The following is a 55,379-nucleotide window of genomic DNA, read 5'->3' as shown; positions in this document are numbered from 1 at the left end:
CCACCGGGACGGAGACCAGGTGCGTGCGGCCACCCTTGCCCTGCCGGCCCTCGAAGTTGCGGTTCGACGTGGAGGCACTGCGCTCGCCGGGGGTGAGTTGGTCCGGGTTCATGCCCAGGCACATGGAGCATCCGGCGCCACGCCACTCGGCGCCGGCCTCGATGAAGACCTCGTGCAGCCCCTCCGCCTCGGCCTGCATCCGCACCCGCACCGAGCCGGGCACCACCAGCAGCCGGGTGTTCTCGGCGACCTTGTGGCCCTTGATGATCTCGGCGGCCAGGCGCAGGTCCTCGATGCGGCCGTTGGTGCAGGAGCCGACGAAGACGGTGTCGACGACGACGTCGCGCATCGGCGTACCGGCCTCCAGGCCCATGTAGGCCAGCGCGTTCTCGGCAGCGATCCGGTCCTGCTCGTCCGCAAAGTCCGCGGGCACCGGAACCGTCCCGCCGAGCGGGACACCCTGGCCGGGGTTGGTGCCCCAGGTGACGAACGGCGTCATCTCGGAAGCGTCCAGGACGATCTCCTTGTCGAAGACGGCGTCCTCGTCGGTGACCAGGGACTTCCAGTGCGCCACGGCCGCGTCCCACTCTGCTCCTTGCGGCGCTTCGGGCTTGCCCTGGATGTAGTCGAAGGTGGTCTGGTCGGGCGCGATCATGCCGGCCTTGGCGCCCCACTCGATCGACATGTTGCACACGGTCATCCGGCCCTCCATGGAGAGCTCCTCGATGGCCTGGCCGCGGTATTCGACGATGTAGCCCTGGCCGCCGCCGGTGCCGGTGTGGGTGATCAGGGTGAGCACCAGGTCCTTGGCGGTGACGCCCTCGGGCAGCGAGCCGTTGACGGTGACGGCCATCGTCTTCGGCTTGGCCTGCATCAGGGTCTGGGTGGCCAGCACGTGCTCGACCTCGGAGGTGCCGATGCCGAAGGCGATCGCACCGAAGGCACCGTGCGTGCTGGTGTGGGAGTCGCCGCAGACGATGGTCATCCCGGGCTGGGTCAGGCCCAGTTGGGGACCAACCACGTGCACGATGCCCTGCTCCACGTCGCCGAGCGGGTGCAGCCGGACGCCGAACTCCTCGGCGTTCTTGCGCAGGGTGTCGACCTGGGTGCGCGAGACCGGGTCGGCGATCGGCTTGTCCCAGTCCAGTGTGGGGACGTTGTGGTCCTCGGTGGCCAGGGTCAGGTCGGGCCGGCGTACCTTGCGGCCGGCCAGGCGCAGGCCGTCGAAGGCCTGCGGCGAGGTGACCTCGTGGATCAGGTGGAGATCGATGTAGAGGAGGTCCGGCTCTCCCTGCGCACTGCGGACGACGTGCTCGTCCCACACCTTCTCTGCAAGGGTCTTGCCCATGACTTCCTCCACGATGGATCTGACGGTTGGTTCCTCAGGTCACAGAGCCTAGCTCTTGCATCCCATGATCTGAGACGGCAGTATTGCCATATGGACAACTCTAGCGGAGTCGGTGTTCTCGACAAAGCCGCCCTGGTGCTTGCCGCACTCGAGGCAGGCCCGGCCACCCTGGCCGGTCTGGTGGCGGGAACCGGGCTCGCCCGGCCCACGGCACACCGGCTGGCCGTGGCACTGGAACACCACCGGTTGGTCGCCCGTGACATGCAGGGCCGCTTCGTCCTCGGGCCTCGGCTGGCAGAGCTCTCCGCCGCCGCCGGCGAGGACCGCCTGCTGGCCGCGGCCGGCCCCGTCCTGGCCCGTCTGCGCGACATCACCGGTGAGTCCGCCCAGTTGTGGCGCCGCCAGGGCGAGCACCGGGTCTGCGTGGCCGCTGCCGAACGTCCCAGCGGCCTGCGCGACACCATCCCGGTCGGCTCACAACTGACCATGCGTGCCGGGTCCGCGGCCCAGGTGTTGCTTGCCTGGGAGGACCCGGAGCGGATGCACCGCGGGCTGCAGAACGCGGCGTTCTCCGCCACCGCACTCTCCGGCATCCGCCGTCGCGGCTGGGCCCAGTCGGTCGGCGAGCGGGAGCAGGGCGTCGCCTCGGTCTCCGCGCCGGTCCGCTCCCCCAGTGGCAAGATCATCGCCGCCGTCTCCGTCTCCGGACCGCTCGAGCGCCTCTCCCGCCAGCCCGGCCGGATGCACGCCCCCGCCGTCATCGCCGCTGCCGAGCGCCTCTCCGAATCCCTGCGCCGCGCCGCCGCGGAGTAGTCCGGTCAGTTTCACAGGCGAGCCTGTGATTCCGCCCGATCAACACGAAACATCGCGTCGAACGGGCAGGAATGGACGGTCAGTCCGCCTGAACTCAGGCTGCCGGCATCCCATTGAACTGGCTTCGAAACCGTGCTGCCGTCAAGCGCGGGCGGTCGAAGTCATCCCAGATCACTCGCACCATCCGCATGCCGGTGACTTCCCGCACGTGGTCTTCTCGCCTTTTCTCCAAGAAGACCGCATCCCCCGGTTCCTGCCCCGGCCTGAGCAGCCGGCCATACTTCACTCGGCCATCGAACTCGCCCAGCACCCCGAGTTCGGGCCAGGCACAGTCAGTTCGTGCGATCAGAATTCCCTGATGATCACGGACCTCGAACTGCAGTACCGGTTCAGGCAGCCCCTGCTGCCAACACAACATGCGTAGTCTGCTTTCCCCAACCGATTCTGCACCCACCCTCGTCAGTCGACAGGCCAGTTGAAGTCGCCGGGTGTGTGGCATCGCCAGCATCCGGGACCCCAGTCCGTGTAGCTCATCAAGCGATGCATGGCCCATGTCGAGAACTGAGTCGAGGATGCAAACCCCCTGTTCCACGCTGTGCAGAGCAGCCGTTTCCAATCCGGCTCGCAGCGGTCCAACCAGCAGTCGGTCCTCCTTCTGGTGAACATCATCCGGCGTCCATGCACCCTGGTGATAGACGATGTCCTTCGATGACCGCCCCGGTGACCCATCGAGGCGCGTCACATGAACCTTTGCCAGGTTCGGGTTCCACAATCTCAGCCCATGCTCCACTGCCGCAGACGTGTGGCTGAGCATCACCGTGCCGGGATGGGTCAGCAGGACACCGGCCGCCTTCAACCGATGTCTCTCAAAGGCGTCAGCGTTGGCCCACACCGCCCCGAGAGTGTAGGTGCCCTGCCGAATCCGGTGCAGGTGTCCAGCGCGGAGCCCAGACCTCAGCTCCTTGTCTGTGTACCCATGGTCCAGAGCTTCGCCACGCAAGAACACCGGGCTGTCGTGAAGTGCAAGCAGTTCATCCATGGAATGCCGATCCCCGGCCCGAAGTCCACCAATCCATCATCTGCTTTTCTGTGGATAACCCCCGAGCAGGTGTGCCCTGTGGACAACAACTGGGTCCGCTCGCTCACTCCTACCGATCATTTCTGCCCGATCGCAGCGAAACATCGCGTTGATCGGCCAGTTTCACAGGCTCACCTGTGAAACTGACCGACCGTTACCCAAGTTTCAGAAGAGCGCGTCCTGTTCGAGGTCCAGCAGGATCTGCTTGCGCTCCATGCCACCGGCGTACCCCGTCAGTGAACCGTTGGCGCCGATCACCCGGTGGCACGGGACGACGATCGGGATCGGGTTGCGGCCATTCGCCAGGCCGACCGCGCGCGAGGCAGCATTGGTGTACCCGAGGCGCTGGGCGATCTCGCCATAGGAGGCGGTCTGCCCGTGCGGGATCTGGACGAGTTCGTGCCACACCCGCTGCTGGAACTCGGTGCCGACCGGCGCCAGCGGCAGGTCGAAGACCTCCAGTTCGCCGGCAAAGTAGGCGCTGAGTTGCCGCACCGTCTCGGCCAGCACCGGGTGGTCATCCTGGCGCTGCCCCATCGGCCGGCCGTCACTGGACGGGCGGAACGGCGAGAACTCGATCGCCGTCAACGCGCCGTCACGCTCGACGAGTCGCAACTCACCCACCGGGCTCTCGATCACGGTCCACATCGTGCTCATCCTCCTCCTTGTCGTTCCTGGCCACTCCGCCGGGCTGGCTCGGTGCCACCACCGGAGCGCCACAGGTGCATCAGCGCATACGAGCGCCACGGTCGCCATGCCTCCGCCGCGATCCTCGGGTCGGCTCGACCTGCGAGGGCCTGCGTCGCCCGGCGCACCACCAAGTCGGTCGGCAGGAACACATCCGGGTCGCCCAGCGCACGCATCGCGACGTAGTCGGCAGTCCACGGCCCGATCCCGGGCAGCGCCAGCAGCGCCGCACGTACGTCGTCCCGCGGCGTACCCCGGTCCAGGCGCACGCTGCCGCCGGCCAGCGCTGCACCGAGCGCGACCAGGCTGCGGGCCCGTGCTCGCGGCATCCGCAACTCCCCCGCCTCGGCAGCCTCGCCCAGCCCGGCAAAGGTGGCGGCGTCGGGGAAGAGGTGGGTCAGCCCCGGCACCGGGGCGTCCACCTGCTCTCCCCATTGCGCAGTGATGGCACCGGCCAGGTCACGGGCCCGGGCCACGCTGATCTGCTGGCCCAGGACCGCGCGGAAGGCAATCTCGTCGCCGTCGACCACGCCGGGCACCCGCAACCCCGGGGTCCGCGCCACGCTCGCCCCGAGCACCGGGTCGGCGCCGAGTTGCTCGTCGACGGCCACCGGGTCGCAGTCCGCGTCGAGCAGGCGGCGTACCCGTTCGACGGCGGCGCCGGTGTCGCGCAGGTCGGTCAGCCAGAAGGTCGCCTGCACCATCGCCACCCCGCCGCTCCCGCCGTGATCGACCAGGTCGAGGCTGACCGCACCGGGGCCGTGCGGCAGGCGCAGGGTCCGGGCGTACGCCGTGCCCGCGACGTGCTCCACCCCCGGCACGGCGCGGGCGGCGAGGAAGTCCAGCAGCGCCGCGCCGGCGAACGGGGTCCGCACCGCGAGCCGCATCCGCACGTGTCCGTCCGGCGCGCGCACCCCACCGCGCCTGCCCCGCAACTGCGTCGGCGAACTGGCATAGACCTCGCGGATGGTCTCGTTGAACTGCCGCACGCTGGCGAACCCCGACGCGAAGGCGATGTCCGCGAAGCCCATCCGTGTGGTCTCGATCAGCACCCGGGCGGTGCGCGCCCGCCGGGCCCGGGCCAGGGCCAGTGGTCCCGCGCCGAGTTGCTCGGTGAGCAACCGGTTCAGGTGTCGTGTCGAATAGCCGAGCCGGCCGGCGAGGCCGTCGACCCCTTCCCGCTCGACCACGCCGTCGTTGACCAGGCGCATCGCCCGACCGGCCACGTCGGCGGCGACATCCCATGCGGGACTGCCCGGGGTGGCATCGGGCAGGCATCGCTTGCAGGCGCGGAACCCTGCCGCCTGGGCTGCCGCCGCGCTCGGGTGGAAGGCCACGTTCTGGATCGCCGGGGTCCGGGCCGGGCACGAGGGACGGCAGTAGATCCCGGTGGTGTGCACGGCGGTGTAGAAGACGCCGTCGAAGCGGCGGTCCCTGCTCCTCACGGCCTGGTAGCAGGCCTCCCGGTCGGTGTGCATGGTGCCATCGTGCCCCAGCTCCAGCATATCTTCCAGCGGAAATCGGCCATTGCGATCAGGTGGCCCGGTAGCGCCGCTCCGGCCGTCCGGTGCCGTACTTCAACCGCACCGCGACGCGCCGGTTCTCCACGAAGTGCTCGAGGTAGCGGCGCGCAGAGACCCGCGAGATCCCGACGGCGCCCTGGGTGCGTACGCCGCGAACCAGCAACCGTTCGACGTCTTCCTGCTGCTGGTCTTCGGCCTGGTCGGCTTCATGATGCGCAGGTTCTCCCTGCCGGTGCTGCCGCTGATCATCGGGGTGATCCTCGGGCCACTGATGGAGACCCGGTTCCGCGAGGCGTTCGCCATCTCCGGCGGTGAGGTGGGTGGCCTCTTCAACGAGACGCTGGCGATCGCGCTCTACGTGATCGCTGCCCTGGTCGTGGTGGTGCCGCTGGTGCTGCGCCGGGTGCGTGGTGGGTCCGTGGCGGAGTCCCTGGCAGAGGAAGAGGAGTTGGTGCAGCGATGAGCACGATCGTGGTGGCGTGGAGTCCCGACGCGTTCGGCCAGGTGGCGCTCGAGCGTGGCCTGGACGAGGCCCGGTTGCGGGGCGCGCGAGTGCTGGTGGTCAACGGCACGCGCGGTGACGTGCTCGTCGACGACCACTACGCATCCGCGGAGCAACTTGCCGCCGTGGAGCAGTTGCTGGTCGACAGCGGCGTGCCGCACGAGGTGCGCCAGACCATGGGCACGGCCGTGGAGGACCAGGTCCTCGAGGCGGCCGAGCAGGCCGGTGCCGAGCTGATCGTGATCGGCATCCGGCGGCGTACACCGGTGGGCAAGTTGCTGATGGGCAGCACGGCGCAACGGATCCTGCTCGGTGCCGACTGCGCGGTGCTGGCCCTCAAGCCTCCCCGCTGAGGATCGGGCCCCTGGGCGGGAACCGTTCCCAGGACGGCCTCCGGTGTGGCACGCTCCGTGGATGGGGACCAATCCGTTCGAGCTGCTGACCAGGTCGCAGCGTGCCGCACTCAACCTGACCACCACCGCCTTCAACAGCCTGGTCGAGGCCGGGCGGGCAGGCATCACCGCTCCGGAGGAGATCGCCACCCAGGTGACCGACCTGCTCGGCGCGCTGGGCAACCTGGCCGGCGCCACCGCCCAGCCGTTGCAGGACTTCGTCACCCGCCAGCGCGAACTGGCCGACACGATGGCCAGCCTGGCCCAGATGCATGCCGAGATGGCCACCCTGGTCGCCTCGGTGGCGCAGCGCCATGCGGACGTGGTGGAGGCGATGGAGCGGCTCAGCGCACCGGTGCTCGGGCTGGCGGGGGCGACCTCCACGCGGGGCGACGAGCCGCCGCGCGCCTGAACCGCAAACCGAAGGACATGCAGTTCGGCGACGTATGCCGGCCCGCACCGCTCAGGGCGGCCCAAGCGGGTCCGAACTGCATGTCGTTCCGCAGCACCGGCCCGACACAGGAATGCGTCAGGGCCCGGTCCTGGTGGACCGGGCCCTGACTGGGTTGTACCCCCGACCGGATTTGAACCGGCGTTACCGCCGTGAGAGGGCGACGTCCTAGGCCGCTAGACGACGGGGGCAACTGCTCGTACTGAGCGAGTGGAACTCTAACCGAGGTTGTCGTTCCGATCAAAATCACCTGGTGTGGTGATCTCGCTGGGATACTAGGACTCGAACCTAGACTGAGGGAATCAGAATCCCTAGTGCTGCCAATTACACCATATCCCAATGTTTTCCGGCCCTCTGGGAGCCGAGCAGAGATATTACACTCGACCCCGCGAGGCCACCAATTCGGCCTCGGACACGGTGGTCTTCAACCCGAGTTGCCGGGCCGCGAAGAGGACCATCCCCAGGTAGGCCAGTGACTGGGTCAGGGTCACCGGCAGGCTCCACCAGGTGCCGCCCGACGGGTTCAGTGCGTCGCCGAGGTCACCGAAGAAGATCGCCATCGAGAAGGCGAGCCAGTTGTTGAGGACGTGCATCGCGATCGCGGCCTCGAGGCCTCCCGTCTTCACGACCAGGATGCCGGCGATCAGGCCGAAGGCGAACCGGTCGACGAAGATCGGCGGGTCCTGGGCGCCGTGGGCGAGCGCGAAGAGCAGGGCCGGGGCCAGGATCGCCACCCAGGCGCCGAAGTGCCCACCGAAGACCTGGGTGAGGTAGCCACGGAACGCGTACTCCTCCCCCGCTGCCTGGAAGGGGACCAGGACCAGCACCACGAGCAGGAACTGCAGCGACTTCGAGGTGAACTCGTTGACCGATGGCGTGATCTCCACGGCGCCGTCGGCCTGGCTGTCCAGTGGCATCAGGGTGCCGACCATCAAGGTGGCGATCAGGGCGAGGACCGAGATCACCAGGCAGATGCCGAAGAAGCCCCACCGCATCCGTGGCGCGATCGAGGTGCGCCATCCGGGGCGCATCCGGTGCAGGAACCAGGAGACGGCGAAGACGACCGGGATCAGCCCGGCCAGCACGAGCATCAGCCGGGCCAGGCCGAACGGGGTCGGGTCGGACAGGTCCAGGAGGCGGTCGTAATCGCCCGAGACGTCGTCGGAGCCACCGAGCGCGATCGCCACCGAGATGGCCGTGTTCAGGATGACCTGCAGCAGCACCACGCCCACGGCCACCAGCACCACGATGCCCAGCACCGAGCGCCACCAGGCGTTGCGGAACCCGCGGTGCAACTGGTGGAAGCCCAGCTGTCGGGTGCTGGGTGGCTCGCTCGCCATGGGTCAGGCCAGTGCGCTCTGCAGCCTGCCCAGGCCACGCTCGCGGCCGAGCAGTTCCAGTGACTCGAAGAGCGGCGGGGAGACGCGCCGGCCGGTGACGGCGACGCGGACCGGGCCGAACGCCTTGCGCGGCTTGAGGCCGAGCTCGTCGACCAGCTTGGCCCGCAGCGCCTCGTCGATCGCCGCAGTGCTCCACTCGCCCAGCGCCGCGAGCGCGTCGTACGACGCCTGCACGACGGCCTTGCCCTCCTCGTCGAGCAGCTTCGCGACGTCGTCCTCGTCGCGGGTGAACTCCGCCTCGTCGACGAAGAGGAAGGCCAGCATGTCCGGCACTTCGGCGAGCTTGTTGATCCGCTCGGCGACCAGCGGCATCGCCCGTTCCAGGAGCTGCGCGTCGGCGTCGTGGAGCGGGTCGCTGACCACGCCAGCCTGTTGCAGGAACGGGATCGAGCGGTGGGTGATGTCCTCGACGCTGAGCAGCCGCATGTGCGAGCCGTTGATCGCCTCGCACTTCTTCAGGTCGAAGCGGGCCGGGTTGGGGTTGACGTCACCAATCTGGAACGCCTCGACCATCTCGTCGAGGGTGAAGATGTCGCGGTCGGCAGCGATCGCCCAGCCGAGCAGGGCGACGTAGTTGAGCAGCCCCTCGGGCAGGAACCCCTGCTCGCGGTAGAGCTCCATGTGCGCCTCGGGGTCGCGCTTGGAGAGCTTCTTGTTGCCCTCCCCCATCACGTAGGGCAGGTGGCCGAACCGCGGCGTACGCTCGGCGACCCCGATCGCCACCAGCGCCTCGAAGAGTGCGATCTGGCGTGGGGTGGAGGAGAGCAGGTCCTCGCCACGGAGCACGTGGGTGATCTGCATCATCGCGTCGTCGATCGGCGCGACCAGGGTGTAGAGCGGGTCGCCGTTGGCGCGGGCCAGCGCGAAGTCGGGGACGAACTGCGTGTCGAAGGTGATCTCGCCACGGACCAGGTCGTCGAAGGTGATCTCGCCCTCGGGCATCCGGAACCGGACCACCGCGGCGCGTCCCTCGGCGGCGAAGGCGGCCTGCTGCTCGGCGGAGAGTTCGCGGCAGAAGCCGTCGTACCCCATCACCTTGGAGCCGCTGGCCTTGCGCCGGGCGTCGACCTCGTCGTTGGTGCAGTAGCAGTCGTACGTCGACCCGTGCTCACGCAACCGGGCCAGCACGTCGGTGTAGATGTCGGTGCGCTCGGACTGGCGGTAGGGCCCGAAGTCGCCGCCCTTGAGCGGCCCCTCGTCCCAGTCCAGGCCCAGCCACTGCATCAGGTCGATCAGCGACTCGTACGACTCGACGGTGTTGCGGGCCTTGTCGGTGTCCTCGATCCGGAAGACGAAGGTGCCGCCGAAATGGCGCGCGAAGGCCCAGTTGTAGAGGGCGGTGCGGGCCAGGCCGACGTGCGGGCTGCCGGTCGGCGAGGGCGCCATCCGGACCCGAACCTGCTCGGGTGCGAGGTCGCCGAGGACGGCCGCTGCGGACTCTGCGTTCGGTGCGTTCAACGCTGTGCCACCTTGTTCGTGAGGGTTCCGATGCCGGCGACGGAGACCTCGACCTCGTCGCCGACCTCCATCGGACCGACACCGTCGGGGGTGCCGGTGAGGATGACGTCGCCGGGGAGCAGCGTCATCACCGAGGTGATGTGCTCGACCAGCGTGGGGATGTCGAAGATCAGGTCGGAGGTGTTGCCATCCTGGACCAGGTCGCCGTTGAGGTGGGTCTGGATCGCCACCCCGTCGGTGAAGGCCTGCGGGTCGAGGTCGGTCTCGATCCACGGCCCGAGCGGGCAGAAGGAGTCGAACCCCTTGCCGCGGGTGAACTGGACGTCCTTCTTCTGCAGGTCGCGGGCGGTGACGTCGTTGGCGATGGTGTAGCCGTGGATGACGTCCGTGGCCTTTTCCTTGGGGACGTCACGGCAGATCCGGCCGATCACCACGGCCAGTTCGCCCTCGTAGTGGACGTTCTGGCTCTGGCGCGGGTAGAAGATCGGGTCGCCGGGGCCGGTCACCGAGGTGTTCGGCTTGAGGAACATCAGCGGCTCCTCGGGCACGTCCGATCCCATCTCCGCGGCGTGGGCGGCGTAGTTCTTGCCGATCGCCACCACCTTGCTCCGTGGCAGCACCGGCGCCAGGAGCCTGACGTCGGCGAGCTTGTACTCGTCCTGGAGCAGCTTGACGCCGACATAGAGCGGGTCGCCGGCCAGGGCCACGATGGTGGCGTCCTCGTCGGGCTGGCCGTACTCGTCGAGCTCTCCGGTCAGTACGCCGTAGAGGGGGTCTTCGCCGGTGGTGAATCTGCAGATGCGCACGGGGTCGAGCCTATCGGGCGGGCGGGTGGCTCCCCGATTCCGGGTTCGCGGCCTCAGGAACGCATCAGGCGGCTGCGGAGCGCCTGCGCCTCGACGGTGGTTCCCATCCGCCGGCGGCGGCGCGCAACCCGCAGTTGAACGCTCAGGCGACGTGCCGCCTGCTCGGGACTGATGCGTCGTTGGCTGGCCATGCGCTTCTCCCTCTGTTCGATCCTGCTCTGCTCCTGACATCAAGACTCCCCCACCGGCGCCCGGGTTGCATCCGTCCCCGGGATGGTTGCGACTACGACTTTGGTCGGACGTCCTCCTACGCTGGCCAGGTGATCGAAATGCTGGACGAGGTGCTGGACGAAGCGACGTGGCAGGAGCGCGCCCGGGCACACGCCGCACGCCTGGAGCCGTACGTCGCTCCCCACCTGGCCCGTCGCGAGGCGCGGATCAAGCACCCGGTGCACGACTTCCTCTTCACCTACTACTCACAGCGGCCGGCGCAGTTGATGCGCTGGCACCCCGGCTTCGGGGTGGCCCTGGGCGGTGATGCGTCGGCGTACGTCGGGGCCAAGGGCTATGGCGGTGCCCCGGTGGCGGTCACGCCTGAGTACGTCGCCTCGCAGCGGCCGTTGATCTCCTCGCTGCACCGGCTGCTCACCGCGACTGCGGCCCGGCAGCCGACCCTGGGCTGCTTCGGGCTGCACGAGTGGGCGATGGTCTACCAGCTGGACGAGGACGAGGTCCGCCACAAGGACTGGTCACTGCGGCTGGGCCCGACCGGCACCGACGAGGTGGTCGAGTCGCACCGGATCACCTGCTCGCACTTCGACGCGTTCCGGTTCTTCACGCCACAAGCGCGGGGGCTGAACCTGCTGCAGCCCGCCAGCGATGACCGAGCGGCGTACGAGCAGCCGGGCTGCCTGCACGGCGGGATGGACCTCTACGGCAAGGTTGCAGTCAGGTTGACGCCAATGATCCCGAGCGAGTTGGTTGCCGATGCCTTCGAGTTGGCCTGGGACATCAGGATCATGGACATGCGCGCCGCGCCTTATGACCTGTCAGGGATCACGCTTGATCCCACGGGCGAGGAGTGGACTCCCATCAAGATCGAGACGCCCGAGGGCAAACGGGAGTACGCCGACCAGCAGCGCGAGTTCGCCGAGCGTGGAGCACCGATCCGGCAGCGACTTATTCAGGAGTGCGAGCGCTTGCTGAGAAGCTAGTTCCGGCGAGGGCGTTCTCCCCGGTCCCATGCCTCACACTTGGCGATCCACCACTCGTAGTCCCAGCGTATGTCGTCGAGAGACTTCACGTAGATGCCGGGCCCTCCGTGATGGATCAGGTTCGGCGCATCTGGAAAGTACGCCATCGTGAACCCGTGGAGGTACTGCAAGGCTGTCGCCACCATCGTGTCATCCGGAGGCCCGAACACATTGTCTTCGCCCGTGCCCTCAACCCATGGGGCCGCCCAATCGTGGACTGCCTCGCGAGTCGTCTCCCCAGCCAAGATGGCCAGCCAACGCCCCCGTACCTCTGCGCGAGTCGGCCAGCCGTCACTACCCGTCATGAGGACGATCGTCTCATGACACGAGACTTGATGGCTCCAGTCCGCGCGACACGATGGACCTCTACAAGCATGCCTTCCGACTGACTCCGATGATCTGTTCGGGCCTGGTCGCAGACGCCTTCGAGCTGGCGTGGGACATCAGGATCCTCGACATGCGGGCGGCGCCGTACGACCTGACCGGCACCGTGCTGGACCCGAGCGGCGAGCAGTGGACCCCCATCAAGATCGAGACGCCCAAGGGCAAACGGGAGTACGCCGATCAACAGCGAGAGTTCGCGGAGCGTGGTGCGCCCATCCGGCAGCGGCTGATCACCGAGTGCGAGCGGTTGCTGGGCAGCGTCCCACGGGCGCTCCCAGCGCAAACGTGATCCTGGTCAGAACGCAGCAGTGAGTTCGTCGACGAGTTGGTCGAAATAGCCATCCGAACCGCCCGCGTCACCGCGTTCACCGGCTGCGGGCCAATCACCGAACTCGACATCCTCCTGGTCTGCCACGCCGCTCACATATGAGCCGTCCGCGTCCTCGAACAGCAGTCCTTGCTGGACCGGGCTGACCAACTGGTCATCTCCATGAGGTGGAACCCAGGCTTCGATCACCTGCTGGCCACCTGTGGACGCAATCTCCTCATCCGTCGGTGCAGCGACTCCAAGCACCACGACTCGGGTGCCGACGGGGACCGCCTGGCGCAATTCCTCCACGGAGCGTTGAACGTAGGTGGCACCGTCGTGCAGTTCAACCTCGTTGCCCTCCTCGTCAATCAGCGTGCCCCCGCGATCGATCTCCACGAAGGCCGACTCCACCGTTCTTGGCACCAGGGAAGTCTCCACTTCGACCTCCAGCACCGCAGACTTCAACGCCGAGTCCCCGTCGTGGATGATCCGGCCCTCGGCCCAAGACTTGACGCGGCCGATGACAACCACGGTCGCGGGCTCGGCCGCGCCCACAACTGACGCCGCGACGTCATAGTCCGCGTGCGCTTCTCCCCGCACGATCTCACCGTCGACGCTCGGCAGATCAGACTCCGACCCCACCGAGGACAGGGTCTCGGACGGCGCCGACGGGGCGCCGGCAGGCGTGTTCTCCCCGGAGCCGGAACATCCGGAAATGACGAACAACACACCCACCGCAACGGCCACCATGGTGGCCTTCGAACAGCTCATTCGTGTCATGGGTCAACACAGCCTTTCGCAGTCAGGAGAACCAAGGATTGATATGCGCTGTCCTGTGATGCGGCCCGTATCGGGTATGCCATGCCAGATTCGCCAGTGGCACCTCGCCACTCCGTAGACAACTATGCGCAGTGTCGCCACCCGGGTAGTTTCCACCACCGTAATGACGAACTCCGACAGTGTGACCGAGCTCGTGACACGTCGTTTTCCGGCGTTGGGAGTCGGGGTGCTTGGCACTGTTGATGACCGCCTTGTTGAGGGTGATGCGGTAACGGTCGCATTGGTTCGCACTGTTTCGTACTTGGCAGACGGCCGATCCATATGCGCCCGCCACGTTGCCTTCGCGCCACCAAACGTCAGTGTCTGTACGACAGGTGGCGTAATATGCGGTGGTAACCACCGCCTGTGTTCTGAGCCAAGTCATCGCAGCATCGGCCGTCGCGCTCATCGTGAACCCCGACTCATAGCACCACGTGTGCGCGCCCTTGTCCGGGGGCCCATCGGGCTGAGGTGTGTCGGCAGATGCGGGTGGAATCACGCACAGTGCAGCCAAGAGCGTCAAGACGTAGAATGCGAGTCGCAGGACCACCATACCGAACCCTATGATTTTGGATACAGGTCCGCAAGGAACCGGTCAATCGCGCGGCGCCAACGATGACGGTCGACAGCCGCATCTCGCGCAGCCCCGCTGAGCACGGCACACCGTGCCGACAGCAGGCCATCGATGTGCGCAAACGTCGAGTGGTGGTAGCCAGGAATCTTCCGACGACCACGCCCTTCGATAGACTCCTTCCTGCACAGGGCTCTGGCGTGACTGTTGGGTGGGAAGGCACGCGCCCCTTCTGCGCACCCCCTTGGAGTACCCGTGTCACCCCTTGCTGGCTACCAGCGCCTCTTCGGCCTGACTGGCCCCGTCTATGTCCTGGTCGGCTTCCTGGCCCGGCTCCCGCTGGCGATGAGCCAGTTGGGCGTGCTGCTGCTGGTGGCAGGGACCACCGGGAGCTACGGCGCAGGAGGTGCCTGCGCCGGCGCGCTGGCGATCGCGAACGCCGTCGGCGCACCGTTCTGGGGCGGCCTGGCCGACCGGATCGGCCAGCGCAGCGTCGTACTCACCCAGTCGCTGGCCGGAGCCGCCGGCCTGGCTGCCCTGCTCTCCATCACCCATGTGGGAGCAGCCTGGGGGTGGTCGGCGGTCGCCAGCGCCGTGGCCGGGCTGATGATGCCTCAGGTCGGGCCGATGGCGCGGGTGCGGTGGCGGCCGATCACCGCACGCGGCCCGCACCAGAAGAAGCTGGTTGACGTCGCGTTCTCCTATGAGGGCGCGGCCGACGAGGCGTCGTTCGTGCTCGGCCCGGCACTGATCGGCCTCGGCGTGTCCGTGGCCAGTCCGACCGCAGCGCTCTCCGCGGCGGCCGTGGTGCTCGCCGTCTTCGGCGCCTGGTTCGCGCTGCACCCGACCGCGCGGGCGGCCCACGTCGCGCACGAGACCACCGCCGAGGGCGTCGTACGCCTGCTCACCCCCGCCCTGCTCGTGCTCTGCGTCTCCCAACTGGTGATCGGCACCGTCTTCGGTTCGGTGCAGACCGGCACCTCGGTGCTGGCCACCGAGGTCGGGCGGCCCGGGCTGACCGGATATTTCCATGCCCTGCTCGGGGTCGGGTCCGTGGTGGCCGGGCTCTCCATGGCAGCCCTGCCGGACCGCTTCGCCCTGCCGCACCGGCTGCGCTGGTTCGCAGTCGCGCTGCTGGTACTGGCCGCTCCCTTGATGCTGGTCGACTCGCTCGGCATGCTGGCACCGGTCCTGCTGGTGCTCGGCGTCAGCATCGCGCCGTACATGATCACCACCTTCCAGCTCGGGGAGCGGATCACCCACGCGTCCCGGGTCGGGGCCGCGATGACGATGCTGGCTGCGGCGACCGGGCTGGGTTATGCGCTCGGCGCCGCCATCGCTGGACAACTTGCTGACTGGAATGGCCAGCGCCCGGCGTTCGCCGTGACCGTGGCCGCAGGCGTGGTCGCCGTCCTGGTCTCCTGGAGCAGCAGCCGGTTGCTGACCCGCGCCGAGGCGCGTGGCCACACGTCAGGCTGACTGCCTGGCGTGGGCCCGGATGCCGTCGACGACCAGGGCCAGGCCGAGTTCGAAGTCCGATCCCTCCCGGGGGGCGTCGGGGATCGCTCCGGCGCTGCTGGCCTGGATCTGGGTCTGCTCGGCGAGCGCGTCACCGAAGACGAAGTGGAGCACCGTATTGACCGCGACCGGGCGGGTCTCCTCGTCGAGCCCGGAGCCGGCCAGTGCCTGGTCCAGGTCCTCGGCGGGGCGGGACGCGCCCAGGCCGAAGGCACGCACGGTGGCCACCAGTTCGGCGCCGTCCTGCCAGGCCAGCATCGCGTCGCGGAGTTCGCGGCCGATCTCGAGGACCTGCTCGTCCCAGGCTGTCGCGGTCCGTTCCCTCCGGCCGCGCTCGAGGATCTCGTCGGCCAGGGCGGCCAGCAGGGTCTGCTTGTTGGCGAAATGGTGATAGATCGCGCTCGCCTGGACCCCGAGTTCGTTGCCGAGTCGGCGCATGGAGAGGTCGGCCAGCCCATAGGCGTCGAGCACCTCCAGCGCGCGCGCCACGATGTCCGCCTTGCGATATCGCATGGGCTCCCTTCCCGTTCGTCCTCGCCATACCTTAGCCTGAACACCGTTCACCCGAACACTGTTCAGTTGGCCGCGGTGGCCAACTCCCGATAGAAGAGACTCCACCATGACCACCAGCCGTCGTACGTCGACCCCCACCGACATCGCGCTCATCTCCGGCTTTGCCGCCCTGATCGCCGTCGCCGCCATCCTGCCCGCGATCAACCTGGCCGGTCCGGTGCCGATCACCCTGCAGACCTTCGCGGTCCTGCTCGCCGGCGCCTGCCTCGGCGCGACCCGAGGCTTCCTGGCCGTGGTGCTCTACATCGCCGTCGGCGCCGCCGGCCTGCCGATCTTCTCCAACGGGGCCGCCGGACTCGGCGTTCTGGCCGGGCCGACCGCTGGCTACCTGATCGGCTTCCCCTTCGCCGCAGCTCTGTGCGGCTTCCTGGTCCAGCGCCTCCCCCGCCAGAAGATCCAGCAGAGCGTCCCGCTCGTCTTCGCCGCCGGGCTCCTCTCCAGCGCGGTCTTCATCCACACCGCCGGCATGGCCGGCCTGGTGCTGCGCGCCGACATGACCTGGGCCCAGGCGTTCGACGTGGACAAGGTCTTCTGGATCGGGGACGTGCTGAAGAACATCGCGATGGCGTTCGTCGCCACCGCCGTGCACCGTGCCTTCCCCGACCTGCTCGACCGCGGTACGACGACCTCGGGCACCACGGCCGTCGACACCGGGGCATCGACCTCGGCGTGAGCACCATCGAGTTCGACCAGGTCACCGTCAGCCCACCCGGGGATGACGGCCTGGTCATCCTCGCCGAGACGACGCTGTCGCTGACCGAGCAGCGGATCGCCCTGATCGGCCCCAACGGGGCCGGCAAGTCGACCCTGGCCCGACTGGTCAACGGCCTGGTCACGCCGAGCAGTGGCCGGGTCAGCGTGGACGGCATCGACGTCGCCCGGCACGGTGCCCGGGTACGCCGCCAGGTCGGGTTCGCCTTCACCGACCCGTCGGCGCAACTGGTGATGCCCACCGCACTCGAGGACATCGCCCTCTCCCTGCGCCGCGAGCACCGCAACAAGGGCGAGCGCCTCGCCGCCGCCGAGCGGGTGCTCGACGCCTATGGCCTGGGCGGGCTCGGCGAGCGCAGCGTGCACACCCTCTCCGGCGGCCAGAAGCAACTCCTGGCCCTGGCCGGGGTGCTGGCCACGAACCCCTCCGTCCTGGTCGCCGACGAACCGACCACCCTGCTCGACCTGCGCAACAGTCGCCGGGTCGCCGACCTGCTCTTCGGCCTCGAACAGCAGCTGATCCTGGTCACCCACGACCTGGACCTGGCGGCCCGCTGCGACCGCGCCCTGGTCGTCGACGATGCACGGGTCGTCTTCGACGGCCCGGCCGCCGAGGCGGTCGCGCACTACCGGGCCCTGGCCCTGCCATGAGCAGCGTGGTGCTCGGCGCCTACCTGCCCGGCAACACCTGGTTGCACCGGTGCTCGCCGGGGCCGAAGTTGCTCGCCCTGGCCGCGATTGCCGTGCACCTGGTCTGGTTCCGCTCCCCCGCCCTGGCCCTGGGCGCGGTGGCGGGCGCCGGCGTACTGGTGGTGTGGACCGGGATGCCATTGGCCACCGCGCTGCGCGTGCTGCGCCGGATCGCGATCGTCGCCGTCCTCCTCGGTGCATGGTTGGTGTGGCAGCAGAGCTGGGCGCGCGCCGTGGACTCGGTCGGCGACCTGGTGGCGTTGATCCTGCTGGCCTCGGTGCTCACCGCGACGACGGCGGTCGACGACATGCTCGACACGATCACCCGTTGCCTGCACCCCTTCCGGCGACTGGGGGTGAACCCGGAGAAGGTCTCGCTGGCGTTCTCCCTCACCCTGCGTGCCATCCCAACCACGATCGAGATCGCCGAGCAGACCCGGGATGCGGCGGTTGCCCGCGGCCTGCAGCGCAGTCCCCGGGCACGGCTGGTCCCGATGGTGATCCGGGCCGTCGCCCACGCCCGCGCCACGGGTGAGGCGCTGGATGCCCGTGGCATCGGTGACGACTGACCAGCGTCAGGCCGCACCGGGGAGCCCGCCCATCCGGCGTACCTGAACACCGTTCAGGCAGGGTGAACGGTGTTCAGTTCCGACTCTCGCCCGGAGGGGCCGCAGATGACCCCGACCATCCCTGGACCGACCGCTGCCGGTCCGGACTTCCACGACCTGGCCATGCGGATCCTGGCCGGAGCGGACGCCACCCACGCTGATGCACTGGCCGTGCTCCGCACCGGCTTCGGTCGCACCGGACGGCTCTTCGCTTCGGAGGTGGTCACCCCGGACATCCTCTGCCTCGGCAAGGCGCTGACCGGCGGTTACCTGACCCTGGCCGCCACCCTGTGCACGCCCGCGATCGCAGCCGGCATCTCGGCCAGTGACTCGGGAGTGTTGATGCACGGGCCCACGTTCATGGGCAACCCGCTGGCCTGCGCGGTCGCCTCGGCCTCGATCGACCTGTTGCTGGCCCGCGACTGGCGCGGTGAGGTGGCGGGCATCGAGGCGGCCCTGGCTGCTGGCCTGGCCCCACTGCGCGGGGAGCGCGGCGTACGTGACGTACGGACCCTGGGCGCCGTCGGCGTGGTCCAGCTCGACCGGCCGGTCGACGTCACCGCCGCGACCGAAGCCGCCCTCGCCCACGGCGTCTGGCTGCGCCCCTTACGCGACCTCGTCTATGCGATGCCGCCGTACGTCGCGACCGCGGACGACCTGTCCCTGATCGGGGCGGCGATGCGTGCCGCCGTACGGGCCCGATGAACACCTGGGGCCGCTGGCTCGCCGCGGCCGCCGGGCAACGCACGGCAGCAGGCCTGCACCGCGCCCTGCGCCCCCGTGGCGCGGACGAGGATTTCCTCGACCTGGCCGGCAACGACTACCTGGGGCTCTCCCGCCACCCCGCGGTCGTCGCCGCAGCCGCCGCGGCAGTGCACACCTGGGGAGCCGGCGCCGGAGCCTCACGGCTGGTCACCGGAACACTGGCGGTGCATGACGAGCTCGAGCGGGAACTCGCCGCCTTCACCGGCCACGAGAGCGCGCTGGTCTTCTCCACCGGCTACCAGGCGAACCTGGGCGTGGTCGGTGCGCTGGCCGACCGGGAAGCGGTGATCATCTCCGACGCGCACGTCCATGCGTCGTTGATCGACGCCGCCCGGCTCTCCCGCGCCCGGGTCGAGGTGGTGCCCCACAACGACGTGGCCGCGGTCCGTGCCGCCCTGGCCGCCGCTGCCGGTCGCCGCTGCCTGGTGCTCACCGAATCGGTCTTCTCCGTCCTGGGCGACGCAGCCCCGCTGCCGGCACTCGCCGCGGCCTGCGCCGAGCACGGAGCGCTGCTGGTCGTCGACGAGGCCCACGGCCTGGGGGTCGTCGGCCCGGGCGGAGGTGGACTGGTGGCCGGGCACGGCCTGGGCGGGCATCCCAGCGTGGTCGTCACCGCCACCCTCTCCAAGGCCCTCGGCGCCCAGGGCGGGGCGGTGCTCGGACCGGCGACGCTGCGCGACCATCTCGTCAACAGTGCCCGCTCCTTCATCTTCGACACCGCGCTGGCCCCGGCCGCTGCGGCCGGTGCCCTGGCCGCCCTGCGCCACCTTGCTGCCGAGCCGGACCTGCCCCGGGTGATCCACGAGCGGGTAGCCCTGCTCGGCCAGGCACTGGGGTGCGCTGAACTCCCCGTCGGTGCCGTGCTGTCGGTGCCGATGGCCTCCCCCGCGGCGGCAGTGGAGGCCCAGGTGGCGCTGCAGGCCGCTGGCATCCGGGTCGGCTGCTTCCGGCCGCCCTCGGTGCCCGATGGCATCTCGCGGTTGCGGATCACCTGCAATGCTGGCGTGCCGGAGGCCGACTGGGCCCGTGCCGTCGCGCGCATCACCACGGTGGCGCGCGGATGAGCGGCCGGATCGTGGTGGTCACCGGCACCGACACCGGCGTCGGCAAGACGATCGCAACCGCGGCGCTGGCGGTCCTTGCCCGGGCTCGCGGCACCGTGGCGGTGGTGAAACCGGTCCAGACCGGGATCGGTGACAGTGGGGACGATGGCACCGGGGCCGACGACGAGGCCGATGCGGCCGTGGTCCGTCGCCTGGCGGGGTGTGCGGTCCACGAGTTCGCGCGACTGGCGGACCCGCTGGCGCCGGAGACCGCCGCCCGGCTCCGCGGCGTCGAACTGCCCGACATCGCCCACCATGCCGACCGGATCCGGGCACTGGCTCGCGAGAGCGACACGGTCATCGTCGAAGGCGCAGGTGGCCTGCTGGTCCGCCTGGACACGGCCAACGGCACGATCCTCGACCTTGCCGACGTCCTGGGCGCAGAGGTCTACGTGGTGTGCCGGGCCGGCCTGGGCACCCTCAACCACACCGAACTGACCGTGCGTGCCCTCCGCCAGCGGGGCATCGAGTCTGCCGGGCTGGTGATCGGCGCCTGGCCCGCGGGCGCCGGGACCGCCGAGCAGCGCAACCTCGATGACCTGCCGCGGTTGACCGGCGTACCTGTTACCGGGGTGCTCCCCGACGGCGCCGGCCTGCTGGGAGCGGCACAGTTCCAGCAACTCGCTCCGGCCTGGCTCGGAGGCTGATCCGCTCGCTCAGGGGCGGACCTGGCCGTGGTCGGCACACTGGGCGACCGTGCCGAGCGGGGTGGTCTGCAGGCGCGTCGTCGCGGCGCACTGCGGGCAGAATCGCGGCGCATCGTGGAAGCCGGCCAGTTCGCAGTCGCTGTGGTCGCGGGCTGCTTCCGGCTCCCCGCAGTGGCGACAGTACGGCGGCCCCGCGGCCGGGTCAGGCGACGTCATGGCGGCGCAATCCGAAGGTGAGTCCGTCGACCAGGGCGCCCCAGGAAGCCTCGATCACGTTGTGGCCCACGCCGACCGTGACCCACGACGACTCACCGTCGCTGGTCTCGATCAGCACCCGCGTGGTGGCATCGGTGCCGTGGCCGTTGTCGAGGATGCGGACCTTGTAATCGATCAGTTCGAACTTGGCGACCTCGGGATAGGCCCGGCCGATCGCCTGGCGCAACGCATGGTCCAACGCATTGACCGGGCCGTTGCCCTCGCCGGTGACCACGAACCGGACTCCCCCGGCCTTCAGCTTCACCGTCGCCTCGGAGATCGCCTCGCCGGCGGGCGAGGTCTCGGTGATCACCCGCCACGACTCGACGTCGAAGTACGACGGGCGGTGGCCCTCCACCTCCTCGGCCAGGAGCAGCTCGAAGGAAGCGTCGGCCGCCTCGAAGGTGAACCCCCGGGACTCCAGTTCCTTGACCTTGGCGGTGACCCGGGTGACCAGTTCGGCATCGGCGGAGAGGTCGAAGCCGAGTTCCTTGCCTTTCAGTTCGATGGAGGCGCGACCGGCCATGTCCGAGACCAGCAGGCGCATGTCGTTGCCGACCTCGACCGGGTCCAGGTGCTGGTAGAGGTTCGGGTCGACCTTGATCGCCGAGGCGTGCAGTCCGGCCTTGTGCGCGAACGCCGAGGTGCCGACGTACGGCTGGCGCGAGGAGGGCGGGAAGTTGGTGATCTCCGCGACCGCATGGGCGATCCGGGTGGATTCGGCAAGCAGGCCCTCGGGGAGCACCTGGCGTCCCAGCTTCAGTTCCAGGTTGGCGACCATGGTGACCAGGTCGGCGTTGCCGGTCCGTTCGCCGTACCCGTTGATGCAGCCCTGGACGTGGGTCGCGCCGGCCTCGACCGCGGCGACCGAGTTCGCCACGGCGCAACCGGTGTCGTTGTGGGCATGGATGCCGACCCGGGCGCCCGTGGTGGCGATGGTGTCGGCGACGACCTCGGTGACCCAGTGCGGGAGCATGCCGCCGTTGGTGTCGCACAGGGCCACGGCCTCGGCGCCGGCCTCGATGGCGGCGCCGACCACCTCGAGGGCATAGGAGCGGTCCAGGCGGTAGCCGTCGAAGAAGTGCTCGGCATCGATGAAGACCTGCTGGCCCTCGGCGACCAGGTGCGCGACCGAGTCGCGGACCATGGCCAGGTTTTCCTCCAGCGTGGTGCGCAGCGCGAGCTCGACGTGGCGGGTGTGTGACTTGGCAACCAGCGTCACCCACGGCGCGCGGCTCTCACGCAGCGCGGCGATCTGCGGATCGTCCGCGGCAGCCACTCCGGCCTTGCGGGTGGAGCCGAAGGCAGCCAGCACCGCATGGCGCAGCTCGAGTTCGTCGACCGCGCGGCGGAAGAACTCGGTGTCCTTCGGGTTGGCACCGGGCCAGCCACCCTCGATGAAGCCGACCCCGAGCTCGTCGAGCAGCCGGGCGATGCTGAGCTTGTCGGCGACGGAGAGGTTGAGCCCCTCCTGCTGCGCGCCGTCACGCATCGTCGTGTCGTAGACGTGGAAGGAACCCTGCAGGTCCATCACTCTTCATCTCGCTTCGGATCGGTTGCCACGGTCGTGCGTCGAGGAACGGGCAAAGAAAAAGCCTCCCGGGTCACGAGAGGCAGCGCGGCGGGGGTTCCCGACGCGCTAGGCAATGATGATGTCCTTCGCTCGCACCCCTCCAGTGTGCCACGGATCGGGCATCCGTGTCGGGGCGAGCCCGCAATCCGCATCCCCGACAACCTTTGTCATTCTCCTGTGGAGACCACCCCGACCGCCCTATATTGAGCGGACGTGACCTCGGCGAAGGGCTCGAAGACCATGCGGATCAGCAAGCTCAGCGAGCGTGCCGACCTGCCCGTGGGGACGGTCAAGTTCTACCTGCGCAGCGGCCTGCTGCATCCGGGGCTGGCCACCGGTGCCACCCAAGCCCGCTATGACGAGACGCACCTGCTCCGGCTCCGGACGATCCGGGCCCTGCTCGAGGTCGGTGGCCTCTCCCTGGCCGAGATCCAGCGGGTCCTGGACGCGGTGGACCATCCCGGTCGCGACGAGGCCGGTTCGGCCGACGACCTGGACCGAATCGACCGGATCGTCGCCGCGGAGCCCACCCAGCAGGTCGACCTGGCGCCCGCCCGCGAGGCGATCACCGCGCTGGGCTGGCACGTTGCCCCCGACTCGCCCCACTTGGCGGCGCTGGCCCAGGCGCTGGCGGCGCTCGGGGCGATCGGGTTGGAGGTCGACCACGGCAGGCTCAAGGCCTGTGCCGAGGCAGCGGCCCACGTGGCACGGCACGACGTGGAGGCTTCCCGGAAACTCCCTCCCGGGGAGCGCCCCGCCCACCTGGCGCTGGGCACCATCCTCACCGATCCGCTGATGTCTGCCCTGCGCCGCCTGGCCCGCGAGCACCACGAACGCGTGGCCCGCAGCCGGGTGCCCGGGCAGCGTGTCGCGCTGCCCAACGGCTGAGGGATTTGCCTGGGCCGCCGGCTCAGAGGCGACCCAGCCAGGACGAGCCGTCCCAGGGGGCATGCTCGAACGGGGACCACTCCACCCCGAGTGTGGCCAGCGCCAGGGTCCCGCTGCACAGGATCGAGAAGACGACCATCACCGAGATCCAGGCGATCACGTTGTCCGCGATCGGGCGGCCCACCTCCTGGAGCGGCTGGCGCAGCCGGGACGCCCCCGGGCCGGTCCAGGTCGCGACGGCCATCACGATGCCAGCCGTGGCCAGGAGGCCGACGTCGCCCACGTCCAGGAGCAACAGCACCAGGACCCAGCAGGCCGCCAGCATCGCTCCCCAGCACAGGAGCAGCAGACTGAGTGGGAAGGTCACCATGAAGTGCCACGGAGCCGAGACGACATCGAGGCTGACGTCGTACCACCTGGCGCCCCGCCGGGCACGCCGGGCGCGTGACGCCGTGGTCGACAGTGACCAGCTGCGGGCCACCACGACCACCAGGGCAACCACACTCATGCCGAGCCACGGTGCGGCGGCGATCAGGCAGCCGGTGAAGGCGCCTAGGGCGATGCCCAAGCACCAGCGGCGCGCCCGCACCACCCAACTGGTCCGGGTCGGCGCCGGGGGCGGCGCTGTCGGCTCCGCCAGGTGCCGGGTCGGCGGCAGGGTGGGGCTGGGGGCCTGCCCGGCCAGTGCCATCGTCGGCAACTCGTGCTCCGGTGCGTCCTGGCGCTCCCGCGTCACCTCGCCACCCAGCTGGCCGATCAACTGGGCCAGCGCGGGACGCCGGGCCGGGTCGGGGTCGAGGGCAGCATCGACCAGCGCAAGCACCTCGTAGCCGAGCCCGGTCAGGTCGTGCTCGCCACGACGTACCCGGTCCATCACCGCCATCGCGGGCCCGGTCCCGAAGGCGCCTCGCCCCAGGCCGGCGTAGGCGACCGTGGCCGCCCAGGAATGGACGTCGGCAGCCGGTGTCGGCTCGTGCCCCTGCAGGACCTCCGGCGCCAGGTAGCCCGGCGTGCCGAGGAGATAGCCGGTGCGAGTCACCTTGTGGTCGTCGGCAAGGCGGGCCAGGCCGAAGTCGATCAGCACCGGGCTGCGACCCTCCATCAACACGTTCGACGGCTTGATGTCGCGGTGCAGTACGCCGACCCGGTGCACGGCATGCAGTGCCTCGGCCAGGCCGCGGGCGAACTCGAGCAGGTCGTCGCCCGAGAGCGGGCCGGTGCGGCGTACGTGGTCGTGCAGGTTCGACCCCGGGACATAGCGGGTCGCCACGAACGGGATCGGGCCCCACGGGTCCGCGTCGACGATCTCGGCGACGCGCCGGCTGCGCACCCGGGTCAGCGAACGGACCTCCCGGGCCAGGCGCTCGCGTGCCTCCTGGTCACCGACCACGTGGGGGCGCAGGACCTTGATCGCGACCCGCTTGCCGCTCGGCCCCTGGGCCAGGTGGACCACGCCCATCCCGCCCTCACCGATGCGGGAGAGCAGCACGTAGTCCCCCACCCTCATCGGCGACGGAGCCCGGTCAGTCATCACGAGGCGAGGTTACCCAGTCCGCCCCCACGCCACGCCGCCCCCATGTAACGCCCGGTCCACGTGTCTGTGCACCGGGCCGGCGGGGTGCAAGGTCACCACAAGGGCGCGGTAGATGGAACGACGGGTTCAGACGACGTGGTGCATCCAGCCGAAGCTGTCCTCGGCCCGGCCGTACTGCACGTCGACCAGCGCCTGGCGGATCCGCATGGTCAGCTCCTGCGATGCGGGCGCACCGACCTCGCCGCCGTCCCACTTCAGCGCACCGACCGGGGTGATCACCGCGGCCGTCCCGCAGGCGAAGATCTCCACGATGTCACCCGAGGTGATCCCGTCGCGCCACTCGTCGATGGAGAAGCGCCGCTCGGTCACCTGGTGCCCCAGCCCGTCGGCGATCTGGATGATGGAGGAGCGGGTGATCCCCTCGAGGATCGTCCCGGTTGCCGGGGTGACGATGGAGCCGTCCTTGAACACGAAGTACATGTTCATCCCGCCGAGTTCCTCGACGTACTTCCCCTCGGCCACGTCGAGGAAGACGACCTGGTCGCACCCGTTGGCGGTCGCCTCCTGCTGGGCGACCAGGGAACTGGCGTAGTTGCCGCCGGTCTTCGCCGCGCCCATCCCGCCGCGGCCCGCGCGGGTGTATTCCTCGGTGAGCCAGAGGCTGACCGGTTTGATCCCGCCCTTGAAGTAGGCACCTGCTGGCGAGGCGATCACCATGAAGGTGACGTGCTGGCTGGGTCGCACCCCGAGGAACGTCTCCGTGGCGATCATGAAGGGACGGATGTAGAGGCTCTTCTCCCCCTCACCGTCCGGCACCCAGCGTTCATCGACCTGGACCAGCGCGTCGACGGCTGCGACGAAGTCGTCGACGGGCAACTCCGGGAAGGCGAGCCGTTGCGAGGAGCGCGCCATCCGGGCTGCGTTGGCCTCGGGGCGGAAGGTCCACACCGAGCCGTCCTCGCGCCGGTAGGCCTTCATCCCCTCGAAGGTCTCCTGCGCGTAGTGCAGCACGGCCGTGGCCGGGTCGAGGCTGAGCGGTCCGTACGGCGTGATCCGGGCGTCGTGCCACCCCTTCTCCGGCGTCCACTCGACGGTGAACATGTGGTCGGTGAAGTGGATGCCGAAGCCGGGGTTGGCCAGGATCTCGGCAAGGCGGGCGTCGTCGACCGTCTCCGTGGAGAGGGTGGTGCTGATCTGCATGGTGGCCACGCTATACCCACCTTTCGGGGTCGGTTGAAGGAGACGGGCACCCGGGTCTGCCCCGGATGCCCGTGGAGTGTTCCGCCCTGCGTCAGCCGGCCACCCGGGCCGCGATCGCGTCGCCGACCTCGGCGGTACGCCGCACAACGGCGGGGTCGCGCTCGGAGAGGTCGGCGAGCACGGCCTCCTCGATCACCGCGGCCGCCTCGGGGTGGCCGAGGTGGTCCAGCAGCAGGGACGCGGAGAGGATCGCCGCGGTCGGGTCGGCCTTCTGCTGGCCGGCGATGTCGGGGGCGGAGCCGTGCACGGGCTCGAACATGGACGGGGCGGTGCGGTCCGGGTTCACGTTGCCGGAGGCCGCCAGGCCGATGCCGCCGGTGATGGCAGCAGCAAGGTCGGTGATGATGTCGCCGAAGAGGTTGTCGGTGACGATCACGTCGAAGCGCGCGGGGTCGTTGGTCATGTGGATCATCGCCGCGTCGATGTGCATGTAATCGCATCTCACGTCGGGGTGCTCGGCGCCGACGGACTCGAAGAGCCGCCACCACACCGAACCGGCGTTGACCAGGACGTTGGTCTTGTGGACCAGGGTGAGCTTCTTGCGGGGGCGGCGCTCGGCACGGGCGAACGCGTCACGGATCACCCGCTCCACGCCGTACGCCGTGTTGACGCTGACCTCGGTGGCCACCTCGGCCGGCGTACCGACGCGCAGGGCGCCACCGTTGCCGGTGTAGGGCCCCTCGGTGCCCTCGCGGACCACGATGAAATCGACCTCGCGCCCGCCGATGATGTGCTCACCGAGCGGCGAGACCACGCCCGGGAAGATCCGTGAGGGGCGGAGGTTGACGTAGTGATCGAGCTCGAAGCGGAGCTTCAGCAGCAGGCCCCGCTCCAGGATGCCGGGCGGCAGGTTCGGGTCGTTCGGCTTGCCACCGACGGCGCCGAGCAGGATCGCGTCGTGGTTGCGGATCTCCTCCAGGGTGCTCTCGGGCAGCACCTCGCCGGTGGCGAGGTAGCGCTCGGCGCCGAGGTCATAGCGGGTCTGCTCGAACTTGAGCCCGGCGGGTGCGGCCACGTCGAGGACCTTGAGGGCCTCGTCGGTGACCTCGGGACCAATGCCGTCGCCGGGGATGATGGCGAGCTTGGTCGAGGTGGCAGGAGGAGTGGAAGTCATGGGGTGGAATCTAGTTGTCGTCGGGCCGGAAGTCGGCCTTGTCTCGCTGGTCAAGAGTCACCGGCGCATACCAGCTGTTCTGCGGGCTGTCGGGATCGTTCTTGGCCGGTCCCCACTCCTGCAGGCTCCAGTCGGGGTACATCTCATACATCGTCTTTCCTCCGTCGTTGTCTCGATCGGTCAGGGTGTCTTCGGTGGTGCTCGAAGAACGCCCCGCGACGGGACGGGGAGGGAACCATGGGTCACACGGTGCCGATTCGGTCCGCCAGGACCTGGAGATCGCGGATCACGCTGGAATCAACGGGTGGGATCCGCCGCGGGGCGTTCAACATTCAGATGTGTCGAAGGCCCGTGAAACACCACTCGCCACGGCGAGGTGGCCTTCTTCAGGCCTCGCCGCGGCAGTGAATGAGTACGAACACGCTCCGCATGATGCGTCGAGGGTACGCCGGTCCCCGCGCGCCGTGCACCGGGTTTCACGAAACTGCTCAGGATCTGAGACGCCGATCCCGGGATGGAAGACTCGACTCCATGAGCGCACCTCCCGACCTCCCCGAGATCGTCTCGCGCGCCTTCGACGTCTCCCGCAAGGCCGGCTATGTCTCGTTCTGCCGCAACGAGACCGGTCGCCTGCTGGCCACCCTGGCCGCCACCCGCTCCGGGACGCTGGCCGAGTTCGGCACCGGCTGTGGGGTCGGCACCGCCTGGCTGCGCAGCGGCGTACCGTCCGGCGCCCGGATCATCTCGGCCGAGCTCGACCCGAAGCTGGCCGGCGCCGCCGCGGAGATCTTCGCCGACGACGACTCGGTCGAGGTGCTCGCCGCCGACTGGTCGACGCTGCACGACCGCGGCCCGTTCTCCCTGCTCTTCATGGATGCCGGGATCCCCTCCGAGGTGGGGGTCGACTCGATCGCCGACCTGGTCGAACCGGGCGGCATCGTGGTGCTCGACGACTTCGTGCCGTGCGAGATGTGGCCGCCGATCACGGATGGCCGGGTGGACACGCTCCGCGAGGAGTGGCTCACCGACGAGCGGTTCACCGCCGTCGAGGTGATGATCGCGCCCGATGCTTCCGCCATCGTGGCGACCCGGCGCTGATCCGAGGAGTGAGGCGGAGGTAGGCCGAGGCACGAGGTCTGCCGTAGCCGAGCCCCGCAGGCATCAGCGCCCACAGGCACGGCACGCTGATCAGCCCGGATCAGCTACTCCGGGCAGGTCGACGATGCAGGCGGGCAGCATGAGTTGGGACAGCGGCCCGATCGCCAGCGCATAGAGGATGGTCCCCGCCCCGAGCACGCCACCGAGCAGGAGCCCGGCGACCACGACGGTGACTTCCAGCCCGGTGCGGACCAGGCGCAGCGACCATCCGGTACGCCGCGCAAGCCCGGTCATCAGCCCGTCCCGGGGACCGCGCCCGAACTGCGCCCCGATGTAGAGGGCGGTGGCGAGCCCGTTGAGCACGACGCCGGCGACCATCAGCGCCACCCGGGCCACCATCGGGTCCGCCTCGTCGAGCAGGGCCAGCGTGGCATCGGCCGAGAGCCCGACCAGGACGGCGTTGAGGAGGGTGCCGATCCCGGGCTTCTCACGCAGCGGGATCCAGAGCAGCAGGACCACGAAGCTCATCGCGATGACGGCCTGGCCCAGCGTGATCGGGACGTGGCGGATGATGCCGGAGTGGAGCACGTCCCACGGTGCCAGGCCCAGCGCGCCACGGACCATCAGGCCCAGCGAGACGCCGTACAGCACCAGTCCGACGAGGAGCTGGACGAGGCGTCGCGGCAGTCGTCCGGCCCGCAACTGTGCCAGTGGTCCGAGGTCGGCGAGTTCACGCGCGGTGCGCCGGGTCCGGGGTGGAGCGGTTGCCATGTGCACCATTCTCCCGTCGAGTGGCCTTCAAACAAATAGCCACTTCTGGCAGAGTGGCTCCATGTCCCCGACCATCTCCGCCCCTCGCCTGGCCCGTCTCGTCGGCGACTTCGACCGCTCCCCCGCCTACGCCGGCCTGGCCGCCGCGCTGCACCGGTTGATCTCCGAGGGCCGCCTCCCGCACGGCACCCGCCTGCCCAGCGAGCGGGAACTGACCGGGCCGCTGGCACTCAGTCGCACCACCGTCACCCGCGCCTATGCCGAACTGCGCGAGCGCGGGTACGCCGAAGCGCGCCGCGGGTCGGGCACCTTCACCCGGGTCCCGGGCGGTCCGCGCCGGGCACCCGACCGGATCCTCACCCCGCGGGTCCCCGACGGCGTCGACATGATCGACCTCAACTGCGCAGCGGCACCAGCACCTCCCGGAGTGGCCACCGCGTATGCCGCAGCCGTGGCCGACCTGCCCGGCTACCTGAGCGACCACGGCTACTACCCGATGGGGTTACCCGAATTGCAGGCCGCGATCGCCGCGACGTACGACGCCCGCGGACTGCCCACCGAACCCGAGCAGGTGATGGTCACCCCTGGTGCGCTGGCCGCCACGGCGATCGTCGCGCAAGCATGCACCGCCCCCGGGGACCGGATCCTGGTCGAGGTGCCCGGCTATCCCAACGCGGCACGCGCCCTGGCCCGCCCCGGGATCCGGATCGCCACCACGACGGTCGACGACGACGGATGGGACCTGCCCGCCGTCGCCACGGCGCTGCGCCGCACCCGACCACGCCTGGCCCACCTGGTCCCCGACTTCCACAACCCCACCGGGAACCTGATGGACGACGAGCAGCGCGCTGAGTACGCCGCCCACGTGGCGCGCACGGGCGCCGTCGCCCTCATCGACGAGGCCCACCAGGCCCTCACCCTGGCCGGGCAGGCGATGCCACTCCCCTTCGCCGCCCATGTCTCCCGGGCCGGTGGCCAGGCGATCACCGTGGGCGGTGCCTCCAAGACCTTCTGGGGCGGACTGCGGGTCGGCTGGATCCGGGCACCCCATCACCTGATGGACGCCCTGGCTGCCGCCCGACTGACGCTCGACCTCGGGGTGCCCGTGCTCGAACAGCGCGCGGTGCTCCACCTCCTGGCCGACCCCGCACCGACCCTGGCCGACCATCTCGCCCGACTGCGCGAGCAGCGCGATGCCCTGGTCACCGCGATCGGCGACCAGTTGCCGACCTGGTCCTTCCGGGTGCCCCGGGGCGGGCTGGGGCTGTGGTGCCGCCTGCCCGGCGCCGGCGCGGGAGCGTTCACCGCGTCCGCCGAGGCGCACGGTGTCTCGCTCGCGCCCGGGTCGCTCTTCGCCGTCGACGGTGGGTACGACGCATATGTCCGGGTCCCGTACGCACGGCCTGCGGACGAACTGCGCGAGGCGGTCCGCAGGATGGCCGCGGCCTGGGACGCGTCACCGGCGCGGAGCGTTGCCAGGACCAGCGACAAGGTGATGGTCGCCTGACGCACGGCCGCAGGGCTCATGGGGCGGCATGCTTGACTGTGCCCCATGCCAAGACTCGCGGTGGACCGCTTGACCAAGGCCTATGGCGACAAGGTCGCCCTCGACCAGACCTCCTTCGAAGTCGCCCCGGGCGAGATCTTCGGCTTCGTGGGGTCCAACGGGGCCGGGAAGACCACCACGATGAGGATCATCCTGGGGGTCCTGCAGCCGGACTCCGGGTCGGTGACGTGGGACGGTGAACCGGTCGGCGCCGACCACCGGCGCCGGATCGGCTACATGCCCGAGGAGCGCGGGCTGTATCCGAAGATGAAGGTCGGTGACCAACTGGCCTACCTGGCCCGGCTCTACGGCCTCTCCGCGGCGGATGCCCGCGCCTCGATGGAGCGCTGGACCGAGCGCCTCGGCGTCGGTGAGCGGATCGGTGACGCGGTGGAGGTCCTCTCACTGGGGAACCAGCAGCGGATCCAGCTGGCTGCCGCGTTGACCCACGAGCCGGAAGCACTGGTTCTCGACGAGCCCTTCTCCGGCCTCGACCCGGTCGCCGTGGACGTGATGAGCGAGGTGCTCCGCGAGCGGGCCGGGAGCGGCGTACCCGTGCTCTTCTCCTCCCACCAGCTCGACCTGGTCGAGCGGCTCTGTGACCGGGTCGGCATCATCCGCGACGGCCGGATGGTTGCCGTCGGCACGGTCGACGAACTGGCCCGCCATGACACCCCTCGCTGGGTGGTCCAGGGCCCCGCGGATGCCACCTGGGTCCCTGCCGGGTTCCGGGTGGTCGCCGACGACGCAGCCGGCACCGTCGTCGAGGTACCCGAGACCGAGGCCGGCGCCGAACAACGGCTGCTCGCCGCCGCACTGGCCGCGGGCCCGGTGACCACCTTCACCCAGCAGCGTCCGTCCCTGACCGACCTCTACCGCGACGTCGTCACCGCGGCCACCGAGGAGGAGACCGCATGAGCAACCAACAGCTCGGCACCGTCGAGGCGATCCGCCTGGTCGCAGGCCGCGAGATCCGCGCCAAGGTCTTCGCCAAGTCCTTCATCTGGACCACCATCGCCACGGTCGCCGCGATCATCCTCGGTGGCGTGCTCTACTCGTTCCTGGGCTCTTCGGAACCGGACCGTGTCGGCGTACTGCCCGCGTCTGCTGCCCTGGGTGGCCCGGTGGAGTCCGTCTCGACCGCCTCCGGGACGGAGGTCGAGATCGTCGATGTGGCCGACCGCGAGCGTGGTGAGCAAATGTTGCGCGACGGGGATCTCGACGTGCTCGTCCTCTCCGCTGACGAGGAGGTCTCCCTGCTGGTCGCCGATGAACTCAACTCCTCCCTGACCAGTGTCTTCGCTGCGCTGGCCCAGCAGCAGGCGCTCAGTGGTGAGATCGAGGAACTCGGTGGCGATCCCAGCCGGGTCGGCGAGGTGGTCGCCACGGCCGCGCCGACCGTCGAGGCCCTGGAGGAGCCCGCGGAGCGCGACGGCGGCCAGATCGCGGCCGGATTCATCGCCGGGATCCTGATCTTCATGGCCCTGATGACGACCGGTCAGATGGTCGCCCAGGGGGTGGTCGAGGAGAAGTCGAGCCGGGTGGTCGAGCTGTTGCTGGCCACCTTGCGTCCCTGGCAACTGATGGCCGGGAAGGTCCTCGGCATCGGCGCTGTCGGCCTGATCCAGGTCGTGGCCATCGTGGTCGCCGCTGCGGGCACTGCACTCGGGTTCGGCCTGGTCGACACCAGTTCCCTGGCCGTGGGACCGACCGCTGTGTGGGCGCTGGTCTGGTTCGTCCTCGGCTACGCGACCTATGCGCTGGCCATGGCCGGGCTGGCCGCCCTGGTCTCCCGGCAGGAGGACGTCGGCTCGGCGCTGACGCCGGTGATGATGCTGATGATGGTCCCCTACATCATCGGGGTTTCGGTGGCTCCCTGGGATCCGGACAACGTCCTGGTCGTGGTGCTCTCCTACATCCCGTTCTGTTCCCCGATGCTGATGCCGATGCGGATCGCGCTCGGCAGCGCGTCGACGCTGGAGGCACTGCTCGCGGTCGGCCTGACGCTGGTCCTGCTGCCGCTGCTGGTCTGGCTGGCCGGCCGGCTCTACAGCCGCGGCGTGCTGCGCACCGGGGCCCGGATCAAGCTCCTCGCCGCGCTGCGCTCCTGAGGCCGCGGCGTACGGCTTGTCTCAGTTCCAGACCCGGACGTAGTCGACCTCGTACGTCGCCGGGATGGGCGGGGGTGCGAGCAGGTTGAACGTGTTGGTCCCGCTGCCGACCAACTGGGTCAGCGCCAGGATGAACGGCTGGTCAAAGGCTGCGTCGCCGGAGGCGTGCGTCATGCACAACTTGCCGTTCACGTAGATGTCGAGCCGCCTCGATGTCCAGTCCAGGCGGTAGGTGTTCCATGCCCCACGCCTGGCTGCGCAGTGCCATGCAGTGTTCGTGTTCGGTCCGGTGAGGATCTGGCCGTTGGCGTCATGGCGCGAGTGCACGAACGGCACGCTGAGGTCAGGGTAGTTGGAGTAGGTCTCGCTGACGTCGATCTCGCCACTGACCGGCCAGCTGCTCACATCGACGTAGCGGTCATCGGGCCACAGCCAGAACGCCTCATGCAAGCCCGATCTGGTGGTGGCCGTGTTCCGGGATCGGACCTCGAAGCGGCCGTATTTCTGGGAGAACTTCCGGTACGTCGAGACCTGGCCCGAGGTGAGGATCTTCAGTGCGCCCGTGAGCCCGGGGCACTCGAGGAGTGACGCATAGCGGGCCACGAGTCGGAGAGAGCCGTTGCTCACGCTCACGTTGTCCGGGCTGTAGCAGGCGGCCGCGCCGGCTCGGTTGCCGCTGACCGGCGTCTCCTTGGAGTGCACGTACCACTTGCTGGCGTCCAGTCTGGTGCCGTTGAACTCCTCGTTCCACGAGCAGTAGTACAGCGTGCCGTCACCGCGCAACGGCCTCAGCCCACACGCATCGAAACGCGGCTGGATGCTGCGCAGGTGTGAATGGACGCCGGTCCGCGCTTCCCGCACCGTGTAGATCGTCCAGACCGTCCGGGCCGGCATCAGCACCGAGAACCTGTGGTTGGTGCTCGTGATTGCCTGCATGCGCGTGTACTTCTTGTCGAACACGGTGTAGCGCTCGACGTAGAGCGTCTCGCTCTTGAGGCGGGTCTCCCCGGTCAACCGCACCCGGCCATTGGTGTGCACGTGCAGGTTCAGGACCGGCCGAACGGTGGGCGCCGCGGCACTGGCCCGCTCCACGCCGAACTGTCCCAGCACCCCGGCAGGGAGCAAGCCGACGCCGAGCAAGAGGGCAACGACCATGCGGGTGATGTTCACGACTGGGCTCCTGGTCGGGTTCGTCGGCGGCAGGATCAATCGTTGCAACCCGGGCACCCGAAACCCTAGCGAAAGCCGAGTGGATGATCACCCAGGGCCATGGATCATGACCGATCGGTCATCGACCATGGCCCACCCCGATGAACGTCAGGACAGGTCGACCGCGCGCACGCTCTCGGCCGAGATTGCCTCGCCCAGCTCGGCCAGGGTCTCGGCAGGGATGGTGGAATCCACTGCGAGGGCGACCAGGGCGGAGCCGCCCTTGCCGTCGCGCGCGACCTGCATGCCGGCGATGTTCACGCCGGCACCTCCCAGGATGCCGCCGACGGTGCCGACCACGCCGGGGCGGTCCTCGTAGCGGACGAAGGCAAGGTGCTCGGTCAGCTCCACGTCGATGTCGAAGCCGTTGGCCTCGACCAGGCGCTCGCGCTGGGCGATGCCGACCAGGGTGCCGGAGACGGAGACCTGGGTGCCGTCGGCGAGCGTGCCGCGGATGGTGATCAGATTGCGGTGGTCGGGGCTCTCGGCCTCGGTGACCAGGCGTACGTCGATGCCCCGCTCGGCGGCGAGCAGCGGAGCGTTCACATAGGAGACCTGGTCCTCGACGATGTCAGCGAAGACCCCCTTGAGGGCGGCCAGTTCGAGCACCTTGACGTCGTACTCGGTGATCTCGCCGCGAACCTCGACGTCGATCTGCTGCGCGGCACCGCCGGCCAGTCCGGTGAAGACCCGGCCGAGCTTCTCGGTGAGCCCGATGCCGGGGCGCACGTCCTCGGCGATCACGCCGCCCTGGACGTTGACGGCGTCCGGGACCAGCTCGCCGGAGAGGGCGAGGCGCACCGACTTGGCCACCGCGATGCCGGCCTTCTCCTGGGCCTCGTCGGTGGAGGCACCTAGGTGGGGGGTGGCAACCACGTTCTCGAGTTCGAAGAGGGGGCTGTCGGTGCACGGCTCCTTGGCGAAGACGTCCAGGCCAGCGGCCGCGATCCGCCCCTCCTTGAGGGCGTCGTACAGGGCACCCTCGTCGACGATGCCACCGCGGGCGGCGTTGACCAGGACCAGGCTGGACTTGGCCTTCGCGAGCTGCTCGGCACCGATCAGGCCCACCGTCTCAGGCGTCTTGGGCAGGTGCACGCTGATGAAATCGGCCTCGGCCATCAGCGTCTCGAGGTCGACCAGACGGACCCCCATCTGCGCGGCGCGACCGGCCTGCACGTAGGGGTCGTAGGCGATGACCTGCATGCCGAAGGCACTCAACCGCTGGGCGACCAGGACACCGATCCGGCCCAGGCCGACGATGCCGACGGTCTTCTCGTAGAGCTCGATGCCGGTGTACTTGCTGCGCTTCCACTCGCCGTTGCGCAGGCCCTCGTGGCCGGGGCTGATGTTGCGCGCCGCGGCGAGCATCAGGCCCACCGCGAGTTCGGCTGCGGAGACGATGTTGGAGGTGGGCGCGTTGACGACCATCACGCCGGCCTGGGTGGCAGCCTTGACGTCGACGTTGTCCAGCCCGACACCGGCGCGGGCGATCACCTTCAGCTTCCTCGCCGCAGCCAGCGCCTCCTCGTCGACCTTGGTGGCCGAGCGGACCAGGATCGCGTCGACATCAGCGATCGCCGGGATCAACTCGGCGCGGTCGGCACCGTTGCAGTTGCGGATCTCGAAGTCGGGACCGAGTGCCTCGACGGTGGCGGGGCTGAGTTCTTCGGCGATGAGTACGACGGGCTTGCTCACGGCGGCTTCCTCGAGGTGTGTTCGTGGTGGATGGCCAGCGGCGTACGACACGCTGCCCGATGCGCGGCAACCCTATCGCGCCGCCGGGCAACCCCGGATGGCCGTCCGATGGCTGAGGCGCCGGGCGCCAGCCGCGGAAAAACGTTTGCCCGCCGCCGGAGGGGCCTGCGACACTGGCGCGGTGAAGTCCTGAGCAGCCCGTGAAGCCCGCCGTCGGCGGGTGGTTCCCCCGATTCCCGGATCGAGGCCTGCTCATGCGCACTCCCCTACGTTTCTCGAACGTCTCCTTCGCCTGGCCCGACGGCTCGGTCGTCCTGGACGATCTGGACCTGCTCGTTCCCGCCGGCCGCTCCGGTCTGGTCGGCGCCAACGGAGCCGGGAAGTCGACCCTGCTCCACTTGGCCAGCGGCGACCTCCTCCCCTCCTCCGGCTCGGTCAGCCGGGAGGGCCGGGTCGGCGTACTCCGCCAGGATCTCGCCCTGCACCCGGCCACCCCGGTTGACCAGCACCTCGGCGTACGCCGGATCCGCGACGCCATCCGCGCCGTCGAGGGTGGATCGGTGGACCCGGCCCACTTCGACACCATCGGCGATGCGTGGGACATCGACGACCGGATCACCGCGGAGCTCGCCCGGCTCGGCCTCCCCGAGGACGTCCTCGGCCGCCGCCTCGGCCAGCTCTCCGGTGGCGAACTCGTCCAGCTGGACCTGGCCCGACTGCTGCTCCAGCGCCCGGACGTGCTCCTGCTCGACGAGCCCAGCAACAACCTGGACGCTGCGGCCCGCCAGCGGCTGTACGCCGTGGTCCAGGGGTGGTCCGCCACCCTGCTGGTGGTCAGCCACGACCGGGAGCTGCTGGAGCGCGTGGACCGGATCGGCGAGCTGCGCGAGCACACCGTGCGCTGGTATGGCGGGGGCTACACCTCGTACGCCGCCCAGGTGGAGGCCGAGCAAGAGGCTGCGGTGCGTGCGGCGTCGACTGCCCGTGAGGAAGTACGTCGGCAGCGCAACGACCTCGTTGCCAGCCAGCAGGTGCTCGCCGGGCGCAAGCGCTATGCGGAGAAGATGTATGCCACCAAGCGGGAGCCACGGGCCGTGATGAAGCTGAAGCGGCGCTCGGCCCAGGTCTCGGCCGCGAAGTATCGCCAACTCCACGAGGGGCGACTCGACGCAGCACGGGAACGGCTCGACGAGGCCGAGGCCCGCGTCCGCGACGACCGCGGGATCCGGGTGGAGTTGCCCGGCACCGAGGTCCCGCGCGGACGTGAGGTGCTCACCGCCCGGCTCGAACTGCGCACGGGTGCCCGCGTCGAGTTCGAGATGCGGGGGCCGGAACGCGTCGCGGTCACCGGCGCGAACGGAGCCGGCAAGACGACCCTGCTGCACATGCTCTCCGGACGGCTCGAGGCGGTCGGGGAGGTGGCGGTGCACGTGCCCCTCGGGATCCTGGAGCAGCGCCTGACCGGCCTGGACGAATCGCTCTCCGTCTTCGAGAACGTGAAGTTGCGGGCGCCCGACAGCGACGACAACGAGGTGCGTGCGCGCCTGGCCCGCTTCCTCTTCCGCGGCCACGGCGCGGATCGGCCCGCGGGCACGCTCTCGGGAGGCGAGCGCTTCCGGGCCCACCTGGCCGCGGTGCTGCTGGCCGATCCGGCACCGCAACTGCTGCTCCTGGACGAGCCCACCAACAACCTCGACTTCGCGTCGTACGACGCCTTGGTCGGCGCGCTGGGCTCCTATGCGGGTGCGCTCGTCGTGGTCAGCCACGACGAGACCTTCCTGGCCGAGATCGGCGTGGAGCGGCACATCACGCTGGACGGCGCAACGTAGGAGATCTTCCGGCGCCTGGTGCCGGAGGATCTCCTCGTTCAGCAGCGCCCGGAGCCCGGGCACGGCGTGCTGCTCAGTCCGTGCCGAACTCCATCGCGGCCCGCTCGAGTGCGGCCTCGTCCTCGTCCACGGCTTCCTCGCGGGCTGCGATCCGGTCGGCGCCGCCGGCCGGGAGCGCCCCGAAGAGGGTCCCGTTCTCGACCAGGACCTGGCCCTCGTCCAGCGGCTGGGTGGCATAGAGCTCCAGCTTGGAACGGGAGTCGGCGATGTCGAGGTTGCGCATGGTGAGCTGCCCGATCCGGTCGGTGGGACCGAAGGCGGCGTTCTCGGTGCGCTCCATGGAGAGCTTGTCGGGGTGGTAGGAGAAGTCCGGCCCCGAGGTGCTCAGGATGGTGTAGTCCTCACCGCGGCGCAGGCGCAGGGTGACCTCACCGGTGACCAGGGAGGCGATCCAGCGCTGGATCGACTCGCGGATCATCAGCGCCTGCGGGTCCAGCCAGCGGCCCTCGTAGAGCAGTCGCCCGAGCTTGCGCCCCTCGTTGTGGTACTGCGCGACGGTGTCCTCGTTGTGGATCGCGTTGACCAGTCGCTCGTACGCCGCGAAGAGCAGCGCCATGGCCGGGGCCTCGTAGATGCCGCGGGACTTGGCCTCGATGATCCGGTTCTCGATCTGGTCCGACATCCCCAGTCCGTGCCGACCACCGATCGCGTTGGCCTCGTGGACCAGCGCCACGGCGTCGTCGTACCGCTGGCCATTGATCGCGACCGGGCGGCCACGCTCGAAGGCGATGGTGACGTCCTCGGTCTCGATCTGCACCGACGGGTCCCAGAACTTCACGCCCATGATCGGCTCGACCGTCTCCAGGGAGACGTCGAGGTGCTCCAGGGTCTTGGCCTCGTGGGTGGCGCCCCAGATGTTGGCGTCGGTGGAGTAGGCCTTCTCCTTCGAGTCGCGGTAGGGCAGGTCGTGTTCGACGAGCCACTGGCTCATCTCGGCGCGCCCGCCGAGCTCGGTGACGAACTCGGCATCCAGCCACGGCTTGTAGATGCGCAGGTCAGGGTTGGCCAGCAGGCCGTAGCGGTAGAACCGCTCGATGTCGTTGCCCTTGAAGGTGGAGCCGTCACCCCAGATGTCGACGCCGTCCTCGTGCATGGCACGCACCAGCATGGTGCCGGTCACGGCGCGGCCCAGCGGCGTGGTGTTGAAGTAGGCACGCCCGCCGGAACGGATGTGGAAGGCACCGCAGGCAAGTGCGGCCAGGCCCTCCTCGACCAGTGCCGCCTTGCAGTCCACGTGGCGGGCGATCTCGGCGCCGTACTCCAGCGCTCGGCCCGGGACGCCCTCGATGTCGGGCTCGTCGTACTGCCCGATGTCAGCGGTGTAGGTGCAGGGGACGGCGCCCTTGTCACGCATCCAGGCCACCGCCACGGAGGTGTCGAGGCCACCGGAGAAGGCGATGCCGACGCGTTCGCCGACCGGGAGTGAAGTCAGTACCTTGGACATGGCAGAGAGTATATGCATACTCCTGCATGTTTATACAATCTGGGTTGGCGCCTCACTCCGGCAACTCGACCCGGATGAACTTCGGCCGATACTTCATCGGATCCCGGATCACCTCGTTGATGTCCGTGCGGTTGCGGCTGTAGGAGACCACCATCGTGCCCGGCTCGGGCAGCAGGCCCGGGTGGGCCAGGGGCATGTAGCGCATTTCCCCCGTGGCCGCATCCGTGGGCAACTGGGCCAGTGGCTCGCTCGGGGTGAACGGCCCGGTCGGCGACGGCGCCGTCCACGCGACCAGGTCCGTGCCGAGGAAGTCGTCGCGCTTGCTCAGCGCGAACCAGGTGCCGTCCTGCTCGAAGACACTGAGGGTCTGGGAGACACCCTTGACCGCGGGAATCAGTTCGACCGCCTCCGCCTCGTCAACCACCCAGTCGGTGCCGTCGAAGAAGCGCCACGCGGACCGGTCGAGGACGTCATCGACCCTCACCCTGGCCACCTGCAGCGCATAGCCGAACGCTTCCTCGTCGGGATGGGAGGTCCCGTAGAGATAGACCCACCCGTCGTCAATCGCCGAGGCGGCGCCCCACATCGGGCGCCCCGGGTCGGGGTCATCGGGGCCGATGTCCACGACCTTCACCAACTGGGGCACCTTGCCCACCGGTACGACGAAGACCGCCGCCGACGGCCCCAGCACCTCGAAGTCGAACGTGCCCTGCCCCTGGGCCCGCACCCGCTGCATCGCGACCACGACCAGGTCATAGCCGGTGCGCGACTCCCGTCCCAGCGACATCGGCCAGTAGCCGACCGGTGCCCCTCGCCCGGGGTCGATCCGGTCCGGCACCAGCGCGCCATGGTCGGCCGGGGTGACCACCCGCAGGCAGTCCGGCTCGACCACGAGCATCGAGTTGCGCACCAATGCCTGCCCCTCGAAGCCGGGGTCGCGCAGGGTGTCGCCGAAGACGAAGATCCGGCGACCGTCCTGGAGTTCAATGCTGGCGCCGACATCACCACCCTGGAAGTTGCTCTGCACCTCCTCGCCGCCGCGCAACCGGTCGGTGATCCGGTCAAGGTCATCGAGATCCTTGACCGGGCCGGTCTCGACGCATCCCGTCTCCGCCGCCCGGAGCGGCGGGCCCTCGGGTTCCTCGCCCAGCCCGGCCGGCACCAGCCAGACCACGCCGAGCGCCAGGAGCACGACCGGCGTCACCACCGCGACCACCCGCCAGCGCCACTCCCCCCGGGTGGCCGCGGGGTCGGCAGCGGCGGCATGTCGTCGGCTGGCCCCAGCAGAGACCAGGAGGGCTGCCGCAAGCCAGGCGACCAGGACCACCATTGGCCACAGCGGCACCGCAGTCTGGTCATGGAGCAGGACTGCGCTCAACACCCGGTCCAGCGCTCCTACCGGCGTGGCCCCGACCAGGCCCGACCACGGCTGCCCCAGGAAGGCGACATCACTGCGCAACAGCAAGGGGACGACCTGGGCCAGGAAGAGGAGGACTGCCAGGCCCAGCCCGGCCAGTCCAGCCAGCGCTTCCAGTGCCAGCGTCACAGCGCCAGCAAGGACGACCGCCAACGCCAGCAAGGCCGCCACCACCAGGAAGGGACCGCCCGGCCCCGGGGCGATCACGGACAGGAGCAATCCGGTCACCGCGGCGATGCCGGCCAGGACCAGGTGGCGTGCCCGGTTCCGTCGAGACGTCCGGCCCACCGGACCGCGGAGCAGCGAGATCACCAGGATCACGACGAACCCCACCACGTGAGTGCTCAGCGAGAAGAGGTCAACGGTGGCTGGATCGGCGTACGTCGTGGGCACCGCCTGGACCGTGACCGTCCTGCGGTAGGAGTCCTCCAGCCCGGTGACGCGCTCGATGACGGCATCCGCCGTCTCCGGGGCAAGGGCGCCACTGACCACCAGGACGTCCGCTGTGCCGGCCAGGTCGACGACCAGTGCCGCGGCGGCCGTTCCTTCCGCCACCGCCCGCCGGGCCGACTCCTCATCGATCGCGGCGCGTGCGGCGAACGGCTCGCCGGGCAGGGCATTCGCCTCCTCGGCCAGGGAAACCGCGACCACCGGTGCGGTGGCGACGACCACCGGGACGCGGTGTGGCTCGTCGTCGAGCGCCAGGCGCAGGCCCAGGGCGACCAGGCCGCCCACCACCAGGAAGGCAAGGGCCATGGCCATCACCGACCGGGGCAGGCGCCACGGTGGGCGTGCTCCGGACCCGCGGGCTTCTTCCACGGGGACAGCCTATTTCAGGTCGGCCCCTTCGTCAGAGGGCACACCCGTCGGGCCCGCAGGCCTCTCCGTCCGCGTCGACCATCTGCAACGCCGGACGTGACTCCTGCCAGGCCTGCTCCAGCACCCTGGTGAACACCTCGACGGGTTGCGCCCCGGAGACGCCGTACTTCTCGTCGATCACGAAGAACGGCACCCCGGAGGCCCCGAAGGCCTGCGCGCGGGCGATGTCGTCCTGCACCTGCTCGGCGTACGTCGATCCGGCCAGCACCTCGCGGACCCGCTCGGCGTCGAGGCCCACCCCGGTCGCGATCTCGGTCAGTACGTCGTGGTCGGCCACGTTGCGGACCTCGACGAAGTACGCCGACAGCAGCGCTTCCTTGAGTGCGGACTGCTGGTCGCGTCCCCCTGCCTCCAGGGCGAGGTGGAGCAGGCGGTGCGCGTCGACCGTGTTGACCCGCAACGTCTCGGAGAGGCGGTAGAGCAGGCCTTCCTCAGCGGCAACGGCCTCGACCTGGTCCATCATCTGCTGGGCCCGCTCGATGCCGCCGCCGTACTTCTTGGCCAGCGACTCCACCGTCTTCTCGCTCGGCACCACCGGCGCCCCGGGGTCGAGTTGGTAGGAGTGCCAGGTCACCTCGACCTGGTCGGCATGGACAAAGCCTGCCAGGGCCTTCTCCAGGCGGCGCTTGCCGATGTAGCACCAGGGACAGACCACGTCGGACCACACGTCGATTCGCATGCCTGGTCAACCACCGGCGACGGCGGGACATTCCCGATTGGCCGCACCGGTCGGGAGTCTCAGATCCCCAGCACCGCCTTGGCGATCATGAAGTAGATCAACAGGCCGGTGGCATCGCAGAAGGTGGTGATGAACGGCGTGGAGAAGACGGCCGGGTCCACCCGGAGCTTCTTCGCGATCATCGGCATCACCCCGCCCACCGTGGCCGCCATCGAGCAGACGCAGAACAGGGTGAGGCCGATCACCAGTCCGGTGTCGGTGTCATAGGCCAGGGCGGCCAGCGCGAAGCCGAGCGACCCCAGGAGCAGGCCCAGCATGGCGCCGACCCGCACCTCGCGCAGCATCACCGCCCACACGTCGGAGGTCCGTACGTCGCCCATCGCCAGGGCGCGGGTGATCGTGGTGGCGGCCTGCGAACCGGTGTTGCCACCGGTGCCGGTGAGCAGCGGGATGAAGAGCGCCAGCACGACCTTCTGCTCCAGCGTCGCCTCGAAGATCTCCAGCACCTGCACGGTCAGGATCGCCGACATCGCCAACACCAGCAGCCACACCACCCGGGCGCGCGCCACCTTGGCAATCGAGGTGGAGAGGTAGGGCCGGCGCAGCGGCTCGGTGGCACCGGCCCGGGCAGCATCCTCCTCCTCGGCCTGCTCCAGGATCCGCTGCGCGTCATCCACGGTCAGGATCCCGAGCAGGCGGGTCTCGCTGTCGACGATCGGCATCGCCAGCACGCCGAGGTCGACACAGAGGCGGGCCACCTCCTCCGCGTCGTCGTTGGCGTGCGCGAAGTGGACGGTGCCCATGATGTCGCCGACCATGTCCTCGGGGCCGGCCTCGAAGAGGTCACGCAGGCTGAGTACGCCGACCAGCTTCTTGTCGGGATCGGTCACCGGAAGCGTGTAGATCGTCTCGGCCTGGGCCACCCGGCGGCGCACCACGTCGAGTGCCTCCGCCACCGTCAGGTGCGGGTGGGCGCTGACGTATTCCGGGCTCATCCGGCGCCCGACCGAACCGGCCCGGTGACCCAGGATCACCCAGGTCAGGTCACGCTCGTGCGGGGTCAACTGCTGGATCAACCGTCGCGCCACTGCCGCCGGCAACTCGTCCATCAGGAGCACCCGGTCGTCGGGGTCCAGGTCGGTGAAGAGGTCCGTAACCTCACGGTCGGCCAGGCCGAGGAAGAGTTCCCCCTGCACCGACGGGTCGAGGCGCTCGAAGACCCGGAGTGCGACATCCTTGGCAAGCAACCGGAACAGCACCGCGGAACGACGCTGCGAGGAACGTTCGATGAGGTCGACCAGTTCGCGGTCGCCCAGGTGCTCGAGCACCCGTGACACCGCCAGGAGATCCCGGTCGGCCAGCGCCCGGGCCAGGGCTTCCTCCGTCGTCAGCGCCTCCACCATCCACCTCCATCGACTCTGCGTACCATCCTCGCCCGGGATCGACGTCAGGGTTCTCTCGGGGTCATCCGGGGGTGGCGCGGGGCACTCTCCCCGATGTGCACACCCCACCCGGCGCAGCAGGGTGGAGCCATGATCACAGTCGAATCCCTGACCAAGACCTACCGCGGCTTCACCGCGGTCAACGACGTCTCGTTCCAGGCCCGTCCCGGGCGCGTCACCGGCTTCCTCGGGCCCAACGGAGCCGGCAAGTCCACCACGATGCGGATCATGGTCGGCCTCACCGAGGCCACCTCCGGGAGGGCGACCATCCTGGGCCGCGCCTTCGCCGAGCTGCCCAATCCCGGCCGCGAGGTCGGCGTACTGCTGGACGCCTCGGCGCAGCATGCCGGGCGCACCGGCCGGGAGATCCTCACCGTAGCCCAGCGCACCATGGGGCTGCCCCGGCGCCGCGTGGACGAGATGCTCGACCTGGTGAGCCTCACCGAGGCCGAGTCGCAGCGCCGGGTGCGCCACTACTCCCTCGGCATGCGCCAGCGCCTGGGCATCGCCGCCGCGTTGATCGGTGACCCTGAGGTGCTGATCCTCGACGAGCCGGCCAACGGGCTCGACCCGGCCGGGATCCGCTGGATGCGCGACCTGCTCCGTGACTACGCCAACCGCGGCGGCACCGTGCTGCTCTCCAGCCACCTGCTCCACGAGATCGAGGTCATCGCCGACGACCTGGTGATGATCGGCAACGGCCGGATCGTCGCCGAGGGCACCAAGGCCGAACTGCTCACCGCCGCCGGGACCCTGGTTCGCAGCAACGCCGGCGCAGCACTGGCCCAGGCGCTGCGCAACGCGGGCCAGCCGGTCACCCAGTCCGCCGACGGCGCCCTGCACACCGAGGCCAGCGCCGAGGTCGTGGGCGAGATCGCCCTGGCCGCCCACATCCCCCTCACCGAGCTCCGCTCGGCCGAGGTTGCCGGGCTCGAGGAGATGTTCCTCGAGCTCACCGCCGAGACCCAGCGTGAAGGAGCAGCAGCATGAGCACGACCACCGCCACGGAAACCACCGCACCGCGGACCACGCCCAGCAGGCCAGCCGCGCACCGGGACCACGCCCCGATCCCGTTCACCCGCCTGGTCAGCGTCGAAGCGCGGAAGATGTTCAACACCCGCTCCGGCTTCTGGATGATGACCAGCATCGTCCTCCTGGCCCTGGCCGCCACCGCGACGACGATCCTCTTCACCGACCCGGAGGACCTGGACTACGGGCGCTTCGCCGGTGCCATCGGCACGCCGATGGCGATCATCCTGCCCATGGTGGCGGTCCTGGCCGTGACCAGTGAATGGAGCCAGCGCAGCGCCCTGACCACGTTCACCCTGGTGCCCAGCCGCAACCGGGTAATCGCCGCCAAGGCAGTGGTCACCGTGCTCGTCGGAGTGATCTCCATGGTCATCGCCACCGCGGTCGGCGCCCTGGGCAACGTCGTCGGCACCGCAATCGCCGGCGTGGACCCGGTCTGGTCGTTCAGCCTGCGCGAGTTCGGCCAGATCGTGCTGGCCAACGAGATCGGGATGTTCATCGGCTTCACCCTCGGCGTGCTGATCCGCAACTCGCCGGGCGCCATCGTCGGCTACTTCGTCTTCTCCCTGGTCCTGCCCGGCATCTCCGGCGCCCTGGCCGCCAGCCAGCAGTGGTACGCCGACAACGTGGGCTGGGTCGACCTGAACTGGACGACGTACAAGCTGTTCGACAGCGAACTGAGCAGCACCGAATGGAGCCAGCTCGCCTTCACCACCACGCTCTGGGTGCTCGTCCCGCTGGCCCTCGGGCTGGTCCTGCTGCGGCGCTCGGAGGTGAAGTGATTCCGCGATCAGGTGATTAGGACCGTGGACACGTGGGGAGGATGGGCGCCATGAACACACCAGCATGTCCCAACTGTGGCAACCCCCTCGACGCCTCGATGACGGCCTGCCCCCGCTGCGGCATGCCCCTCACCGGCGGCGCTCCCGGGCAGGGCGCCCCCACCCAGCAGTTCCCTGCCCAAGGCGGTCCGGTCCAGGGCGCGCAGGCCCAGCAGTACGGCGCCCCGGGCGCCGCGGCACCGTACGCCACCGACCAGTTCGGCAACCCGGTCCCGCCCGGCCAGCCCGAGGACGAGAAGCGGAAGCCGTGGCTGATCCCCCTCATCGTCGCCCTGGCCGTCCTGCTCATCGCAGGCATCGCGGTCGCCGTCTTCCTGCTCACCCGCGGCGATGACGACGACACGAAGACCGGCACCGAGGAACCGAGCACCGGCCAGAGCGGGGAACCCTCCGGCGACCCCACGGACGGCGAACCGACCGATGACCCGACCGACGAGCCGACGGACGAGCCCACCGATCCCCCGACCACGGAGGAGCCCACCGACCCGCCCACCACCGACGGGCCCACCGACCCGCCGACGAACGGCGGCACCATGGACCGGCGTACGGCGCCCAGCGGCTCCGACGAGGCGCAGCTCAAGCAGCTCGAGAGCGACCTGAACGCCTGGTTCACCGAGATCTACAGTGGCAACGCTGCCGCGTGCGAGGACATGGGCCAGTTCTTCCTCGAGGCAGACGCCGACTCGATCCAGGACTGCAAGGAGTCGATCGAGTTCGTCGATGGCCAGACGGTCACCTTCGAGATGACCAACATCAAGGTCAGCGGCAACACCGCCACCGTCACGATGAACACCACCGTGGCCGGGGAGACCAACTCCAGCGACGACGTCAAGCTGGTCAAGCGAGACGGCTACTGGCTCTACGAGGAGGACTGATCCAGCCACTCCGTCAGGAAATGCGCGACGGCCCGCCACCCTTCATGGGTGGCGGGCCGTCGTGGTCTGGGCGGGCCCTACCTGGGGCCCACTCCTCAGCGCTCACCGCTCGGCAGCACCTTCCACGCCTCACGCCTGCGGGGCTCGCCTCCAGCAGGGCTCGTACCTCGCCCTACCTCCGGTTCACTCCTCAGCGCTCGGCAGAGCCTTCGGTGTAGTCGGCGTCCTGCTGCTGCCAGGCGAAGTGGCCACGCAGGGTCTTGCCGGTCGCCTCGATCGGGTGGGCGGCCTCCTGCTCGCGGAGCTTCTTGAACTCGACCGCGCCGTTGTCCTGGTCGGAGATGAAGCGCTCGGCGAAGGCACCGCTCTGGATGTCGGCCAGCACGTCCTTCATCCGCTGCTTCACACCGGCGTCGATGACCCGCGGGCCCGACACGTAGTCGCCGTACTCGGCGGTGTCGGAGATCGACCAGCGCTGCTTGGCGATGCCGCCCTCCCACATCAGGTCGACGATCAGCTTCAGCTCGTGGAGCACCTCGAAGTAGGCGATCTCCGGCTGGTAGCCCGCCTCGGTCAGGGTCTCGAAGCCGGCCTGCACCAGGTGCGACATGCCGCCGCAGAGGACCGCCTGCTCGCCGAAGAGGTCCGTCTCGGTCTCCTCGGTGAAGGTGGTCTTGATGACGCCGGCGCGGGTGCCACCGATCGCCTTGGCGTACGACTTCGCCAGGTCCCAGGCCGAGCCCGAGGCGTCCTGCTCGACCGCGATGATGTCCGGGATGCCCCGCCCGGCGACGTACTCACGGCGCACGGTGTGGCCCGGAGCCTTGGGGGCGACCATGATCACGTCGACACCCTCGGGCGCGGTGATGTAGCCAAAGCGGATGTTGAACCCGTGCCCGAAGACGAGGGTGTCGCCCTCGGCCAGGTTCGGCGCGATCTCCTCGGCGTACAGCTTGCGCTGGTGCTGGTCGGGGGCGAGGATCACGACCACGTCGGCTTCCTCGGTGGCCTCGGCCGGAGTGACGACCCGCAGGCCCTCTTCCTCCGCCTTGGCGCGGCTCTTGGAGCCGGGCTGGAGGCCGACCCGGACATCCACGCCGGAGTCGCGCAGGTTGAGCGCGTGGGCGTGGCCCTGGCTGCCGTAGCCGATGACGGCGACGTTCTTGCCCTGGATCAGGGACAGGTCGGCGTCATCGTCGTAGTAGATCTCAGCCACTGGGGCTCTCTCCTTCAGGTTGGGTGTGATGGTGCACTTGTGCGGTGTTGTCGACGTTTCGGGGCGTCACAGCCCGTGTGGAGCGACGATAACCCCGCGTTACATGGGAGGTGGGTGGGAACCGTTCAGCCGGCAACCGGGGGCGGGGCCGGGATCGCGACCGGGCGCAGGGTGCGCTCGGAGATGGAGCGGGAACCGCGGCCGATCGCGACCATGCCGGACTGGACCAGTTCGCGGATGCCGAACGGCTCCACCACGCGCAGGAAGTCGGAAAGCTTGTCGGCGTTGCCGGCCACCTGGATGGTCAGCGCGTCGGGGGCCACGTCGATCACCTTGGCCTTGAACAACTGGACCGCATCCAGCACCTGGCCACGGGTCTCCGCGTCGGCACGGACCTTGACCAGGAGCAACTCGCGCGAGACCGAGGCCGTCGGGTCCAGTTCGACGATCTTGATCACCTCGACGAGCTTGTTGAGCTGCTTGGTGACCTGTTCGAGCGGCTTGCCCTCCACGGCGACCACGATGGTCATCCGGGAGACGTCCGGGCTCTCGGTCGGGCCGACCGCGAGGCTGTCGATGTTGAACCCGCGCCGGCTGAACAGTGCCGCGATCCGGGTCAGGACGCCGGGCTTGTTCTCGACCAGGACGGACAGGGTGTGCTTCGTCATCGGTGTTCTCCTGGTCCTCAGAGGTCGTCTTCGTCGAACTGCGGCGCGAGGTCGCGGGCGTACTTGATCTCGTCGTTGCTGGTGCCTGCGGCAACCATCGGCCAGACCATCGCGTCACGGTGCACCCGGAAGTCGATGACCACCGGCTGGTCGTCGATCGCCATCGCCTTCTCGATGGTGGCGTCCACGTCGTCGGGCGACTCGCACGCCATCCCCACGCACCCCATCGCGTCGGCCAGCTTCACGAAGTCGGGGATCCGCCGGTCCGGTCCGGTGTGCAGGTCGGTGTTCGAGTAGCGCTCGTTGTAGAAGAGCGTCTGCCACTGGCGCACCATGCCCAGCGACTCGTTGTTGATCAGCGCGACCTTGATCGGGATGTCGTTGAGCGCACAGGTGGCCAGCTCCTGGTTGGTCATCTGGAAGCAGCCGTCGCCGTCGATCGACCACACCGTGTGGTCGGGCATCGCGACCTTGGCGCCCATCGCCGCAGGCACCGAGAAGCCCATCGTCCCCAGGCCCCCGGAGTTGATCCAGGTGTTGGGGTTCTCGTAGCCCACGAAGTGCGCGGCCCACATCTGGTGCTGGCCCACCCCGGAGGCATAGATCGCCTCGGGGCCGACGATCTTGCCCAGCCGCTCGAGGACGTACTGCGGTGCCAGCATCCCGGCCGGCGGGTTCTCGTAGGCCAGCGGGTACTGCTTCTTGATGCCGGCCAGGAAGGCGACCCACGCCTCGAAGTCACCGTGGCGTCCCTGGTCCGCCTCGGCCTGGAGGGCGAGGACCAGGTCGGAGATGACCTCGCGGCAGTCGCCCACGATCGGCACGTCGGCGAAGCGGTTCTTGCCGATCTCGGCCGGGTCGATGTCGGCGTGGATCACCTTCGCACCGGGGGCGAAGGAGTCCAGGTTGCCGGTGACGCGGTCGTCGAAGCGGGCACCCAGGCTGATGATCAGGTCGCTCTTCTGCAGGCCGGCGACCGCAGCAACGGTGCCGTGCATGCCGGGCATGCCCAGGTGCTGCGCGTGGCTGTCCGGGAAGGCGCCCCGGGCCATCAGGGTGGTCACCACCGGGATCCCGGTCGCCTCGGCCAGGATCCGCAGTTCCTTGGATGCGCGGGCCCGGATCACGCCGCCACCCACATAGAGCACCGGGCGGCGCGACTCGAGGATCAACCTCGCCGCCTCACGGATCTGCTTGCTGTGCGGGCGGGTCACCGGACGATAGCCGGGCAGGTTCAGTTCGGTCGGCCACGCGAACGACGTCATCGCCTGCAGCGCGGACTTCGCCACGTCGACCAGGACCGGGCCGGGGCGACCGGTGCTGGCGATGTGGAACGCCTCGGCAACGGTGCGCGGGATCTCGGCCGGGTCGGTGACCAGGAAGTTGTGCTTGGTGATCGGCATGGTGATGCCGCGGATGTCCGCCTCCTGGAAGGCGTCACTGCCGATGGAGGCGGCCCCGACCTGGCCGGTGACGGCGACGATCGGGGTGGAATCCATGTGTGCGTCGGCGAGCGGGGTGACCAGGTTGGTCGCGCCCGGCCCGGAGGTCGCCATGCACACGCCCACCTTGCCGCTGGCCGCGGCGTACCCCTGGGCGGCGTGGCCGGCGGCCTGCTCGTGGCGCACCAGGATGTGGCGGATCCGGGAGTCGAAGAGCGGGTCGTACGCCGGGAGGATGGCGCCCCCGGGGATGCCGAAGATGTGCTCGACCCCGGCCGCCTCCAGCGAATTCACCAGGCTCTGTGCACCCGTGATCTCTGCGCCGGCTGCCCCGCTGCCCTGCTCGCTCATCGTTCGTTCCTGTCCTCAAGAGTTCTGCCCAACAAAAAACCCCTCGGCCACCGTGGGCAACGAGGGGATGACGCGTGTGCGGCGAGGCCTGGGGCCTCAGCTCACGCGTCGCGTGCGTACGAGAAGGTTCATGCGCATGCGTCTACGTTCGTTGCCGGCGTTGGTCGGCGTCAAGACAGTGAACCAGTTGTCCCACATCTTGGAACGCTCGTCCCACAATGCGACCACTGGGGCCTGCTCGACACGTCGCGGGCTCCAGTCTCCCACCTTCCGCCGGGTCCTCGTCACCCGGCGCTGGCGCGGAGGGCCTCCAGCGACTGCACCTGCACGCCGTCCACGAAGTTCTCCGGGACCAGCCAGGCATCCAGGGCACGTCGTACCCACGGCCAGTCGGCATCGGTGATCGCCCACCAGTCGGTGTCGCGCGAGCGCCCCTTGTAGACGACTGCCTGCCGGAACGTTCCCTCGTGGACGAAGCCCAGTCGCTCCGCCGCGCGCTGTGAGGGGGCGTTGAGTGCGTCGCACTTCCACTCATAGCGCCGATAGCCGAGGTCGAAGACGTGGCCGGCGAGCAGCCTCATCGCCTCCGTCGCGGCCGTGGTCCGCTGCAGGCGGGAGCCCAGGATGATGTTGCCCACCTCGACTGCTCCGTTGGCCCGGTCGATGCGCAGGTAACTGGCCAGCCCGCAGGCGACGCCGTTCGCGTCGCGGATCAGCACCGAGACCGAGTCGGTTGCCGTGGCGCGTGCCTCGATGTAGGTGACGAACTCCTCGCGGAGCCGGAAGGGTCCGTCCTTCAGATAGGTCCACAGCGCATCGTTGCCGGGGCCGCACAGTTCGTCGTACAGCTCGTCGGCGTGCAGTTCCAGCAGCGGCTCGACCCGGCACCACCGCCCCTGCATCGGGGTCACGTCCGGGAAGGGCGCCGGTGCCCATCCGGGCAGGGCGGGTCCGATCGGCTGGCCGTGGTCATTGACGCGCGGTGCGTGGTTCACGGAGGCGACCCTAGTGGATCATTCCGAGGCAGGCAGGCGCCACCGATCCCGATGCCCTAGTCTTGTTGCAGATTGTTTGCAACAACGAGTCATGGGCAGGGGTGATCCGGTGCTGGCCGACGCCGTCCGCGACCCCGCTCCCCCGATTCCGCGGGACGAACCCGACCTGGGCATGGCGGCCCAGTCCCGCCGCGCCCGGGCCTGGCTGCTGGGCCTGGGCGTGTTGCTGGCCGTCTCGGCAGGTGCCGGGATCGCGCTGGGCGGCGTCGCGATCCCGCCCGGCGACGTGCTCCGGATCCTGGGCCACCACCTCTTCGCCGTCCCTGCCCAGGCCGACTGGAGCGCACCGCGCGATGCGATCGTGTGGGACGTCCGCGTCCCACGGGTGCTGCTCGCCGCCCTGGTCGGCGCCGGGCTCTCGGTGTGCGGGGTGGCGCTGCAGGCGATGGTGCGCAACATGCTCGCCGACCCCTACCTGCTCGGGATCAACTCCGGCGCCTCCAGCGGCGCGGCGGCCCTGATCCTCTTCGGGGTCGGCTCCGGACTCGGGGCACACGCGCTGCCGCTCAGTGCCTTCCTCGGGGCGCTTGCCGCCTCCTGCCTGGTCTTCTTCGTGGCGCGCAGCGGCGGCCGGGTCACCTCGGTGCGCCTGCTCCTGGCCGGCGTCGCGGTCGGCTACGCGCTCTATGCGCTCACCTCGTTCCTGATCTTCGCCGCCGACTCCGCCGAGGGATCGCGCTCGGTGATGTTCTGGTTGCTCGGCTCCCTGGCCCTGGCCGCGTGGAGTGGACCGTTCGCCGTCCTGGTCGTGGTCGTGCTGGCCACGATCGCCTTCCTGACCATCTGGAGCCGCCACCTCGATGCGCTCAGCGTCGGCGACGAGACCGCCCACACCCTGGGTGTCTCACCCGAGCGGGTCCGGATCATCTTCCTGGTCGTGGTGGCCCTGTGCATCGGCGTCCTGGTCGCAGCATCGGGCAGCATCGGCTTCGTCGGTCTGGTCATCCCGCACGTGGCCCGCCGTCTGGTCGGCTCCGCGCACGTGCGCGTCGTACCGGTGGCGGCCCTGCTCGGCGCCATCCTGCTGATCTGGGCCGACGTCCTGGCCCGGGTCGCCTTCGCCCCCGAGGAGATCCCGATCGGGATCATCACCTCGATCATCGGCGCCCCCTTCCTGCTCCTGTTGATCCGCCGCCTGCACGCCACCTCCGTCTGAACCGTCCACGAAGGAACCCCATGCACACCACCCGCCGCACCCGCCTCGCCGCACTGGCCTCCTGCCTTGCCCTGGCCGCCACCCTGGGCAGTTGCGGCCTGGTCGCCGGCGACGACGAGGAGGCGACCGGGTCGGACGGCTACTACCCGATCACCGTGGAGAACTGCGGTGCTGAGGTCACCATCCCTTCCGAACCGCAGAAGCTGGTCCTGCTGAAGAGTTCCGAGGTCCCCGCGCTGCACAGCCTCGGCGTGCTGGAGCGCAGCATCGCCAAGGCAGGCGCCTTCCCTGACGCCTACTACGACGAGGCGACGAACGCCGAACTGGACGCCATCGAGTCGTTGACCAGCAAGTCCGACTCCAGCGGTCACCTGCAGATCTCCAAGGAGGTCGTCATGGAGGCCGAGCCCGATCTGGTCTTCGGCGAGGTGGACAACCTGAGCCGCGAGACCCTGGCCGCGGTCAAGATCCCGCTGGTGGAGAACCCGGCCATGTGCGGCGAGGGGCTGGCCCAACCCGGCTTCGACGACATCTATGCGCAGGTCGAGTTCCTGGGCAAGGTCTTCAACCGCGCCGACGAGGCAGCCGCCACCGTCCAGGAACTCAAGGAACGCGTTGCGGACCTCCAGGCCCAGGCACCGACCGGACAGGAACGCACCGCGGCCGTCCTCTACCCCACCGTCGGCGGCGGGGTGACCTATGCCTATGGCACCCGCTCGATGGCCCACCCGCAACTGGAGGCCGCCGGGTTCAAGAACGTCTTCGCCGACCAGGACGAACGCGTCTTCGAGGTCTCCGTGGAGACGCTGCTCGACCGCAACCCCGACGTACTGATCCTGCTCTACTCCGACGGCGACCCGCAGCAGGTCATCGACGCCGTCACCACGCTGCCGGGAGCCGGGACGCTCACCGCGGTGCGCAACGGCGACATCCTGCCGCAGTTGTTCAACTACACCGAGCCGCCGACGCCCCTGGCCGTCGACGGACTGGAGAAGATCATCGAGAGGTTTGGTGAGCAGTCATGATCCGTGGCCACGGGCTCTGCTTCTCCTACGGCGCTGACCGGGTCGTCACCGATGTCGACGTCCACGCGCGACCGGGCCGGGTGCTGGGCCTGATCGGCCCCAACGGCAGCGGGAAGACAACGCTGCTGCGGATGTTGTATGGCGCGCTGGCACCCGAGGCCGGTGCCGTGGAGGTCGACGGTGTCCCGCTGGCGACGTTGTCGGTGCGCCAGGTCGCCCAGCGCCTGGCGGCCGTGGTGCAGGAGACCGGTGGCGAGTCGAGCCTGACCGCTGCGGAGATGGTCGCGCTGGGTCGGGGTCCGCACCTGGGCACGTTCCAGCGCTTCGGGGCGGAGGACGAGCGCCATGTCCGCGAGGCCCTGGCCACCGTCGGTGGCCTCGCGCTGGCCGCCCGGCCGTTCGCCGCCTTGTCAGGCGGTGAGAAGCAGCGGGTGCTGATCGCCCGGGCGCTGGCCCAGACGACTGACCACATGCTGCTCGACGAGCCGACCAACCACCTCGACATCCGCTACCAGCACGACCTGCTGAAACTGGTCCGCGGCCTGGGGATCACCGTGGTCGTGGTGCTGCACGACCTGAACCTGGCCGCCCGCTACTGCGACGACCTGCTGCTGCTCGAGGGCGGCAAGGTGGCCGCCAGCGGCCCGGTGGACGACGTCCTGGACCCGGGCCTGCTCGAGGCGGTCTACGGGATCGGCGTACGCCGGGTGAATGTCGACGGCGAACTCCACCTGCTCTTCCGCTCGCACGACGCCCCGGACGCTGCACTGCTCTCCTCCCTGCCCGAACTGACAAGGATGTCCTGATGACCACGCCCGACACCGCCGCGACCGTCCAGGAGAAGCTCAACGAGTACTGGACGTTGCGTGCCCCCGAGTACGACGCCTACCAGCAGGAGCCGAACCGGCTGGAGGAGAACAACCGCGCCTGGAGCGAGGCGTTCGCCGCCGCCCTGCCCGAGGCGCCTGCCGACGTGCTCGACCTGGGCACGGGCAGTGGATACGTCGCGTGCCTGCTGGCGGCAATGGGGCACCGGGTCACCGCCACTGACCTGTCCGCCGGGATGCTCGAGCAGGCCGCGAAGCATGCGGCCGACATGGTGACTCCGCCGGCCTTCGCCGAGGGCGATGCGGTGGCGCCGGACTTCGCCGAGCACAGCTTCGACGCGATCACCAACCGGTTCCTGATGTGGACCCTGCGCGAGCCCGATGTGGCCCTGGCAAACTGGCGGCGGCTGCTGCGCCCGGGTGGGCGGCTGGTCGTGGTGGATGGCACCTGGTATCCCGACGGCATGGACGGTGACCGCACCGCCGACTTCCAGCGGCTCTACGACGCTCCGGTGCGCGAGAGCCTGACCCTGGCCACTGCGCGCACCATCGACGAGGTCGCGGACCGGATCGCCGCGGCCGGCTTCAGCGATGTCGAGGTGACGCCCCTGGAGGCGATCCTCGAACTGGACAAGAAGTACGGCGTCGCCCCGAACCACGAGGTGGTCCTGCTCCACCGGATCACCGGCCGCGCCTGAGGAGTGAGCCCACCCCCGCTAGCGTGTCGGTCACCGTCACCCCGTGACAGCAAGCGACATCACAACGGGGCTTCCGTCCCCTCGAACGACTGGGTGACCTCACCGATCCCGTCGGTCACCGAGATCTCGGCACGCGCCCCGTTGACCAGCGGCAGGAACGGCGCCACGTGGCCACAGTCGACGTCGAGGATCACCGGGATGCCCAGGTCGCCCAGGGCATCTGCTGCGGCGTCCGCCTGCGAGAAGCCGTCGGAATCAGGGGCCATCGGTCGCCCGACGAAGACGGCGTTGGCGTGCTCGAACCAGCCAGCGAGGCGGAAGCCGTGCAGGATGCGGGCCACGTCATAGGCACCGAAGTCGCACGCCTCGACATATACCACGATCCCCTCGTCGGCGTGCTCGCGCCCAAAGGCGGCGACATCGGCGTACTGCGTGCCGGAGATCGCTCCAAGCGTCTCGGTGCAGCCGCCAATCAGTCGACCACTGACCTCGACGTCTCCCCCGCCCAGCACCGACCAGCCGCCCACCGCGTCAAGCTCATAAGTGTCGAGCTCGGGATTGCCGACATAGTCACCGTGGCGAGCCGTGCGGAAGCGGCCGGGGCTGCGCTGGGTGAACGGTGCCGTCGCTGCGGCCACCTCGGTCCAGTGCGCCAGCCCGTCGGGAGCGGCGTACAGCGAGTCCATCAGGTTGGCGCCGTGCAGGGTGGCCCAGCCGGAACGCAGGGTGAGCGGCACCATGATCGTGCTGGTGTCGGAGTAGCCGACCAGCCAGGTCGCCTCGGCGTCGGCCAGCGCGTCGAAGTCGAGCAGGTCCAGCAGGTCGATGGCGAGTTCACCGCCCCAGGGCGGGACCACGGCGGCGATGTCGGGGTCGAGCAGCATCGCCGTCAGCTCGGCGGCACGCTCCTGCTTTGGCGCGGAGACGTGGCTGGTGCCGTCCATGCACTCCCCCATCCGTACGACGTACCCGCGCCGTTCC

Annotated in this window: 54 protein-coding genes and 2 tRNA genes (2 of these 56 only partly in view); 26 read left to right on the top strand and 30 right to left on the bottom strand. The window is 69.5% G+C overall.

The genetic code is table 11. The annotated features are described in order from the left end of the window. Nucleotides 1-1,348, bottom strand: the 5' portion of a protein-coding gene (gene leuC, locus Q9R27_RS13115; RefSeq protein WP_311252834.1) for a 3-isopropylmalate dehydratase large subunit. It extends 74 nt beyond the left edge of the window; the window shows 1,348 of its 1,422 coding nt (coding positions 1-1,348); it begins with the start codon at nt 1,346-1,348; the stop codon falls past the left edge of the window. A gap of 90 nt (nt 1,349-1,438) precedes the next feature. Here leuC and Q9R27_RS13110 point away from each other — a divergent pair, with 90 nt between their 5' ends. Continuing rightward, nucleotides 1,439-2,161, top strand: a complete 723-nt coding sequence (locus Q9R27_RS13110; protein ID WP_311252833.1) for an IclR family transcriptional regulator — start codon at nt 1,439-1,441, stop codon at nt 2,159-2,161. Between the two features lie 94 nt (nt 2,162-2,255). On the opposite strand, the gene Q9R27_RS13105 is transcribed toward Q9R27_RS13110, so the two are convergent. The 3 genes from Q9R27_RS13105 to Q9R27_RS13095 all read right to left on the bottom strand — a co-directional run bounded on the left by Q9R27_RS13105 (nt 2,256) and on the right by Q9R27_RS13095 (nt 5,404). After that, nucleotides 2,256-3,200 (bottom strand): hypothetical protein, encoded by a 945-nt coding sequence (locus tag Q9R27_RS13105; RefSeq protein ID WP_311252832.1) that lies wholly within the window; start codon nt 3,198-3,200, stop codon nt 2,256-2,258. A 204-nt stretch (nt 3,201-3,404) separates the two neighbouring features. Further along, on the bottom strand, nt 3,405-3,887 hold the full coding sequence (locus Q9R27_RS13100; RefSeq protein WP_397219702.1) for a methylated-DNA--[protein]-cysteine S-methyltransferase: 483 nt from the start codon (nt 3,885-3,887) through the stop codon (nt 3,405-3,407). A gap of 5 nt (nt 3,888-3,892) precedes the next feature. Beyond that, the gene (locus tag Q9R27_RS13095; RefSeq protein WP_311252830.1) at nt 3,893-5,404 is read right to left on the bottom strand and encodes an AlkA N-terminal domain-containing protein; all 1,512 of its coding nucleotides are present in this window, start codon (nt 5,402-5,404) and stop codon (nt 3,893-3,895) included. Between the two features lie 133 nt (nt 5,405-5,537). On the opposite strand from Q9R27_RS13095, the gene Q9R27_RS13090 reads away from it, so the two are divergent. The 3 genes from Q9R27_RS13090 to Q9R27_RS13080 all read left to right on the top strand — a co-directional run bounded on the left by Q9R27_RS13090 (nt 5,538) and on the right by Q9R27_RS13080 (nt 6,755). Further along, nucleotides 5,538-5,912: a tripartite tricarboxylate transporter permease gene (locus tag Q9R27_RS13090; protein WP_311252829.1), complete on the top strand. Its 375-nt coding sequence runs from the start codon at nt 5,538-5,540 to the stop codon at nt 5,910-5,912. Continuing rightward, nucleotides 5,909-6,304: a universal stress protein gene (locus tag Q9R27_RS13085; protein WP_311252828.1), complete on the top strand. Its 396-nt coding sequence runs from the start codon at nt 5,909-5,911 to the stop codon at nt 6,302-6,304. Before Q9R27_RS13090 ends, Q9R27_RS13085 begins: the two co-directional genes overlap by 4 nt. Nucleotides 6,305-6,365: 61 nt before the next feature. Continuing rightward, the gene (locus Q9R27_RS13080; protein ID WP_311252827.1) at nt 6,366-6,755 is read left to right on the top strand and encodes a hypothetical protein; all 390 of its coding nucleotides are present in this window, start codon (nt 6,366-6,368) and stop codon (nt 6,753-6,755) included. Between the two features lie 157 nt (nt 6,756-6,912). Here the strand turns inward: Q9R27_RS13080 and Q9R27_RS13075 are convergent. The 6 genes from Q9R27_RS13075 to Q9R27_RS13050 form a co-directional block, all read right to left on the bottom strand. Then, nucleotides 6,913-6,985, bottom strand: a tRNA-Glu gene (locus tag Q9R27_RS13075). Nucleotides 6,986-7,061: 76 nt separating this feature from the next. Continuing rightward, a tRNA-Gln gene (locus Q9R27_RS13070) sits at nt 7,062-7,133 on the bottom strand. 35 nt (nt 7,134-7,168) lie between these two features. After that, on the bottom strand, nt 7,169-8,134 hold the full coding sequence (locus Q9R27_RS13065; protein ID WP_311252826.1) for a type II CAAX endopeptidase family protein: 966 nt from the start codon (nt 8,132-8,134) through the stop codon (nt 7,169-7,171). 3 nt (nt 8,135-8,137) lie between these two features. Next, complete coding sequence (gene gltX / locus Q9R27_RS13060; RefSeq protein ID WP_311252825.1) at nt 8,138-9,652, bottom strand: glutamate--tRNA ligase; 1,515 nt, start codon at nt 9,650-9,652, stop codon at nt 8,138-8,140. Continuing rightward, nucleotides 9,649-10,458, bottom strand: a complete 810-nt coding sequence (locus Q9R27_RS13055) for a fumarylacetoacetate hydrolase family protein (protein WP_311252824.1) — start codon at nt 10,456-10,458, stop codon at nt 9,649-9,651. The genes gltX and Q9R27_RS13055 overlap by 4 nt, the downstream gene beginning before the upstream one ends. 53 nt (nt 10,459-10,511) lie before the next feature. Further along, nucleotides 10,512-10,649 carry a hypothetical protein gene (locus Q9R27_RS13050; RefSeq protein WP_311252823.1) on the bottom strand — a complete coding sequence of 46 codons (138 nt, stop codon included), beginning with the start codon at nt 10,647-10,649 and terminating at the stop codon, nt 10,512-10,514. Between the two features lie 138 nt (nt 10,650-10,787). Between Q9R27_RS13050 and Q9R27_RS13045 the strand changes: the two genes are divergently transcribed. Together Q9R27_RS13045 and Q9R27_RS13040 are read left to right on the top strand one after the other, a co-directional pair. Further along, nucleotides 10,788-11,672 carry a 3-methyladenine DNA glycosylase gene (locus Q9R27_RS13045; protein WP_311252867.1) on the top strand — a complete coding sequence of 295 codons (885 nt, stop codon included), beginning with the start codon at nt 10,788-10,790 and terminating at the stop codon, nt 11,670-11,672. A gap of 397 nt (nt 11,673-12,069) precedes the next feature. Beyond that, nucleotides 12,070-12,384 (top strand): hypothetical protein, encoded by a 315-nt coding sequence (locus Q9R27_RS13040; protein ID WP_311252822.1) that lies wholly within the window; start codon nt 12,070-12,072, stop codon nt 12,382-12,384. 6 nt (nt 12,385-12,390) lie between these two features. Here the strand turns inward: Q9R27_RS13040 and Q9R27_RS13035 are convergent, their stop codons facing one another. Next, nucleotides 12,391-13,176 (bottom strand): hypothetical protein, encoded by a 786-nt coding sequence (locus tag Q9R27_RS13035; protein WP_311252821.1) that lies wholly within the window; start codon nt 13,174-13,176, stop codon nt 12,391-12,393. Nucleotides 13,177-14,050: 874 nt separating this feature from the next. On the opposite strand from Q9R27_RS13035, the gene Q9R27_RS13030 reads away from it, so the two are divergent. Further along, nucleotides 14,051-15,274 carry an MFS transporter gene (locus Q9R27_RS13030; protein ID WP_311252820.1) on the top strand — a complete coding sequence of 408 codons (1,224 nt, stop codon included), beginning with the start codon at nt 14,051-14,053 and terminating at the stop codon, nt 15,272-15,274. Here the strand turns inward: Q9R27_RS13030 and Q9R27_RS13025 are convergent. After that, entirely contained in the window at nt 15,266-15,826 is a 561-nt protein-coding gene (locus tag Q9R27_RS13025; RefSeq protein ID WP_311252819.1) for a TetR/AcrR family transcriptional regulator C-terminal domain-containing protein, read from the bottom strand. The genes Q9R27_RS13030 and Q9R27_RS13025 overlap by 9 nt on opposite strands. Before the next feature lie 106 nt (nt 15,827-15,932). On the opposite strand from Q9R27_RS13025, the gene Q9R27_RS13020 reads away from it, so the two are divergent. The 6 genes from Q9R27_RS13020 to bioD all read left to right on the top strand — a co-directional run bounded on the left by Q9R27_RS13020 (nt 15,933) and on the right by bioD (nt 20,410). Then, the gene (locus tag Q9R27_RS13020) at nt 15,933-16,559 is read left to right on the top strand and encodes a biotin transporter BioY (protein WP_311252818.1); all 627 of its coding nucleotides are present in this window, start codon (nt 15,933-15,935) and stop codon (nt 16,557-16,559) included. Then, nucleotides 16,556-17,248, top strand: coding sequence for an ABC transporter ATP-binding protein (locus Q9R27_RS13015; protein WP_311252817.1), 693 nt, complete (start codon nt 16,556-16,558; stop codon nt 17,246-17,248). Before Q9R27_RS13020 ends, Q9R27_RS13015 begins: the two co-directional genes overlap by 4 nt. Further along, on the top strand, nt 17,245-17,856 hold the full coding sequence (locus Q9R27_RS13010; RefSeq protein WP_311252816.1) for an energy-coupling factor transporter transmembrane component T: 612 nt from the start codon (nt 17,245-17,247) through the stop codon (nt 17,854-17,856). Before Q9R27_RS13015 ends, Q9R27_RS13010 begins: the two co-directional genes overlap by 4 nt. A gap of 105 nt (nt 17,857-17,961) precedes the next feature. Beyond that, nucleotides 17,962-18,600, top strand: a complete 639-nt coding sequence (locus Q9R27_RS13005) for an aminotransferase class III-fold pyridoxal phosphate-dependent enzyme (protein WP_311252815.1) — start codon at nt 17,962-17,964, stop codon at nt 18,598-18,600. Then, the gene (locus Q9R27_RS13000; protein WP_311252814.1) at nt 18,597-19,724 is read left to right on the top strand and encodes an aminotransferase class I/II-fold pyridoxal phosphate-dependent enzyme; all 1,128 of its coding nucleotides are present in this window, start codon (nt 18,597-18,599) and stop codon (nt 19,722-19,724) included. The genes Q9R27_RS13005 and Q9R27_RS13000 overlap by 4 nt, the downstream gene beginning before the upstream one ends. Further along, nucleotides 19,721-20,410 (top strand): dethiobiotin synthase, encoded by a 690-nt coding sequence (gene bioD, locus Q9R27_RS12995; RefSeq protein ID WP_311252813.1) that lies wholly within the window; start codon nt 19,721-19,723, stop codon nt 20,408-20,410. Before Q9R27_RS13000 ends, bioD begins: the two co-directional genes overlap by 4 nt. 9 nt (nt 20,411-20,419) lie before the next feature. On the opposite strand, the gene Q9R27_RS12990 is transcribed toward bioD, so the two are convergent. Continuing rightward, a complete protein-coding gene (locus Q9R27_RS12990) occupies nt 20,420-20,626 on the bottom strand; it encodes a hypothetical protein (protein ID WP_311252812.1) in 207 nt (68 codons plus the stop codon). Continuing rightward, a complete protein-coding gene (cimA, locus tag Q9R27_RS12985; protein ID WP_311252811.1) occupies nt 20,613-22,196 on the bottom strand; it encodes a citramalate synthase in 1,584 nt (527 codons plus the stop codon). The genes Q9R27_RS12990 and cimA overlap by 14 nt, the downstream gene beginning before the upstream one ends. A gap of 255 nt (nt 22,197-22,451) precedes the next feature. On the opposite strand from cimA, the gene Q9R27_RS12980 reads away from it, so the two are divergent. Next, on the top strand, nt 22,452-23,126 hold the full coding sequence (locus Q9R27_RS12980) for a MerR family transcriptional regulator (RefSeq protein WP_311252810.1): 675 nt from the start codon (nt 22,452-22,454) through the stop codon (nt 23,124-23,126). 22 nt (nt 23,127-23,148) lie between these two features. Here the strand turns inward: Q9R27_RS12980 and Q9R27_RS12975 are convergent, their stop codons facing one another. The 4 genes from Q9R27_RS12975 to Q9R27_RS12960 all read right to left on the bottom strand — a co-directional run bounded on the left by Q9R27_RS12975 (nt 23,149) and on the right by Q9R27_RS12960 (nt 27,185). After that, nucleotides 23,149-24,657: a serine/threonine-protein kinase gene (locus Q9R27_RS12975; RefSeq protein ID WP_311252809.1), complete on the bottom strand. Its 1,509-nt coding sequence runs from the start codon at nt 24,655-24,657 to the stop codon at nt 23,149-23,151. Between the two features lie 129 nt (nt 24,658-24,786). After that, nucleotides 24,787-25,860: a branched-chain amino acid aminotransferase gene (locus Q9R27_RS12970; RefSeq protein WP_311252808.1), complete on the bottom strand. Its 1,074-nt coding sequence runs from the start codon at nt 25,858-25,860 to the stop codon at nt 24,787-24,789. Nucleotides 25,861-25,951: 91 nt separating this feature from the next. Beyond that, nucleotides 25,952-27,034, bottom strand: a complete 1,083-nt coding sequence (locus tag Q9R27_RS12965) for a 3-isopropylmalate dehydrogenase (protein WP_311252807.1) — start codon at nt 27,032-27,034, stop codon at nt 25,952-25,954. A gap of 10 nt (nt 27,035-27,044) precedes the next feature. Continuing rightward, nucleotides 27,045-27,185 (bottom strand): hypothetical protein, encoded by a 141-nt coding sequence (locus Q9R27_RS12960; RefSeq protein WP_311252806.1) that lies wholly within the window; start codon nt 27,183-27,185, stop codon nt 27,045-27,047. A 380-nt stretch (nt 27,186-27,565) separates the two neighbouring features. On the opposite strand from Q9R27_RS12960, the gene Q9R27_RS12955 reads away from it, so the two are divergent. Next, a complete protein-coding gene (locus tag Q9R27_RS12955) occupies nt 27,566-28,132 on the top strand; it encodes a class I SAM-dependent methyltransferase (RefSeq protein WP_311252805.1) in 567 nt (188 codons plus the stop codon). A gap of 90 nt (nt 28,133-28,222) precedes the next feature. Here Q9R27_RS12955 and Q9R27_RS12950 read toward each other — a convergent pair whose 3' ends face one another. After that, a complete protein-coding gene (locus Q9R27_RS12950; RefSeq protein WP_311252804.1) occupies nt 28,223-28,903 on the bottom strand; it encodes a hypothetical protein in 681 nt (226 codons plus the stop codon). 61 nt (nt 28,904-28,964) lie between these two features. Here Q9R27_RS12950 and Q9R27_RS12945 point away from each other — a divergent pair, with 61 nt between their 5' ends. The 3 genes from Q9R27_RS12945 to Q9R27_RS12935 are packed head-to-tail and all read left to right on the top strand — an operon-like array spanning nt 28,965 to nt 32,560. Then, complete coding sequence (locus Q9R27_RS12945; RefSeq protein WP_311252803.1) at nt 28,965-30,410, top strand: PLP-dependent aminotransferase family protein; 1,446 nt, start codon at nt 28,965-28,967, stop codon at nt 30,408-30,410. A 45-nt stretch (nt 30,411-30,455) separates the two neighbouring features. Next, a complete protein-coding gene (locus Q9R27_RS12940; RefSeq protein WP_311252802.1) occupies nt 30,456-31,367 on the top strand; it encodes an ATP-binding cassette domain-containing protein in 912 nt (303 codons plus the stop codon). Further along, nucleotides 31,364-32,560, top strand: coding sequence for an ABC transporter permease (locus Q9R27_RS12935; protein WP_311252801.1), 1,197 nt, complete (start codon nt 31,364-31,366; stop codon nt 32,558-32,560). Before Q9R27_RS12940 ends, Q9R27_RS12935 begins: the two co-directional genes overlap by 4 nt. A 21-nt stretch (nt 32,561-32,581) precedes the next feature. On the opposite strand, the gene Q9R27_RS12930 is transcribed toward Q9R27_RS12935, so the two are convergent. After that, nucleotides 32,582-33,730, bottom strand: a complete 1,149-nt coding sequence (locus tag Q9R27_RS12930) for a glycoside hydrolase family 16 protein (RefSeq protein WP_311252800.1) — start codon at nt 33,728-33,730, stop codon at nt 32,582-32,584. Nucleotides 33,731-33,877: 147 nt separating this feature from the next. Then, nucleotides 33,878-35,464 carry a phosphoglycerate dehydrogenase gene (gene serA, locus Q9R27_RS12925; protein WP_311252799.1) on the bottom strand — a complete coding sequence of 529 codons (1,587 nt, stop codon included), beginning with the start codon at nt 35,462-35,464 and terminating at the stop codon, nt 33,878-33,880. Between the two features lie 254 nt (nt 35,465-35,718). Between serA and Q9R27_RS12920 the strand changes: the two genes are divergently transcribed. Continuing rightward, nucleotides 35,719-37,293 carry an ABC-F family ATP-binding cassette domain-containing protein gene (locus Q9R27_RS12920; RefSeq protein ID WP_311252798.1) on the top strand — a complete coding sequence of 525 codons (1,575 nt, stop codon included), beginning with the start codon at nt 35,719-35,721 and terminating at the stop codon, nt 37,291-37,293. A 73-nt stretch (nt 37,294-37,366) separates the two neighbouring features. Here the strand turns inward: Q9R27_RS12920 and argG are convergent, their stop codons facing one another. The 4 genes from argG to mgtE are packed head-to-tail and all read right to left on the bottom strand — an operon-like array spanning nt 37,367 to nt 43,175. Further along, complete coding sequence (gene argG, locus Q9R27_RS12915) at nt 37,367-38,797, bottom strand: argininosuccinate synthase (RefSeq protein ID WP_311252797.1); 1,431 nt, start codon at nt 38,795-38,797, stop codon at nt 37,367-37,369. A gap of 52 nt (nt 38,798-38,849) precedes the next feature. Continuing rightward, a complete protein-coding gene (locus Q9R27_RS12910; RefSeq protein ID WP_311252796.1) occupies nt 38,850-41,033 on the bottom strand; it encodes a DUF4185 domain-containing protein in 2,184 nt (727 codons plus the stop codon). Between the two features lie 31 nt (nt 41,034-41,064). Further along, entirely contained in the window at nt 41,065-41,772 is a 708-nt protein-coding gene (locus Q9R27_RS12905) for a DsbA family oxidoreductase (RefSeq protein ID WP_311252795.1), read from the bottom strand. A 59-nt stretch (nt 41,773-41,831) separates the two neighbouring features. After that, nucleotides 41,832-43,175: a magnesium transporter gene (gene mgtE, locus Q9R27_RS12900; RefSeq protein ID WP_311252794.1), complete on the bottom strand. Its 1,344-nt coding sequence runs from the start codon at nt 43,173-43,175 to the stop codon at nt 41,832-41,834. A gap of 129 nt (nt 43,176-43,304) precedes the next feature. Here mgtE and Q9R27_RS12895 point away from each other — a divergent pair, with 129 nt between their 5' ends. The 3 genes from Q9R27_RS12895 to Q9R27_RS12885 are packed head-to-tail and all read left to right on the top strand — an operon-like array spanning nt 43,305 to nt 45,960. Continuing rightward, on the top strand, nt 43,305-44,204 hold the full coding sequence (locus tag Q9R27_RS12895) for an ATP-binding cassette domain-containing protein (protein ID WP_311252793.1): 900 nt from the start codon (nt 43,305-43,307) through the stop codon (nt 44,202-44,204). Then, nucleotides 44,201-45,025, top strand: coding sequence for an ABC transporter permease subunit (locus Q9R27_RS12890; protein ID WP_311252792.1), 825 nt, complete (start codon nt 44,201-44,203; stop codon nt 45,023-45,025). The genes Q9R27_RS12895 and Q9R27_RS12890 overlap by 4 nt, the downstream gene beginning before the upstream one ends. A 50-nt stretch (nt 45,026-45,075) precedes the next feature. After that, nucleotides 45,076-45,960, top strand: coding sequence for a zinc ribbon domain-containing protein (locus Q9R27_RS12885; protein ID WP_311252791.1), 885 nt, complete (start codon nt 45,076-45,078; stop codon nt 45,958-45,960). Between the two features lie 190 nt (nt 45,961-46,150). Here the strand turns inward: Q9R27_RS12885 and ilvC are convergent, their stop codons facing one another. From ilvC to Q9R27_RS12865, 4 genes are all read right to left on the bottom strand, one after another. Next, complete coding sequence (gene ilvC / locus Q9R27_RS12880) at nt 46,151-47,176, bottom strand: ketol-acid reductoisomerase (protein WP_311252790.1); 1,026 nt, start codon at nt 47,174-47,176, stop codon at nt 46,151-46,153. 125 nt (nt 47,177-47,301) lie between these two features. Next, nucleotides 47,302-47,844, bottom strand: coding sequence for an acetolactate synthase small subunit (gene ilvN, locus Q9R27_RS12875; protein ID WP_311252789.1), 543 nt, complete (start codon nt 47,842-47,844; stop codon nt 47,302-47,304). A 17-nt stretch (nt 47,845-47,861) separates the two neighbouring features. After that, the gene (locus Q9R27_RS12870; protein ID WP_311252788.1) at nt 47,862-49,637 is read right to left on the bottom strand and encodes an acetolactate synthase large subunit; all 1,776 of its coding nucleotides are present in this window, start codon (nt 49,635-49,637) and stop codon (nt 47,862-47,864) included. 284 nt (nt 49,638-49,921) lie between these two features. After that, a complete protein-coding gene (locus tag Q9R27_RS12865; RefSeq protein ID WP_311252787.1) occupies nt 49,922-50,632 on the bottom strand; it encodes a GNAT family protein in 711 nt (236 codons plus the stop codon). Between the two features lie 91 nt (nt 50,633-50,723). Between Q9R27_RS12865 and Q9R27_RS12860 the strand changes: the two genes are divergently transcribed. The 4 genes from Q9R27_RS12860 to Q9R27_RS12845 are packed head-to-tail and all read left to right on the top strand — an operon-like array spanning nt 50,724 to nt 54,398. Continuing rightward, complete coding sequence (locus Q9R27_RS12860) at nt 50,724-51,848, top strand: iron ABC transporter permease (RefSeq protein WP_311252786.1); 1,125 nt, start codon at nt 50,724-50,726, stop codon at nt 51,846-51,848. A 20-nt stretch (nt 51,849-51,868) separates the two neighbouring features. Further along, nucleotides 51,869-52,873 (top strand): ABC transporter substrate-binding protein, encoded by a 1,005-nt coding sequence (locus Q9R27_RS12855; protein WP_311252785.1) that lies wholly within the window; start codon nt 51,869-51,871, stop codon nt 52,871-52,873. Beyond that, nucleotides 52,870-53,679 carry an ABC transporter ATP-binding protein gene (locus tag Q9R27_RS12850; RefSeq protein WP_311252784.1) on the top strand — a complete coding sequence of 270 codons (810 nt, stop codon included), beginning with the start codon at nt 52,870-52,872 and terminating at the stop codon, nt 53,677-53,679. The genes Q9R27_RS12855 and Q9R27_RS12850 overlap by 4 nt, the downstream gene beginning before the upstream one ends. Then, a complete protein-coding gene (locus tag Q9R27_RS12845) occupies nt 53,679-54,398 on the top strand; it encodes a class I SAM-dependent methyltransferase (protein WP_311252783.1) in 720 nt (239 codons plus the stop codon). Before Q9R27_RS12850 ends, Q9R27_RS12845 begins: the two co-directional genes overlap by 1 nt. Before the next feature lie 59 nt (nt 54,399-54,457). Here the strand turns inward: Q9R27_RS12845 and Q9R27_RS12840 are convergent, their stop codons facing one another. Next, nucleotides 54,458-55,379: the 3' portion of an LD-carboxypeptidase gene (locus Q9R27_RS12840; protein WP_311252782.1), read on the bottom strand. The gene runs 119 nt beyond the window's last position; only the last 922 of its 1,041 coding nucleotides appear in the window; its start codon lies beyond the right edge, outside the window; it ends in the stop codon at nt 54,458-54,460.

Origin of the sequence: Nocardioides sp. AE5, assembly GCF_031844485.1 — a bacterium.
Lineage (GTDB): Bacteria > Actinomycetota > Actinomycetes > Propionibacteriales > Nocardioidaceae > Nocardioides.
This window is presented reverse-complemented; position numbering and strand designations above follow the sequence as displayed.

Coding starts and splice junctions, on each gene's coding strand:
- Q9R27_RS12845 (WP_311252783.1), top strand. CDS start 53,679: ATGACCACGCCCGACACCGCCGCGACCGTCCAGGAGAAGCTCAACGAG.
- Q9R27_RS13095 (WP_311252830.1), bottom strand. CDS start 5,404: ATGCACACCGACCGGGAGGCCTGCTACCAGGCCGTGAGGAGCAGGGAC.
- Q9R27_RS12955 (WP_311252805.1), top strand. CDS start 27,566: ATGAGCGCACCTCCCGACCTCCCCGAGATCGTCTCGCGCGCCTTCGAC.
- Q9R27_RS13040 (WP_311252822.1), top strand. CDS start 12,070: ATGGACCTCTACAAGCATGCCTTCCGACTGACTCCGATGATCTGTTCG.
- Q9R27_RS12945 (WP_311252803.1), top strand. CDS start 28,965: ATGTCCCCGACCATCTCCGCCCCTCGCCTGGCCCGTCTCGTCGGCGAC.
- Q9R27_RS13100 (WP_397219702.1), bottom strand. CDS start 3,887: ATGTGGACCGTGATCGAGAGCCCGGTGGGTGAGTTGCGACTCGTCGAG.
- Q9R27_RS12950 (WP_311252804.1), bottom strand. CDS start 28,903: ATGGCAACCGCTCCACCCCGGACCCGGCGCACCGCGCGTGAACTCGCC.
- Q9R27_RS13020 (WP_311252818.1), top strand. CDS start 15,933: ATGACCACCAGCCGTCGTACGTCGACCCCCACCGACATCGCGCTCATC.
- cimA (WP_311252811.1), bottom strand. CDS start 22,196: ATGGACCTGCAGGGTTCCTTCCACGTCTACGACACGACGATGCGTGAC.
- Q9R27_RS12940 (WP_311252802.1), top strand. CDS start 30,456: ATGCCAAGACTCGCGGTGGACCGCTTGACCAAGGCCTATGGCGACAAG.
- Q9R27_RS12895 (WP_311252793.1), top strand. CDS start 43,305: ATGATCACAGTCGAATCCCTGACCAAGACCTACCGCGGCTTCACCGCG.
- mgtE (WP_311252794.1), bottom strand. CDS start 43,175: ATGGTGGAGGCGCTGACGACGGAGGAAGCCCTGGCCCGGGCGCTGGCC.
- Q9R27_RS12905 (WP_311252795.1), bottom strand. CDS start 41,772: ATGCGAATCGACGTGTGGTCCGACGTGGTCTGTCCCTGGTGCTACATC.
- Q9R27_RS12965 (WP_311252807.1), bottom strand. CDS start 27,034: ATGACTTCCACTCCTCCTGCCACCTCGACCAAGCTCGCCATCATCCCC.
- Q9R27_RS12885 (WP_311252791.1), top strand. CDS start 45,076: ATGAACACACCAGCATGTCCCAACTGTGGCAACCCCCTCGACGCCTCG.
- Q9R27_RS13000 (WP_311252814.1), top strand. CDS start 18,597: ATGAACACCTGGGGCCGCTGGCTCGCCGCGGCCGCCGGGCAACGCACG.
- Q9R27_RS12860 (WP_311252786.1), top strand. CDS start 50,724: ATGGGCAGGGGTGATCCGGTGCTGGCCGACGCCGTCCGCGACCCCGCT.
- Q9R27_RS13050 (WP_311252823.1), bottom strand. CDS start 10,649: ATGGCCAGCCAACGACGCATCAGTCCCGAGCAGGCGGCACGTCGCCTG.
- Q9R27_RS13025 (WP_311252819.1), bottom strand. CDS start 15,826: ATGCGATATCGCAAGGCGGACATCGTGGCGCGCGCGCTGGAGGTGCTC.
- Q9R27_RS12850 (WP_311252784.1), top strand. CDS start 52,870: ATGATCCGTGGCCACGGGCTCTGCTTCTCCTACGGCGCTGACCGGGTC.
- Q9R27_RS12975 (WP_311252809.1), bottom strand. CDS start 24,657: ATGACTGACCGGGCTCCGTCGCCGATGAGGGTGGGGGACTACGTGCTG.
- Q9R27_RS13110 (WP_311252833.1), top strand. CDS start 1,439: ATGGACAACTCTAGCGGAGTCGGTGTTCTCGACAAAGCCGCCCTGGTG.
- ilvN (WP_311252789.1), bottom strand. CDS start 47,844: ATGACGAAGCACACCCTGTCCGTCCTGGTCGAGAACAAGCCCGGCGTC.
- Q9R27_RS13085 (WP_311252828.1), top strand. CDS start 5,909: ATGAGCACGATCGTGGTGGCGTGGAGTCCCGACGCGTTCGGCCAGGTG.
- Q9R27_RS12855 (WP_311252785.1), top strand. CDS start 51,869: ATGCACACCACCCGCCGCACCCGCCTCGCCGCACTGGCCTCCTGCCTT.
- Q9R27_RS13080 (WP_311252827.1), top strand. CDS start 6,366: ATGGGGACCAATCCGTTCGAGCTGCTGACCAGGTCGCAGCGTGCCGCA.
- argG (WP_311252797.1), bottom strand. CDS start 38,797: ATGTCCAAGGTACTGACTTCACTCCCGGTCGGCGAACGCGTCGGCATC.
- Q9R27_RS13065 (WP_311252826.1), bottom strand. CDS start 8,134: ATGGCGAGCGAGCCACCCAGCACCCGACAGCTGGGCTTCCACCAGTTG.
- Q9R27_RS13010 (WP_311252816.1), top strand. CDS start 17,245: ATGAGCAGCGTGGTGCTCGGCGCCTACCTGCCCGGCAACACCTGGTTG.
- Q9R27_RS12960 (WP_311252806.1), bottom strand. CDS start 27,185: ATGTATGAGATGTACCCCGACTGGAGCCTGCAGGAGTGGGGACCGGCC.
- Q9R27_RS13035 (WP_311252821.1), bottom strand. CDS start 13,176: ATGAGCTGTTCGAAGGCCACCATGGTGGCCGTTGCGGTGGGTGTGTTG.
- Q9R27_RS12870 (WP_311252788.1), bottom strand. CDS start 49,637: ATGAGCGAGCAGGGCAGCGGGGCAGCCGGCGCAGAGATCACGGGTGCA.
- Q9R27_RS12990 (WP_311252812.1), bottom strand. CDS start 20,626: ATGACGTCGCCTGACCCGGCCGCGGGGCCGCCGTACTGTCGCCACTGC.
- bioD (WP_311252813.1), top strand. CDS start 19,721: ATGAGCGGCCGGATCGTGGTGGTCACCGGCACCGACACCGGCGTCGGC.
- Q9R27_RS12890 (WP_311252792.1), top strand. CDS start 44,201: ATGAGCACGACCACCGCCACGGAAACCACCGCACCGCGGACCACGCCC.
- Q9R27_RS12970 (WP_311252808.1), bottom strand. CDS start 25,860: ATGCAGATCAGCACCACCCTCTCCACGGAGACGGTCGACGACGCCCGC.
- Q9R27_RS12935 (WP_311252801.1), top strand. CDS start 31,364: ATGAGCAACCAACAGCTCGGCACCGTCGAGGCGATCCGCCTGGTCGCA.
- Q9R27_RS13105 (WP_311252832.1), bottom strand. CDS start 3,200: ATGGATGAACTGCTTGCACTTCACGACAGCCCGGTGTTCTTGCGTGGC.
- Q9R27_RS13005 (WP_311252815.1), top strand. CDS start 17,962: ATGACCCCGACCATCCCTGGACCGACCGCTGCCGGTCCGGACTTCCAC.
- Q9R27_RS13045 (WP_311252867.1), top strand. CDS start 10,788: ATGCTGGACGAGGTGCTGGACGAAGCGACGTGGCAGGAGCGCGCCCGG.
- Q9R27_RS12920 (WP_311252798.1), top strand. CDS start 35,719: ATGCGCACTCCCCTACGTTTCTCGAACGTCTCCTTCGCCTGGCCCGAC.